At 68.8% G+C, this 55,212-nt stretch carries 53 protein-coding genes and 1 tRNA gene (1 of these 54 only partly in view); 22 read left to right on the top strand and 32 right to left on the bottom strand.

Annotated elements, in window-relative coordinates; all coding sequences use genetic code 11:
* The 4 genes from ehuB to ACFO27_RS15260 form a co-directional block, all read right to left on the bottom strand.
* Positions 1-625 carry the 5' portion of an ectoine/hydroxyectoine ABC transporter substrate-binding protein EhuB gene (gene ehuB, locus ACFO27_RS15275; RefSeq protein ID WP_376818121.1) on the bottom strand. Its footprint begins 209 nt before the window's first position, so the window shows 625 of its 834 coding nt (coding positions 1-625); its start codon is at positions 623-625; the stop codon falls past the left edge of the window.
* Positions 626-641: 16 nt separating this feature from the next.
* The gene (gene ehuA / locus ACFO27_RS15270) at positions 642-1,433 is read right to left on the bottom strand and encodes an ectoine/hydroxyectoine ABC transporter ATP-binding protein EhuA (protein ID WP_376818120.1); all 792 of its coding nucleotides are present in this window, start codon (positions 1,431-1,433) and stop codon (positions 642-644) included.
* 23 nt (positions 1,434-1,456) lie between these two features.
* Positions 1,457-2,848: an aspartate ammonia-lyase gene (locus ACFO27_RS15265; RefSeq protein ID WP_376818119.1), complete on the bottom strand. Its 1,392-nt coding sequence runs from the start codon at positions 2,846-2,848 to the stop codon at positions 1,457-1,459.
* 64 nt (positions 2,849-2,912) lie between these two features.
* Complete coding sequence (locus tag ACFO27_RS15260) at positions 2,913-3,878, bottom strand: agmatinase (RefSeq protein ID WP_376818293.1); 966 nt, start codon at positions 3,876-3,878, stop codon at positions 2,913-2,915.
* Between the two features lie 483 nt (positions 3,879-4,361).
* Between ACFO27_RS15260 and ACFO27_RS15255 the strand changes: the two genes are divergently transcribed.
* From ACFO27_RS15255 to ACFO27_RS15245, 3 genes are all read left to right on the top strand, one after another.
* Positions 4,362-5,240, top strand: a complete 879-nt coding sequence (locus ACFO27_RS15255) for a LysR family transcriptional regulator (RefSeq protein WP_376818118.1) — start codon at positions 4,362-4,364, stop codon at positions 5,238-5,240.
* Positions 5,241-5,510: 270 nt separating this feature from the next.
* Positions 5,511-5,858: a toxin gene (locus ACFO27_RS15250; protein WP_376818117.1), complete on the top strand. Its 348-nt coding sequence runs from the start codon at positions 5,511-5,513 to the stop codon at positions 5,856-5,858.
* Entirely contained in the window at positions 5,855-6,172 is a 318-nt protein-coding gene (locus ACFO27_RS15245) for a helix-turn-helix domain-containing protein (protein ID WP_376818116.1), read from the top strand. The genes ACFO27_RS15250 and ACFO27_RS15245 overlap by 4 nt, the downstream gene beginning before the upstream one ends.
* A 48-nt stretch (positions 6,173-6,220) precedes the next feature.
* Here the strand turns inward: ACFO27_RS15245 and ruvB are convergent, their stop codons facing one another.
* The 4 genes from ruvB to ACFO27_RS15225 all read right to left on the bottom strand — a co-directional run bounded on the left by ruvB (position 6,221) and on the right by ACFO27_RS15225 (position 11,569).
* Entirely contained in the window at positions 6,221-7,285 is a 1,065-nt protein-coding gene (gene ruvB / locus ACFO27_RS15240) for a Holliday junction branch migration DNA helicase RuvB (protein WP_376818115.1), read from the bottom strand.
* A gap of 81 nt (positions 7,286-7,366) precedes the next feature.
* Positions 7,367-9,121: a ClcB-like voltage-gated chloride channel protein gene (locus tag ACFO27_RS15235; RefSeq protein WP_376818114.1), complete on the bottom strand. Its 1,755-nt coding sequence runs from the start codon at positions 9,119-9,121 to the stop codon at positions 7,367-7,369.
* A gap of 70 nt (positions 9,122-9,191) precedes the next feature.
* A complete protein-coding gene (locus ACFO27_RS15230) occupies positions 9,192-10,241 on the bottom strand; it encodes a cytochrome d ubiquinol oxidase subunit II (protein ID WP_376818113.1) in 1,050 nt (349 codons plus the stop codon).
* Positions 10,238-11,569 (bottom strand): cytochrome ubiquinol oxidase subunit I, encoded by a 1,332-nt coding sequence (locus ACFO27_RS15225; protein ID WP_376818112.1) that lies wholly within the window; start codon positions 11,567-11,569, stop codon positions 10,238-10,240. Before ACFO27_RS15225 ends, ACFO27_RS15230 begins: the two co-directional genes overlap by 4 nt.
* Before the next feature lie 41 nt (positions 11,570-11,610).
* On the opposite strand from ACFO27_RS15225, the gene ACFO27_RS15220 reads away from it, so the two are divergent.
* The 4 genes from ACFO27_RS15220 (at position 11,611) to minE (ending at position 15,438) form a co-directional block, all read left to right on the top strand.
* Positions 11,611-13,362 carry a glutamine--tRNA ligase/YqeY domain fusion protein gene (locus ACFO27_RS15220; protein WP_376818111.1) on the top strand — a complete coding sequence of 584 codons (1,752 nt, stop codon included), beginning with the start codon at positions 11,611-11,613 and terminating at the stop codon, positions 13,360-13,362.
* 3 nt (positions 13,363-13,365) lie between these two features.
* Positions 13,366-14,190, top strand: coding sequence for a septum site-determining protein MinC (gene minC, locus ACFO27_RS15215; RefSeq protein WP_376818110.1), 825 nt, complete (start codon positions 13,366-13,368; stop codon positions 14,188-14,190).
* A 163-nt stretch (positions 14,191-14,353) separates the two neighbouring features.
* Positions 14,354-15,169 carry a septum site-determining protein MinD gene (gene minD / locus ACFO27_RS15210; RefSeq protein ID WP_376818109.1) on the top strand — a complete coding sequence of 272 codons (816 nt, stop codon included), beginning with the start codon at positions 14,354-14,356 and terminating at the stop codon, positions 15,167-15,169.
* A gap of 2 nt (positions 15,170-15,171) precedes the next feature.
* A complete protein-coding gene (minE, locus tag ACFO27_RS15205) occupies positions 15,172-15,438 on the top strand; it encodes a cell division topological specificity factor MinE (protein WP_323025115.1) in 267 nt (88 codons plus the stop codon).
* Between the two features lie 119 nt (positions 15,439-15,557).
* Here minE and ACFO27_RS15200 read toward each other — a convergent pair whose 3' ends face one another.
* The 5 genes from ACFO27_RS15200 to ettA all read right to left on the bottom strand — a co-directional run bounded on the left by ACFO27_RS15200 (position 15,558) and on the right by ettA (position 21,282).
* Positions 15,558-16,493, bottom strand: a complete 936-nt coding sequence (locus ACFO27_RS15200) for an AEC family transporter (protein ID WP_376818108.1) — start codon at positions 16,491-16,493, stop codon at positions 15,558-15,560.
* 98 nt (positions 16,494-16,591) lie between these two features.
* Positions 16,592-18,397 carry an acyl-CoA dehydrogenase C-terminal domain-containing protein gene (locus ACFO27_RS15195; protein ID WP_376818107.1) on the bottom strand — a complete coding sequence of 602 codons (1,806 nt, stop codon included), beginning with the start codon at positions 18,395-18,397 and terminating at the stop codon, positions 16,592-16,594.
* Between the two features lie 227 nt (positions 18,398-18,624).
* Positions 18,625-18,852 (bottom strand): glycine zipper 2TM domain-containing protein, encoded by a 228-nt coding sequence (locus ACFO27_RS15190; RefSeq protein ID WP_376818106.1) that lies wholly within the window; start codon positions 18,850-18,852, stop codon positions 18,625-18,627.
* Between the two features lie 176 nt (positions 18,853-19,028).
* Positions 19,029-19,586 (bottom strand): isochorismatase family protein, encoded by a 558-nt coding sequence (locus tag ACFO27_RS15185; RefSeq protein ID WP_376818105.1) that lies wholly within the window; start codon positions 19,584-19,586, stop codon positions 19,029-19,031.
* A 22-nt stretch (positions 19,587-19,608) separates the two neighbouring features.
* Positions 19,609-21,282, bottom strand: a complete 1,674-nt coding sequence (gene ettA / locus ACFO27_RS15180) for an energy-dependent translational throttle protein EttA (protein WP_376818104.1) — start codon at positions 21,280-21,282, stop codon at positions 19,609-19,611.
* A gap of 178 nt (positions 21,283-21,460) precedes the next feature.
* Here ettA and ACFO27_RS15175 point away from each other — a divergent pair, with 178 nt between their 5' ends.
* A complete protein-coding gene (locus tag ACFO27_RS15175) occupies positions 21,461-21,919 on the top strand; it encodes a hypothetical protein (RefSeq protein ID WP_376818103.1) in 459 nt (152 codons plus the stop codon).
* Positions 21,920-21,998: 79 nt separating this feature from the next.
* On the opposite strand, the gene ACFO27_RS15170 is transcribed toward ACFO27_RS15175, so the two are convergent.
* From ACFO27_RS15170 to ACFO27_RS15160, 3 genes are all read right to left on the bottom strand, one after another.
* Positions 21,999-22,964 (bottom strand): glycosyltransferase family 2 protein, encoded by a 966-nt coding sequence (locus ACFO27_RS15170; protein ID WP_376818102.1) that lies wholly within the window; start codon positions 22,962-22,964, stop codon positions 21,999-22,001.
* A 128-nt stretch (positions 22,965-23,092) separates the two neighbouring features.
* Positions 23,093-23,221: a hypothetical protein gene (locus ACFO27_RS15165; RefSeq protein ID WP_003803595.1), complete on the bottom strand. Its 129-nt coding sequence runs from the start codon at positions 23,219-23,221 to the stop codon at positions 23,093-23,095.
* A 111-nt stretch (positions 23,222-23,332) separates the two neighbouring features.
* The gene (locus ACFO27_RS15160; protein WP_376818101.1) at positions 23,333-23,893 is read right to left on the bottom strand and encodes a YceI family protein; all 561 of its coding nucleotides are present in this window, start codon (positions 23,891-23,893) and stop codon (positions 23,333-23,335) included.
* Positions 23,894-24,103: 210 nt separating this feature from the next.
* On the opposite strand from ACFO27_RS15160, the gene uvrA reads away from it, so the two are divergent.
* Genes uvrA through ACFO27_RS15145 form a run of 3 tightly spaced genes read left to right on the top strand, consistent with a single transcriptional unit; the run spans position 24,104 to position 31,778 of the window.
* Complete coding sequence (gene uvrA / locus ACFO27_RS15155) at positions 24,104-29,776, top strand: excinuclease ABC subunit UvrA (protein ID WP_376818100.1); 5,673 nt, start codon at positions 24,104-24,106, stop codon at positions 29,774-29,776.
* Positions 29,777-29,778: 2 nt separating this feature from the next.
* Complete coding sequence (pabB, locus tag ACFO27_RS15150) at positions 29,779-31,017, top strand: aminodeoxychorismate synthase component I (RefSeq protein ID WP_376818099.1); 1,239 nt, start codon at positions 29,779-29,781, stop codon at positions 31,015-31,017.
* On the top strand, positions 31,014-31,778 hold the full coding sequence (locus tag ACFO27_RS15145) for an aminotransferase class IV (RefSeq protein ID WP_376818098.1): 765 nt from the start codon (positions 31,014-31,016) through the stop codon (positions 31,776-31,778). The genes pabB and ACFO27_RS15145 overlap by 4 nt, the downstream gene beginning before the upstream one ends.
* Before the next feature lie 68 nt (positions 31,779-31,846).
* On the opposite strand, the gene ACFO27_RS15140 is transcribed toward ACFO27_RS15145, so the two are convergent.
* Positions 31,847-32,701, bottom strand: coding sequence for a tRNA threonylcarbamoyladenosine dehydratase (locus ACFO27_RS15140; protein WP_376818292.1), 855 nt, complete (start codon positions 32,699-32,701; stop codon positions 31,847-31,849).
* Between the two features lie 62 nt (positions 32,702-32,763).
* On the opposite strand from ACFO27_RS15140, the gene ACFO27_RS15135 reads away from it, so the two are divergent.
* Genes ACFO27_RS15135 through purU form a run of 4 tightly spaced genes read left to right on the top strand, consistent with a single transcriptional unit; the run spans position 32,764 to position 35,569 of the window.
* A complete protein-coding gene (locus ACFO27_RS15135) occupies positions 32,764-33,471 on the top strand; it encodes a gamma-glutamylcyclotransferase (protein WP_376818097.1) in 708 nt (235 codons plus the stop codon).
* Between the two features lie 20 nt (positions 33,472-33,491).
* Positions 33,492-34,124 carry a pyridoxamine 5'-phosphate oxidase gene (pdxH, locus tag ACFO27_RS15130; protein WP_376818096.1) on the top strand — a complete coding sequence of 211 codons (633 nt, stop codon included), beginning with the start codon at positions 33,492-33,494 and terminating at the stop codon, positions 34,122-34,124.
* Positions 34,125-34,131: 7 nt separating this feature from the next.
* Positions 34,132-34,662 (top strand): flavin reductase family protein, encoded by a 531-nt coding sequence (locus ACFO27_RS15125; protein ID WP_376818095.1) that lies wholly within the window; start codon positions 34,132-34,134, stop codon positions 34,660-34,662.
* A 58-nt stretch (positions 34,663-34,720) separates the two neighbouring features.
* Entirely contained in the window at positions 34,721-35,569 is an 849-nt protein-coding gene (purU, locus tag ACFO27_RS15120) for a formyltetrahydrofolate deformylase (RefSeq protein WP_376818094.1), read from the top strand.
* A 57-nt stretch (positions 35,570-35,626) separates the two neighbouring features.
* Here the strand turns inward: purU and ACFO27_RS15115 are convergent, their stop codons facing one another.
* The 7 genes from ACFO27_RS15115 to mog all read right to left on the bottom strand — a co-directional run bounded on the left by ACFO27_RS15115 (position 35,627) and on the right by mog (position 41,812).
* Positions 35,627-36,079 (bottom strand): MaoC family dehydratase, encoded by a 453-nt coding sequence (locus tag ACFO27_RS15115; protein ID WP_376818093.1) that lies wholly within the window; start codon positions 36,077-36,079, stop codon positions 35,627-35,629.
* A 163-nt stretch (positions 36,080-36,242) separates the two neighbouring features.
* A complete protein-coding gene (locus ACFO27_RS15110; RefSeq protein ID WP_376818092.1) occupies positions 36,243-37,328 on the bottom strand; it encodes an L-threonylcarbamoyladenylate synthase in 1,086 nt (361 codons plus the stop codon).
* Positions 37,318-38,415: a 5-(carboxyamino)imidazole ribonucleotide synthase gene (locus ACFO27_RS15105; protein ID WP_376818291.1), complete on the bottom strand. Its 1,098-nt coding sequence runs from the start codon at positions 38,413-38,415 to the stop codon at positions 37,318-37,320. Before ACFO27_RS15105 ends, ACFO27_RS15110 begins: the two co-directional genes overlap by 11 nt.
* A gap of 137 nt (positions 38,416-38,552) precedes the next feature.
* The gene (gene purE / locus ACFO27_RS15100) at positions 38,553-39,086 is read right to left on the bottom strand and encodes a 5-(carboxyamino)imidazole ribonucleotide mutase (RefSeq protein ID WP_376818091.1); all 534 of its coding nucleotides are present in this window, start codon (positions 39,084-39,086) and stop codon (positions 38,553-38,555) included.
* Positions 39,083-39,970, bottom strand: coding sequence for a phosphoribosylaminoimidazolesuccinocarboxamide synthase (locus tag ACFO27_RS15095; RefSeq protein ID WP_376818090.1), 888 nt, complete (start codon positions 39,968-39,970; stop codon positions 39,083-39,085). Before ACFO27_RS15095 ends, purE begins: the two co-directional genes overlap by 4 nt.
* Positions 39,971-39,976: 6 nt before the next feature.
* On the bottom strand, positions 39,977-41,041 hold the full coding sequence (gene fba / locus ACFO27_RS15090) for a class II fructose-bisphosphate aldolase (RefSeq protein WP_376818089.1): 1,065 nt from the start codon (positions 41,039-41,041) through the stop codon (positions 39,977-39,979).
* Between the two features lie 141 nt (positions 41,042-41,182).
* On the bottom strand, positions 41,183-41,812 hold the full coding sequence (gene mog / locus ACFO27_RS15085; RefSeq protein WP_376818088.1) for a molybdopterin adenylyltransferase: 630 nt from the start codon (positions 41,810-41,812) through the stop codon (positions 41,183-41,185).
* A gap of 64 nt (positions 41,813-41,876) precedes the next feature.
* On the opposite strand from mog, the gene ACFO27_RS15080 reads away from it, so the two are divergent.
* Together ACFO27_RS15080 and ACFO27_RS15075 are read left to right on the top strand one after the other, a co-directional pair.
* Positions 41,877-42,785 (top strand): Rossmann-fold NAD(P)-binding domain-containing protein, encoded by a 909-nt coding sequence (locus tag ACFO27_RS15080; protein ID WP_376818087.1) that lies wholly within the window; start codon positions 41,877-41,879, stop codon positions 42,783-42,785.
* A gap of 79 nt (positions 42,786-42,864) precedes the next feature.
* On the top strand, positions 42,865-43,698 hold the full coding sequence (locus tag ACFO27_RS15075; protein ID WP_376818086.1) for a TOBE domain-containing protein: 834 nt from the start codon (positions 42,865-42,867) through the stop codon (positions 43,696-43,698).
* Positions 43,699-43,812: 114 nt separating this feature from the next.
* Here the strand turns inward: ACFO27_RS15075 and ACFO27_RS15070 are convergent, their stop codons facing one another.
* The 3 genes from ACFO27_RS15070 to modA form a co-directional block, all read right to left on the bottom strand.
* Complete coding sequence (locus ACFO27_RS15070) at positions 43,813-44,511, bottom strand: ABC transporter ATP-binding protein (protein WP_376818085.1); 699 nt, start codon at positions 44,509-44,511, stop codon at positions 43,813-43,815.
* Between the two features lie 61 nt (positions 44,512-44,572).
* Positions 44,573-45,271: a molybdate ABC transporter permease subunit gene (gene modB, locus ACFO27_RS15065; protein WP_376818084.1), complete on the bottom strand. Its 699-nt coding sequence runs from the start codon at positions 45,269-45,271 to the stop codon at positions 44,573-44,575.
* Positions 45,272-45,275: 4 nt separating this feature from the next.
* Positions 45,276-46,025 carry a molybdate ABC transporter substrate-binding protein gene (modA, locus tag ACFO27_RS15060; protein ID WP_376818083.1) on the bottom strand — a complete coding sequence of 250 codons (750 nt, stop codon included), beginning with the start codon at positions 46,023-46,025 and terminating at the stop codon, positions 45,276-45,278.
* Positions 46,026-46,277: 252 nt separating this feature from the next.
* On the opposite strand from modA, the gene xerD reads away from it, so the two are divergent.
* The 4 genes from xerD to ACFO27_RS15040 all read left to right on the top strand — a co-directional run bounded on the left by xerD (position 46,278) and on the right by ACFO27_RS15040 (position 48,467).
* Entirely contained in the window at positions 46,278-47,180 is a 903-nt protein-coding gene (gene xerD / locus ACFO27_RS15055) for a site-specific tyrosine recombinase XerD (protein ID WP_376818290.1), read from the top strand.
* 120 nt (positions 47,181-47,300) lie between these two features.
* Positions 47,301-47,594 carry a type II toxin-antitoxin system RelE/ParE family toxin gene (locus tag ACFO27_RS15050; RefSeq protein WP_376818082.1) on the top strand — a complete coding sequence of 98 codons (294 nt, stop codon included), beginning with the start codon at positions 47,301-47,303 and terminating at the stop codon, positions 47,592-47,594.
* Between the two features lie 11 nt (positions 47,595-47,605).
* Positions 47,606-47,944 (top strand): HigA family addiction module antitoxin, encoded by a 339-nt coding sequence (locus tag ACFO27_RS15045; protein WP_376818081.1) that lies wholly within the window; start codon positions 47,606-47,608, stop codon positions 47,942-47,944.
* A gap of 31 nt (positions 47,945-47,975) precedes the next feature.
* Positions 47,976-48,467, top strand: a complete 492-nt coding sequence (locus ACFO27_RS15040; protein WP_376818080.1) for an aminoacyl-tRNA deacylase — start codon at positions 47,976-47,978, stop codon at positions 48,465-48,467.
* Between the two features lie 5 nt (positions 48,468-48,472).
* On the opposite strand, the gene ACFO27_RS15035 is transcribed toward ACFO27_RS15040, so the two are convergent.
* The 3 genes from ACFO27_RS15035 to ACFO27_RS15025 all read right to left on the bottom strand — a co-directional run bounded on the left by ACFO27_RS15035 (position 48,473) and on the right by ACFO27_RS15025 (position 51,237).
* A tRNA-Arg gene (locus ACFO27_RS15035) sits at positions 48,473-48,547 on the bottom strand.
* A gap of 89 nt (positions 48,548-48,636) precedes the next feature.
* Positions 48,637-50,535, bottom strand: a complete 1,899-nt coding sequence (locus ACFO27_RS15030; RefSeq protein WP_376818079.1) for a LapD/MoxY N-terminal periplasmic domain-containing protein — start codon at positions 50,533-50,535, stop codon at positions 48,637-48,639.
* Positions 50,536-50,553: 18 nt separating this feature from the next.
* Positions 50,554-51,237, bottom strand: a complete 684-nt coding sequence (locus ACFO27_RS15025; protein WP_323025156.1) for a transglutaminase-like cysteine peptidase — start codon at positions 51,235-51,237, stop codon at positions 50,554-50,556.
* Positions 51,238-51,439: 202 nt separating this feature from the next.
* Here ACFO27_RS15025 and ACFO27_RS15020 point away from each other — a divergent pair, with 202 nt between their 5' ends.
* A complete protein-coding gene (locus ACFO27_RS15020) occupies positions 51,440-51,775 on the top strand; it encodes a nucleotidyltransferase family protein (RefSeq protein WP_376818078.1) in 336 nt (111 codons plus the stop codon).
* Between the two features lie 67 nt (positions 51,776-51,842).
* Here ACFO27_RS15020 and ACFO27_RS15015 read toward each other — a convergent pair whose 3' ends face one another.
* Both ACFO27_RS15015 and ACFO27_RS15010 read right to left on the bottom strand, forming a co-directional pair.
* Positions 51,843-52,352: an HVO_A0114 family putative DNA-binding protein gene (locus tag ACFO27_RS15015; RefSeq protein ID WP_376818077.1), complete on the bottom strand. Its 510-nt coding sequence runs from the start codon at positions 52,350-52,352 to the stop codon at positions 51,843-51,845.
* A gap of 404 nt (positions 52,353-52,756) precedes the next feature.
* Positions 52,757-55,212, bottom strand: a 2,456-nt coding sequence (locus ACFO27_RS15010; RefSeq protein ID WP_376818076.1) for a type I secretion C-terminal target domain-containing protein, incomplete at its 5' end; no start/stop codon positions are given.

The following is a 55,212-nucleotide window of genomic DNA, read 5'->3' as shown; positions in this document are numbered from 1 at the left end:
CCTCGGCGTCCTTCGACATCTTCGCCACCGCGTCGCGCAGCGCCAGATCGGGCGCGGAATACACATCGATACGGCCGTCCAGCAGCATCTTGATGCCGCTCTGGTGATCGGGCGCGATCGTGATCCGGTCCCGCGCCACGCCTTCCTCCAGCGCCCGGCGTTCGGCCGAGCAGCCGCCGCAGACGCCATACCGGATCGACTTGTCGTCGGCGATCCCCTTGAAGCTGTGGATGTTCTTGGGGTTGTGCTTCAGCACCACGAATCCCTCGGACGTGCACAGATCGGGCTCGGAAAACGCCACCACCTTGCAGCGCGCCGGGTTGATGTACAGGCCGGTGGCGATCACGTCGATCCGGCGCGACTGCAGGCTGGGAATCATGGCCCCGAACTCCAGGACCTTGGCGTCGATCTCCTTGACGCCCATGTCGGTCGCGATCCGGCGCAGGATGTCCGGTTCCGCGCCCGTCACCGGCTTGCCCGCCTCGTAGATCGTGTAGGGGGGCTCGTTGGCGACACCCACGGTGATCCTGTCGCCGAAACCCGCCGCCATGGCCATGCACGGCAGCCAGGCGGCCAGTGCGAACGCTCCCATCTTCCGGAGCAGCTTGAATCCTGAATTCAACATGTCGATTTCTCCTTTATCAACCCAGGTCCTGTCCCGCGGCAGCGATCTTGCTGAGGAACAGGCGTGTTCTTTCTTCTTGCGGTTCACGAAATATCTTGTCCGGCGTTCCCTGCTCGACGATCCTCCCTTTGTCCAGGAACAGAATCTGGTCCGAGAACTCATGGGCGAAGCTCATCTGATGCGTCACCATCAGCATGGTCATCCTGGTCTCGGCGGAAATATCCCGGAGCACCTGCAACACCTCGTCGACCATCTCCGGGTCGAGTGCCGACGTCACTTCATCGAACAGCATGATTTCGGGCTGCATCGCCAGCGCCCGGGCGATGGCCACCCGCTGCTTCTGCCCCCCGGACAGCATCACCGGGTAATGGTCCTTCTTGCTTCCCAGGCCGACCTTTTCCAGCAGGCGCTCGGCATTCTCGTCGGCCTCCTTCCGGCTCTTCTTCAAGACGCGCTGCTGCGGATTGGAAATGTTCTCCTTGGCGGTCATGTTCGGGAACAGGTTGAAATGCTGGAAGACCATGCCGATCTTCGAGCGCATCTTCCGCAAGTGCGCATCATTGGCGGGCACCAGGGAATCGGCGGCCCGCATGTGCCACAGGGGATCGTTCCCGATCCAGACACAGCCGCCCTCGATGGTTTCCAGCGTCATGAGGATGCGCAGCAGGGTCGTCTTCCCGGACCCGCTGGGCCCGATCAGGGAAACCTTGTCGCCGGCCCGGATTTCCAGGTCGATCCCGTCGAGGATGGTCAGGTCGCCGTATTTCTTCGTGATCTTGTCGAATCTTATGATCGGATCATTCATCATTCGTCTCCTCCGCCATGAAAGACTCACGGCACGTTCGAGTGGGGGCGGACCAGCCGCAGCGGATCGTCGATGATATCCATGAAGCCCGGCGGCAGGTCCGAATAGCCTTCCAGCACTTCCCGGATGCCCTTGCCGCTTTTCAGCATCGTCTTGGCGATTTCCGCGGCGCGGGCGTAGCCGATGTGCGGCGTCAGCGCGGTCGCCAGCGCGGCGCTCGATTCCAGGTGTCTGCGGCAGGCCTCGGGATTGGCCGTGATGCCCGAGACGCATTTCGTCCGCAGCACGTCCACGGCATTCGTCAGCAATTCCAGCGCGTGCAGGATGTTGTAGACGATCACCGGCTCCATCACGTTCAGCTGCAGCTGCCCGGCTTCCGAGGCCAGGGTGATCGCGAGGTCGTAGCCGATGACCTGGAAGACGACCTGGTTCACGACTTCGGGCGCGACCGGATTGACCTTGCCCGGCATGATCGAGGAGCCCGGCTGCAAGGGCGGCAGGTTGATTTCCCCCAGCCCTCCGCGCGGGCCGCTGGACAGCAGCCGGAGATCATTGCAGATTTTCGAGAGCTTGGTCGCCGTGCGCTTGAGCATGCCCGAAAAGAGGACGAAGGCGCCCGTGTCCCAGCAGGCCTCGATCAGGTCGCCGGCGGCCACCAGCGGCAATCCGGTGATGCGGCCGAGCTCGGCCACCGCGATGTCCTGGTATTCCCGGCTGGCATTGATCCCCGTGCCGATGGCGGTGCCGCCCAGGTTGATCTCGCGGAAGATGGCGGCGATCTCGCCCAGCCTGGCGATGTCTTCGCGCAGCGTCGCCGCGAAGGCCCCGAATTCCTGGCCCAGGGTCATCGGCACGGCATCCTGCAGCTGGGTGCGTCCCAGCTTGACGACCCGGGAAAAGGCCTCGGCCCTGCCTTCCAGCGCGTCCACCAGCCGCTGTAGGGCCTGGCTCAAGTGTCCGTGGGACTGCAGGATGGCGATCCGGATCGCCGTCGGATAGACGTCGTTGGTCGACTGCGCGCAATTGACGTCGTCGTTCGGATGCAGGGCGTCATAGCGCCCGCGGGGCAGGCCCAGCAGTTCGAGCCCGCGGTTGGCGATCACCTCGTTGATGTTCATGTTGGTCGAAGTGCCGGCCCCGCCCTGGAACACGTCCAGCGGAAAATCCTCCAGATGCCGGCCGGTGAGGATTTCCTCGCAGACCCGGCAGATCACGTCGGCCCGCGAGGCATCCAGGCTGCCCAGCCGCGCATTGGCGCGCGCGGCGGCCATCTTCACCGAAGCGAGCGCCTGGATGAAGACCGGGAAATGATTGATGCGGATCCCTGAAATCGGGAAATTGGCAATGCCGCGCGCCGTCTGCGCGCCGAAATACGCGCCCGCCGGAATCGATACCGGTCCCAGCGAATCATGCTCCATGCGTTCCTGACGCACTGAATTTTCCATCGTACGACTCCATCGACCTCTGGCCCGATTGCCCGATTCACCGCTTGTCGAAATACCCGGCGCGGATCGAAGCGCCGATGAGATTGACGATGAAACGCCCCGCGGTCACGCAGGTGAGCTTGCTGCCGGTATCTTTGGACGGCTGGATCTCGACGATGTCCATGCCGACGACACGTCCCTTCTTCACCAGCCCCTGGATCAGCTGGCGCGCCTGGACATAGGTGACGCCGCCCGGCGCGGGACCGTCCACGGCCGGCATGATGCTCGGGTCGATGCCGTCGGCATCGATGCTGAGATAGTAGTTTCCGCCATCCGGGATGCGGTCCAGGATCGCCTGCATGCCGGTTTCATGCAGTTCATAGGCCGACACCACATGCGCGCCGTAGGCCTTGGCGGCCTCGTAGTCGGCCGGCCGCGCGCTGCCCTGGGCGCGCAGGCCGATCTGGAAGATCTGGTCCACGTGCTCCATTTCCGAAGCGCGACGGATCGGGCTGGACAGCCCTTCGCGCACGCCGTTGACTTCCTCGCGCCAGTCCAGGTGGGCATCGACGTGCACCAGGGTGACGGGCGCCGCCAGCTCGTCATAGGCGCGCAGGATCGGCGTGGTGATGCCGTGGTCGCCGCCCAGGACGATGGGCAGCCCGCCCCCCTTCAGGATCTGCCGCACCGCCAGCGTGGCCCGGCGATAGTGGTCGCCCGGCTTGGACAGGTCCGGCAGCACGTCGCCGCAATCGACGAAGCGGATGTCCTTGCGGCCCTGCAGCAGCGGGCCGTCGATGTCGAAATCATAATGATCGGGATGGCGCACGATCCGGTCGCTGATGTCGCGCAGGACCTGGGGCGTGCGGGTCTGGTCGTTGGTGAAGGAACGGGGGCCGTAGGCGGCGCCGAAGGGCATGCCGAGGATCGCGATGTCCGCCCGCAGATTCTCCAGTTCGGTCACCAGTTCCGAATACAGCAGTGTCTTGTGATGAGAATGAGGGGGGACGGTAAGCTGTTCCATCATATTTCCTTGCGTTCGATGATTGAGTGAAAAAAATGATTCGCGAATCTGGAATTCAATATGTCTTCCAGGCCGGGCATGGCACCCGGCGCCGTTTGATCCGCATGGATTTCCGATGAATCAGAATGGAAATTCTTTCGATTCCTGACCCGGGCAAAAGTGAAGATTCAGGCGGCCTCGATTCAGGCGCCCATTGGACGAACCGCGGCCCGGGCAGGCCGGCGGGCATTTTCCGCCGGATATTTTCATAGTCTCCTCCATGCGATATGGATGTCGATTTATGCGCTTAGATTAAGCACGATCCGGCCCAATAAAAAGCGACTTTTCTGCCCACATGGTTTCAGGAATCGAAACCTTCGTCCGGACCACGAAAGGGGGGTGGTATGCTGGTGCCGTCCCGCCGGGCTCGCGACGCGGGAATCGTCCCCTGGAAACCCATGAACGCCGCGCCGGAACCGGTGCGATACCGCAGGCAACACAGCGATGGAATCGCCTCAACGCACACTCACCGAACGCGACCTGAAGTCCCTGCGCGTGTTCTGCGCCGTGGCGCAGGCAGGTGGCTTTTCCGTGGCGGAACGGCAGCTGCACATGTCCAAGGCCTCCATCAGCCGCCACATCCGCGAAATCGAGGACAAGCTCGGCGTGCAGCTATGCGAACGCGGCCCCGCGGGCTTTCGCCTGACCGTTGCAGGCGCGACCGCGCTGGAAGTCTCGCGCAACGCCCTGCGCGCGCTCGACGGCATCCGCCCGGAGATCGACGCGGTGCGCGGCATCCTGTCCGGCCCCCTGACCATCGGCATGGTCGAACAGGTCCTGACCGACCCCGCCTGCGTACTGCCCGAGTCCCTGGTGGAACTGCGGCGCATCGCCCCCGACGTCAGCCCCGAAATCCTGGTCCTCACCCACTCCCAGCTGAACCAGGCCCTGCGGGAACGGCGCATCCAGATCGGCCTCCGGGGCCAATACCAGGAAGACAAGGCCTTCCACTACCAGCCGCTCTTCATCGAGACGCACCGGATCTACGTGGCGGCGGACGTCGACGACGAAACCGCCCGGAACCTGCCCCTGGTCCACCGCACTCATCCATTCATCGAGCAGGCCCTGGCCACGGGCCGCTTCAGGCGCGGCCCGGACGCGGAAGGACTGGAAGCCGTCGCGGTGTTCGTCGCCACGGGGCACTATCTCGGCCTGCTGACCGAGCATTACGCGGACCGCGTCCATGCGCGCTATCCGCTGCGCGCGATCGCCGACGGCCCGGTATTCCACAACCCGATCTGCGCGATCACGGAGGCCTACCGGCCCTTGCCGGCCAGCGCGCGCGTATTCCTGGACATTTTGCAGCGGCGCATCCCGGGCTGACACGATGGTGGCGCTACGGCGCCACGCCGCGCCCTACGCCCCCGACGACACCGACCGCGGATCGGACCGGACCGACCCCAAGACCCGCCAGGACATTTCCATCCGTTCGGATTTTCCAGTCTGGCGGGGTTGTTGCGCCTGACCCACAATGGCCGTCCACCTCCACTGGACCCCGGCCATGCTTGCATGCCTCCACTCAACCCCCATAGCCTGCTCGACGATACGCGGCACAGCGGCTCGTTCTTCATTTATACGTAATTAACGGATAGAATGGCGATGAAGGCTCTTTTCATCGAGTTGCCGGTGTTCCAAAGACACCGTGAACGATACTTGGACGATTCCGCCTTTCGCGGTCTGCAATCCATTCTGCTCCAACAGCCATACGCGGGTGATGTCATCCCTGGAACTGGCGGGCTGCGAAAAGTCCGATTCCTCGACACACGTCGCGGCAAGGGCAAACGAGGTGGGTTGCGCGTGATCTACTACCCCTGGACCGCAGGCCATCAGTTCTGGTTGTTCACCGTGTATGACAAAGATGAAATGGACGATCTGTCCGCCCAGGAACGTGCGCTCTTGGCCGCTCTGTTGCACAACGAACTGAAGGCACGCGCCCCATGACAAACAAGCGCAACCTGTTTGCCGAACTGACGGAAGGATTCGAGGCCCTGACGGCCGAGCGCGCAGGGAAAATCACCTTGCGCCGCCACGTCGTCGACGCGGGTCCTGTACTTGAAATCACTGCGGGCGAACTGACCGATCTGCGCAAGCGCCTGAATCTGTCGCGTGGCGTATTCGCGCGTTACTTGCGCACCAATCCGCGCACGCTGGAAAACTGGGAACAGGGGCGCGCCAGGCCCAACGCCCAAGCCACACTGCTGATCCGGCTGGTGGAACGTTACCCGGACACCGTCGAACGGCTGGCGACCCTTTGAGCGCGGCCGGCGCCGCGCGTCCCTAGGACACCCCGGGTTCGGAGGTTCCTAGAACAGTTCCGGTTCCCCGCCCCCGGCGGCGGGCGCCTTCAGCCCCAGGTGCTGCCAGCAGCGGCGCGTGGCCATGCGGCCGCGCGGGGTGCGCTGCAGGTAGCCGTGCTGGATCAGGTAGGGCTCGATGACGTCCTCGATGGTGTCGCGTTCCTCGCCGATGGCGGCGGCCAGGCTGTCCACCCCGACGGGGCCGCCGTCGAACTTGTGCACGATGGCTTCGAGCAGCTTGCGGTCCATCAGGTCCAGGCCCTGGGGATCGACTTCCAGCATGGCCAGCGCCGCCTGGGCGGTGGCGGTGTCGATGCGCCCGCCCGCGCGCACGTCGGCGTAGTCGCGCACCCGGCGCAGCAGACGGTTGGCGATGCGCGGCGTGCCGCGCGAGCGGCGCGCGATCTCGGCGGCGCCGTCGTCGGTCGCGTCCGCGCCCAGCAGGCCGGCGCTGCGCCGCACGATGTGGGCCAGTTCGTCGGCGGAATAGAATTCCAGCCGCGAGACGATGCCGAAGCGGTCGCGCAGCGGGTTGGTCAGCATGCCGGCGCGGGTGGTCGCCCCGACCAGGGTGAAGGGCTGCAGGTCGATCTTGACGCTGCGGGCCGCTGGGCCTTCGCCGATCAGGATGTCGATCTGGAAGTCCTCCAGCGCGGGATAGAGGATTTCCTCGACCACCGGGGACAGGCGGTGGATCTCGTCGATGAACAGGACGTCGTTGCGTTCCAGGTTGGTCAGCATGGCGGCCAGGTCGCCCGGGCGTTCCAGCACGGGTCCGGAAGTCTGGCGCAGCTGCACGCCCATTTCGTGGGCCACGATGTGCGCCAGGGTCGTCTTGCCCAGGCCCGGCGGACCGAACAGCAGCACGTGGTCCAGCGATTCGCCGCGCTGGCGGGCCGCGGCGATGAAGATGTCCAGCTGTTCGCGCACGCGCCGCTGGCCGACGTAGTCCCCCAGGGACTTGGGCCGCAGGGCGCGCTCGACGGAATCTTCGGCGCGCGAGGCCACGTCCGGCGTCACCAGACGGGGTTCGGGCGGGCGGGCCGACAGGGAATCTGCTTGGATGACCATGAAAAGGCTGTGTTGATATCCAGTACCGGGATTATGCCATCACTGCGGCGGAGCCGGCCGCGAAGAAGCGCCGGCCGGTGGTCACCGGCGCTCCCGGCGCGGCGGCAGCACGAAATCGGCGTCCCCGTCCAGCGCCCGCTTCAACTGCGAATAGCGCTCCAGCAGGTCGGACTTGTAGACCACGCCCAGCAGCCGGGCAGGCCGGTCGCGGCTGACCACCGGCAGCCGCTCCCCCTGGAAGGCGCTGAACTGCGCCTGGGCCTCGTCCAGGCTCAGGTCGGGATACAGGGGCTTGACGAAGTCCAGGCGCAGCACCTCGCCGCAGGTCTTGGACTGCACGTCGATCTCGCCCAGCATCATGCGGGTCAGGTCCTGCTGGGCGATCACGCCCTGCCAGGCGCCCTCGGCATCGGTCACGTACAGGTACTTCACCGGATAGTCCAGGAACATCTCCTGGGCGCGGCGCACCGGCGCATCGGTGCGAACCACGGTCTCCGCCGGGCGCATCAGGCTGTCCAGCCGGGCGTGGCGCAGCTGCCGGCGCAGCGCCTGGTTGTCCTCGTGGCGCAGGGTGACCTGGTACATCACCGCCTGGGCCAGGCCGCGCGACACGAAATACGCCGCCACGCAGGCCAGCACCAGCGGCAGCACCATCTGGTAGCTGAGGGTCATTTCGAAGATCATCAGGATCGCCATGAAGGGCGCGCTGGTCGCGGCCGCCAGGAAGGCGCCCATGCCCACCAGGGTCAGGACCGGGCCGTGGCCCGCCAGCGCGGGCCAGGCTTCCCCCAGTCCCTGGGCGAACAGCGTGCCCAGGGCCGCGCCGACGAACAGGGTCGGGGTGAACACCCCGCCCACCGCGCCCGAACCCGCCGTCAGCGCCGTCGCCAGCACCTTGCACAGCAGGATCCACAGCACCATCTGCCAGGCCTGGGGCTGGTGCAGCAGGGACACGACCACGCTGTAGCCGTTGCCCGCCATCTGCGGCATGCCGACCAGCACGCCCCCCAGCATCAGCCCGCCCAGGGCCAGGCTCAAGGGCAGCGGCAGGCCAGTGCGGCCGAACAGCGACTTCACCCCGTGAATGCAGCGCAGGAACTGCGGCGCCCCCACCCCGGCCAGGATGCCCAGGGCCAGGCTGGGCAGCAGCAGGTCCGCCGGGACGGCCTCCAGGCCGGGCATGGCGTACAGCGCCACGTAGTGGCCGCTCAGCCGCATGACCAGGTTCGACACGGCGGCCGCGACCAGCAGCGGGCCGAAATTCTGGAAGGACATGGAACCGAGGATGATCTCGCCCACGAACACGGCCCCCGCGATGGGCGCGCCGTAGGCGGCGGACACCCCCGCCGCCGCCCCGCAGGCCACCAGCAGGCGCAGGTGCGCCGTGCCCGAGCGCAGCAGCCGCCCGAGCACCGACCCCCACAGGGCGGCCAGGTGCACCATGGCGCCCTCGCGGCCGATGGAGCCGCCCGTGGCGACCGTGCACAGCGAGGACAAGGACCGCAGCAGGCCCTGGCGCACGGACATCCGCCCGTCGCCGATGGCCACGGCTTCCATGTAGTCGGAATGCGCATCGCGCGACACGCGCCGGGCCGCCACCAGCAGTCCTCCGGCGCACAGGCCGCCCGCGGCCGGCGCCAGCAGGCGCAGCCACCAGGGCAGGTCGCGCATCACCTGGGTGATGGCCCCGGAATGCCCGGCGAACAGCCACTGGACTCCGTGGATGCCGGCATGGAAGGCGATCGTCACCAGAGCGCCGCCGACACCGGCCAGGGCCGCCCAGCACAGCATGGCGACCGCGCCGTCGGCCCGCAGGTGCAGATCCGGCCCTTTCATGATGATGCCCCCTTGACGCCGCGCGTCGTCCCCCCGAGGGGGAGTCCGCGCTTGGGGCGGCCCGGCGCGCTCAAGGCCTGAAATCCGGCGGACTGGGCGGCCGCGACCGGCCCAGCATGCGCCAGTACACCCAGAGGTTGAAGATCAGCGCCACCGGCAGCGCGATCACGACGGCCGACAGGGCCAGGCGCAGGGTCGCCACCGGCGCGGCGGCGTCCCACAGGGTGATCTCGTCCAGCACGAGATAGGGGAAGAAGCTGTAGGCCAGCCCGCCCAGCACGGTCAGGACGATCACCAGCACCAGGGCATAGGGCAGGGCCGAGGCGCGATAGCTGTGGCTGATCATGCGCTGCAGCGTCATTTCCGTCAGGACGAAGCACGCCAGCAGCGTGCTCCAGACTAGGCCGACCGCCAGCCAGTGCGTGCCGTCGCCCCATTTCAGGAACACACCGGCGTTGGAGAAATCCAGCACCACCGACACGCCCACGGCGCCCACGGCGCCCCAGCGCAGGGTGCGGCGCGCCCAGCCCACGGCGCGCACGCGCAGTTCGCCCGCCTCGCGCATCATCAGCCAGGCGGCCCCCAGCAGGCTGTAGACCGCCACGGCGCAGCCCCCCATCAGGATCGCGAAGCCGGTGTTGCCGCCGCCCGGCTGATAGGCCACCGCCACCCGCGCCAGGATGTAGCCATGGGAAAACGCGACCAGCACGGCCCCCGCGCCGAAACCGAACTGCCAGCGGCCCTGGTGCTCGGCCGGCGCCCGCAGGCGCCACTCGAAGCACACCGAGCGCAGCATCGTGCCCAGGGCCAGCAGCGACAGCGGCAGGTACAGGCGCCCCAGGGTCTGGGGCCAGGCATAGGGGAACGCCACCGCGAACAGCCCGACGCCCAGGAACACCCAGAATTCGTTGGCGTCGCGCCAGGGGCCCAGCAGCGACAGCATGCGCGGCCGCAGGGCGGGCGGCGCAACCAGGGACACGCAGCCCACGCCGATGTCGAAGCCGTCCAGCAGCACGCCCGCCACGACGGTGGCGAAGAACACGGCGATCAGCGCCAGGGGAATCCAGAAGGCCGGGTCCTGGGCGCCCAGGCCCAGCAGGGCCGCCAGCGAATCGATCATGCGCGCCCCCGATGACGGGCCACCGGCACCACGCCGTAACGGGTGGCGTGCCGCAGCAACTGGTAAAAGCCCGCGGCCAGCGCCCCGTAGACCGCGACCTGCAGGCACAGGACGGTCCAGAGGGCGCCCTCGCCCGCGTCCGTGCCGATCTCGCGCAGCGAGACCGTGCCCTGGATGGCGTAGGGCAGGCTGCCGATCAGCAGATGCCCCCAGCCCGCCGCCTGCAGGGCCACGGCCAGCCAGGCCATGGCCCGCAGTCCGATGCGGCCGGCCCGCGACAGGTTGTCGGGCTCATAGCCCAGGCGGCGGCCCCGCCACAGCGCCCACGCCGCCATCGCGGCCAGCACGCCGGTCAGCAGTACGGCCAGCCGCGCCGACAGGTAGGTGGCCGCCAGGGGCGGCCGGATGCCGGCCAGATCGTTCAGCCCCCGCAAGGGGCCCTCGGCCGGCAGCCGCGCCCAGCCGGGCCAATCGGCGGGCCCCGGCAGGCGCCAAGCATCGCGCCCCAGGGATTCGTCCGGCCAGGCCGCCAGGGACAGGCGCTCCGGCGGGCCGCTGGTCCATTGCGGCACCACGGCCGCCACGCGCGCCGGCTGCAGCGGCAGCAGTTCGCGCCCCAGGTCCGCCGCCAGCAGCGCCTGCAGCGCCAGCGCCAGCAGCACCAGCCACAGGCCCCAGGCGTAGACGCCGCGGTCCCCCACGTCGCTGGGGCGGACTTCCGTGCGCCAGACGGTCACGGCCAGCATCAGGGTGGCCGCCAGCAGCAGGCCGCCGGCCAGCAGCACCCCGAACAGCACGGGCGCGATGCCGCCCAGCAATTCCAGCCAGTCCGCCACCTGGTAGCGGCCTTCGGACAGGACCGCACCGGCCGGCCACTGCAGCCAGGCCAGCAGCGCGGCGATCCACCAGGCCGTCAGGGACGTGCCCACCGCCACCATGCCCACCACCAGCGTGTGGGCCCGGTCGGACAGGGTCCGCTGCCCGTACAGCATGGCGCCCAGGAAGCAGGACTTGAAGATGAAGGCCGTGAGCACCGCCATGCCCACCAGCGGGCCCGCGACCTCGCCGGCCCGGTCCATGAAGCCCGGCCACAGCGTGCCCAGCTGCAGCAGCAGCGGCAGGCTGGCGGCGAAGCCGAGGATCAGGGACAGGGCGAACACGCGCGCCCAGAACCGATAGGCCAGCAGGGCCGCCTGGCTGCGCCGGGCGCGCAGCCGGAAGCCGAACAAGACCCAGGCCAGGCCCAGTTCCAGCGCCAGGAAGAACAGCACGAACCCCAGGCTCAGGTAAAACTGGGACAGCGACAGAACCCATGCGGTTTGCGTCATAATGTGCGCTAGTTTATATGAACGTCTCCCATCCCCGCACCATGACCACCGATTCAGCGCCTGCCTCGAATTTCCTGCGCACCATCATCGACAACGACCTGAAATCCGGTCGCTGCCAGGACAGGCAATGGGCGCCCCCGCCCAGCCCGGCCGAAGTCCGGCGCGCCGGCGCGCCCGACCCCGCCCGCATCCGCACCCGCTTCCCGCCCGAGCCCAACGGCTACCTGCACATCGGCCACGCCAAGAGCATCTGCCTGAACTTCGGCCTGGCGCGCGACTACCAGGGCATCTGCCACCTGCGCTTCGACGACACCAATCCCGAAAAGGAAGAGGACGAATACGTCCACGCCATCATCGACATGGTGCGCTGGCTGGGTTTCGACTGGACTCGGGACGGCACGGAACACTGCTACTACGCCAGCGACTACTTCGAAACCCTGTACCGCTTCGCCGAGTCCCTGGTGCGGGCCGGCCATGCCTACGTGGACGAGCAGTCGGCCGACGAGATGCGCGCCACCCGCGGCACGCTGACCGAGCCGGGCACGAACTCGCCCTGGCGCGACCGCCCCGCCGACGAATCCCTGGCGCTGCTGCGCGACATGCGCGCCGGCAAGTTCCCGGACGGCCGCATGGCCCTGCGCGCGCGCATCGACATGGCCTCGCCCAACATCAACCTGCGCGACCCGGTCCTCTACCGCATCCGCCACGCGACCCACCACCGCACCGGCGACGCCTGGTGCATCTATCCCATGTACGCCTGGGCCCACCCGGTCGAGGACGCCCTGGAAGGCATCACGCACAGCATCTGCACGCTCGAATTCGAGGACCAGCGCCCGTTCTACGACTGGATCCTGGAACGCCTGGCCGAACTGGGCGAACTGGCGCCGCCGCTGCCGCGCCAGTACGAATTCGCGCGCCTGAACCTCAGCTACGTCGTCACCAGCAAGCGCAAGCTGCGCCAGCTGGTCCTGGAAAACCACGTCTCCGGCTGGGACGATCCCCGCCTGCCGACCCTGGCCGGCCTGCGCCGCCGGGGCTACACGCCCGGCGCCATCCGCCTGTTCTGCGAGCGGCTGGGGGTGTCCAAGGCCGATTCGCGCATCGACTACGGCATCCTGGAACAGGCCCTGCGCGACGACCTGGACCCCGTGGCCGCCCGCGCCGTGGCCGTGCTCGACCCGCTCAAGCTCGTCATCACGAATTTCCCGGAAGGCCACGAAGAGCCCTGCTCCGCCCCGCTCAACCCGCACGAACCGGACGGCGCCCGGCGCGCCTTCCCCTTCACGCGCGAGCTCTGGATCGAGCGCGACGACTTCCGCGAGGACCCGCCGAAGAAATACTTCCGCCTGTTCCCCGGCAACCTGGTGCGGCTCAAGTACGGCTACGTCGTGCGCTGCACCGGCTGCGTCAAGGACGACCGGGGCGAGATCGTCGAGGTCCACGCCGAATACCTGCCCGACACGCGCAGCGGCACGCCGGGCGCGGACGCCGTCAAGGTCAAGGGCACCGTCACCTGGGTCAGCGCGGCCCACGCCGTGCCCGCCGAGATCCGCCTGTACGACCGGCTGTTCACCGAACCGCACCCCGACGGCGGCGACCGCGATTTCCTGCAGGCGCTCAATCCCGACTCCTGCCGGGTCGTCAATGCCTGGCTGGAACCGGGCACGCGCGCCGAGCCCGGCGCGACCTGGCAGTTCGAACGCCTGGGCTACTTCGTCGCCGACCGCGAGGACTCCACGCCCGGGCGCCCGGTGATCAACCGCGCCGTCACCCTGCGCGACACCTGGGTCTGAGCCATGGCCAAGACCGCCGCCGTCCTGGACTTCAAGAGCGCGTCCCTGCACGTCCTGCGGGCCGTGCTGCGCACGGCCGACACCGCCGAGCTGACCCGGGCGCTGGACCAGCGCATGCTGGAAGCCGGCGCCTTCTATGAAAACGAACCCGTGGTGCTCGACGCCCACGGACTGGACCAGGCGCCCGACTGGCGGGCGCTGGCCGACGCCCTACGCCGCCACCGGCTGCACCCGATCGGCGTGCGGGCGCCCAAGGCCCTGCTGGCCTCGGCCGACGAGGCCGGCCTGGCGCCCCTGGACATCTCCACGGGCCGCCAGGCCGAAGGCCGCGCCGACGCGCCGGCCAAGGCCGCCCGGGCGGCGAGCGCGCCGGAAGCCCCGGACGCGCCGGCGCCGGCATCCGCCGAACGCGCCAGGCCCGCGGCGCCGGCCAGGGTCTCCGGCGCCAACGAGCCCGCCCCGCCCGCCGGCGCCGAAACGCCCGCCGCCGAGACCCTGGTGATCCGCCATCCGCTGCGCTCGGGCCAGCGCATCTACGCGCGCGGCGGCGACCTGATCGTCATGGGCATGGTCAGCCAGGGCGCCGAAGTCATCGCCGACGGCCACATCCATGTCTACGGTCCGCTGCGCGGCAAGGCCATGGCCGGCGCGCGCGGCAACCCGCACGCCATGATCCTGACCACCCAGCTCGACCCGGAACTGCTGGCCATCGCCGGGGTCTACCGGGTGGTCGAAACCCGCCTGCCCGACTCGCTGCACAACCGTCCCGCCCAGGTCGAACTGGACGGCGACACGCTGCGCATCCGGGCGCTGCAGGACGCCCATTGAGCGGGCGGCGCCCGACCGGCGGCCGCCCCGGCCCGCGGGCACGGAATCCATGCCCCGGGCGCGTGGTCACATCCGGACACGCTCCATGGCAGGCTAGCCGGCCTTCCCGGGGCTTTTTGCTTTACGATGTCATGAATTTTTCGAACAGGGGAACACAGTCACCATGGCGCGCATCGTTGTAGTCACCTCCGGCAAGGGGGGAGTGGGCAAAACCACCACCAGTGCGAGCTTCTCGGCCGGTCTGGCCATGCGCGGCCACAAGACGGTCGTGATCGACTTCGACGTCGGCCTGCGCAACCTGGACCTGATCATGGGCTGCGAACGCCGCGTGGTCTACGATTTCGTCAACGTCATCCAGGGCGAAGCCACCCTGCACCAGGCGCTGATCCGCGACAAGCAGCTGGAAAACCTCTACATCCTGCCGGCTTCGCAGACGCGCGACAAGGACGCCCTGACGCGCGAAGGCGTGGAAAAGGTCCTGACCGACCTGGCCGCCATGGACTTCGAATACATCGTCTGCGATTCCCCCGCCGGGATCGAGACCGGCGCGGTGATGGCGTCCTACTTCGCCGACGATGCGCTGGTGGTCACCAATCCGGAAGTCTCCTCGGTGCGCGATTCCGACCGCATCCTGGGCATCCTGTCGGCCAAGTCCCGCCGCGCCGAAAAGGGCGAGGAGCCGATCAAGGAACACCTGCTGCTGACCCGCTACAATCCCAAGCGCGTGGCCGACGGCGAAATGCTCTCCCTGGGCGACATCGAGGACATCCTGCGCATCCGCCTGATCGGCGTGATCCCGGAATCGGAAACCGTGCTGCAGGCGTCCAACCAGGGCATCCCCGCCATCCACATCCGCGACTCCGACGTCTCCCAGGCCTACCAGGACGTGGTGGCACGCTACCTGGGCGAGGAAAAGCCCCTGCGCTTCGTGGACTACGAGAAACCCGGCCTGTTCAAGCGCCTGTTCGGGGGTAAATAAGCATGTCGTTCCTGGATTTCCTGCGCGGACAGAAAAAAACCTCGGCCAGCATCGCCAAGGACCGCCTGCAGCTCATTCTGATCAACGAACGCGGCAGCGGCCGCAACGCGCCCGATTTCCTGCCGCAGATGCAGAAGGAACTGATCGCGGTGATCTCGAAGTACGTCCACATCAACCCCGAGGACATCAAGGTCAACCTGGACCGCCAGGACTCCCTGGAAGTGCTCGAGGTCAAGATCGAGATGCCGCAGGCGGAAACGCGCAACTGAGCGATCAAAGGGTCCGCAGGGACTTGGTCTTGGATCGGAACATCCCTCCACCTCGCGCCTTGCAAGGCGCTCGGATTTGACAGGCGCACGAGGGTCCGCAGGGACCCTCGCGTGTCCAGTCAAATCCAGCTCAGCGTCGCCCACACCACCAGCGGGATCGTCGCCACCGACAGCACGTTGCCCAGCAGCACCACGCTGGCCACGGTCCTGGGCTCGACGCGATACTGCTCGCACAGCAGGTAGTTCAGCACAGCCGGCGGCAGCATCACCGACAGGGCCACCATGCGCGACCATTCCGGCGTCAGGGGCAGCAGCCACAGCACAACGGGCAGCGTCAGCAGGCCCGCCAGCAGGTACAGGACATTGATGCGCAGCGCCAGGCCCAGCTGCTCGACCCGGTCCTGGGACAGGCGCACGCCCAGCCCGAACAGCATCAGCGGAATGGCGATCTGCCCGGTCAGGTCCAGCGTGGTCGTCACGAAGGGCGGGATCCACTCCCGATGCGGCGCCAGGGCCACGCCCAGCAGGGCCGCCCAGATGTTCGGATTGCGCAGCCACATCCAGCGGCTGCCCCCGCGCGACAGCAGGAACAGCCCCAGGGAAAAATGCAGCAGGTTCGACAGCACGAACAGCACCACGATGTCGCCCAGCAGGTCCTTGCCGTAGGCCAGCATCATCAGCGGAATGCCGATGTTGCCCGTGTTGCGGAACATCCCCGGCACCAGGAAGGCCGGACGGGACACCCCCGGGCGGCGCACCAGGGCCAGCAGCAGGCCCGGCACCAGGATGATCAGGACCCCGGCGGCCATCAGCGGCCAGCCGCGCGCCAGATCGACCGGATTGTCCAGCAGCGCGGAAAACACCAGCGCCGGACAGAACACCATCACGTTGGCGTGGTTGATGAAGGCCATGTCCGGCGTGCGCGCCTGGCGCCGGCCGAAGGCGAAGCCCAGGGCCGCCACGGCGAAGACGGGCAGGACGATGTTCAGCAGGGTGAGGATCATGAAACGGCGGGGATGCGACGGGCAGCCCAGAGTGTACAGCGCCGCGCGCATGCGAACGGGGCGGGTCCTTCGCGCGAAGGCCCGCCCCGTTCACCGGTCCGGCCGCTCCAGGCGCGCGCCGCGCGCATCCCCGGAGGGCCGCGCCAGGCTCAATACCCCAGCGCGAAGTCCTCGGCCGGCAGGTCCATCAGCACGTCCGGACCGGCCTTGATGGCTTCCACGTGCGCGCGGGTGCGCGGCAGGATGCGGGCGAAGTAGAAGCGCGCGGTGTGCAGCTTGGCCTGGTAGAAGGCCTTGTCGCCCTCGCCCGCCGCCAGTTTTTCCGCCGCGACACGTGCCATGTCGGCCCAGAAATAGGCCAGCGTCACGTAGCCCGAATACATCAGGTAGTCCACGGACGCGGCGCCCACGGCCTCGCGGTTGGTCATCGCCTTCATGCCGATCTTCAGGGTCAGGTCGCCCCATTCCTTGTTCAGTTCGGCCAGGGGCTTCACCAGCTCGGAGATCGCGCGGTTGCCGCTGTTGGCCTTGCAGAACTTGTGCACGATCTTGGTGAAGAGGCGCAGCGGTTCGCCCTGGGTCATCAGCACCTTGCGGCCCAGCAGATCCAGCGCCTGGACGCCGGTCGTGCCTTCGTACAGCATGGAGATGCGGCTGTCGCGCACGTTCTGCTCCATGCCGTGCTCGGAGATGTAGCCGTGGCCGCCGAAGACCTGGACGCCCAGGTTGGCCGCCTCGAAGCCGGTCTCGGTCATGAAGGCCTTGGCGATCGGGGTCAGGAAGCCCAGCAGCTTGTCGGCCTGCTCGCGCGCGTCCGCGTCCTGGCTGTGCTGGGTGATGTCCACCTGCTGCGCGGCGTAGTACAGCAGCGCGCGGTTGCCTTCTGCGAACGCCTTGATCGTCAGCAGCATGCGGCGCACGTCGGGGTGCACGATGATGGGATCGGCCGGCTGGTCGGGGAATTTCGGGCCGCTCAGGGCGCGCATCTGCAGGCGCTCGCGGGCGTAGGTCGTGGCGCCCTGGAGGGCGACCTCGGCGTGCGCCAGGCCCTGGATGGCGGTGCCCAGGCGGGCCGTGTTCATGAAGGTGAACATGCAGTTCAGGCCCTTGTTGGCCGGCCCGATCAGGAAGCCGGTGGCGCCATCGAAGTTCATCACGCAGGTGGCGTTGCCGTGGATGCCCATCTTGTGCTCGATCGAGCCGCAGGACACGCCGTTGCGCGCACCCGGGCCGCCCTGGCCGTCAGGCAGGAACTTGGGCACGATGAACAGGGAAATCCCCTTGGTGCCGGCGGGCGCGTCCGGCAGGCGGGCCAGGACGATGTGGACGATGTTTTCCGCCATGTCGTGCTCGCCGGCGGAAATGAAGATCTTGGTGCCGGTGACCTTGTAGCTGCCGTCGGCCTGCGGTTCGGCCTTGGTGCGCAGCATGCCCAGGTCGGTGCCGCAGTGGGGTTCGGTCAGGCACATGGTGCCGGTCCATTGGCCCGAGACCAGCGGCTCCAGGTAGGTCTTCTGCTGTTCCGGGGTGCCGTGCGCCTGCAGGGTGTTCATGGCGCCGTGCGACAGGCCGGGGTACATGCCCCAGGCCCAGTTGGCCTCGCCCATCAGCTCGCTGATGGCCATGCCCAGGGATTCGGGCAGGCCCTGGCCGCCATGGGCGGCGTCGTGCGACAGTGCCGGCCAACCGCCTTCGACGTACTGGGCGTAGGCTTCCTTGAAGCCCGCCGGGGTCTTGACGCCCTCGGGCGACCAGACGCAGCCCTCGCGGTCGCCCACGGCGTTCAGCGGCGCGATGACCTGCTCGCAGAACTTCGCGCCCTCTTCCAGGATGGCGCCGACCATGTCGGGGGTGGCCTCCTCGCAGCCCGGCAGGGACTGGTAGTGGGCGGGGTAGTTCAGGACCTCGTCGCGCACGAAGCGGATGTCGCGCAAGGGGGCTTTGTAGTCGGGCATCTCCGGTCTCCAGGGGGGATTGTCGAGGGCGATCGCGGCGGCCCCGAATGGAAGCCGGACCGGACGCCGGTCGGCTCTTCGGGTTTTTCGAGCCGTCGAATCGAAATTCAAACGATCGTTTGAATTTAAGAGAAAAGCCCGTTTGAAGTCAAGCGCCGGAACCCGGGGCGAAAAAAAACGCCCCTCCGAAGAAGGGCGCCCATCGCAACCGTGAAGGCGAATGGCAATCAGCGGTTCTTGCCGACCTGATCGCCGATGACGCCGCCGATGGCGGCGCCACCCACCGTGCCCAGAATGCCCCCGTTGGTGATGACGGCCCCCGCCACGCCGCCCAGGCCCGCGCCCGTGACGGCCGATTTCTGGCGATGGCTCATGTTGTCCCACGACGAGCAGCCGGCCATGGCCGCCGCCAGCGTCAGGGCCGCGCCGATTTTTCCGAATGTCCCGATCGTCATGATGGTTCTCCTTCTCGTGTACCGCGTGATGATCCATGCCTTGGCGCCCCCGGCAAGCTCCGGAGGATGCCGCGTCGGCGTCCTGACTCCTTTATAAGCGCCGGACACCGAAAAAGGTGTGAGTCATGATGTCGATACTTGTAACTTGTAACAATGGCGCCGCGCGGTATCGCGTCTCACTTCACCAGGGCCAGCACGTCCCGGAAGGCGGGATGCGCCGGGGTTTCGAGCCATTCAAAGATCGCCATTTCGGACGTCACGGTCTCCAGCCCGTGGTGGCGCCAGCGCTCGCAGGCGGCGGACCCATCCGGTTCGCGGCGGGAGCCGATGCCGTCGGACACCAGCACGGGCTGGAAACCGGCCCGTGCCAGCCCGAGGCCGGTTTGTAACACGCAGATGTGGGCCTCGGTGCCCGTCAGCAACACCCGCGTGCGGCCCGCGGGCCAGTCCGCCAGGAAATCGGCCTCGCGGCAGGCGTCGAAATGGGTCTTGGCCACGACCCGGTCGACGTGCGCCAGCAGATCGGGATGGGTGGCGCCGATCTTGGCCGGCCAGTGCTCGGTCGCCCAGACCGGCACCGACAGCAGGCGCGCGGCCTGGGCCAGGCGCGCGACCCGGCCGCGCAGCGCATCGGTGTCGCGGATGGCGGGCAGCAGTTTTTCCTGCATGTCCACCACCAGCAGCAGGCTGGTGCCGGCCGTCAGCAAGGCCTGGTTCACATCCACGTATTTCATGGCGTACTCCAATCGCGGCGTTTCATTTCAACGCCTTGTAGCGCAGGCGGTGCGGCCGGGCGGCCTCTTCGCCCAGGCGGGCCTTCTTGTCGGCCTCGTATTCCTGGTAGTTGCCGTCGAAGAACACCACCTGCGAATCGCCCTCGAAGGCCAGGATGTGGGTGGCGATGCGGTCCAGGAACCAGCGGTCGTGGCTGATCACCAGCACGCAGCCGGCGAATTCCAGCAAGGCGTCTTCCAGGGCGCGCAGGGTTTCCACGTCCAGGTCGTTGGACGGCTCGTCCAGCAGCAGCACGTTGCCGCCCGCGATCAGGGTCTTGGCCAGGTGCAGGCGGCCGCGTTCGCCGCCGGACAGCTTGCCGACGTGCTTGTTCTGGTCGCCCCCCTTGAAGTTGAAGCGGCCCAGGTAGGCGCGCGCGGGCATCTCGAAGCGGCCCACGGTCAGCAGGTCGGCGCCGTCCGAGACGGCGTCGAAGACGGTCTTGTCGTCCGGCAGGGAATCGCGCGACTGGTCCACGTAGGCCAGTTTCACCGTCTGGCCCAGGACCACCTCGCCGGCATCCGGGGTTTCCTGGCCGGCGATCATGCGGAACAGCGTGGACTTGCCCGCGCCGTTGGGGCCGATGATGCCGACGATGGCACCCGGAGGCACCTTGAAGCTGAGATCGTCGATCAGCACGCGGTCGCCGAAGGACTTGGACACGTTGCGGAATTCGATGACCTCGTTGCCCAGGCGCTCGGCCACGGGGATGAAGATTTCCTGGGTCTCGTTGCGCTTCTGGTATTCGTGCGAGGACAGTTCCTCGAAGCGCGCCAGGCGTGCCTTGGCCTTGGCCTGGCGGCCCTTGGGATTCTGCCGCACCCATTCCAGTTCTTTCTTGATGGTGCGCTGGCGCGCGGATTCGGCGGCCTCTTCCTGCTTCAGGCGGTCTTCCTTCTGTTCCAGCCAGGAGCTGTAGTTGCCCTTCCAGGGGATGCCGTGGCCCCGGTCCAGTTCCAGGATCCATTCGGCCGCATTGTCCAGGAAATAGCGGTCGTGGGTGACGGCCACGACGGTGCCGGGGAACTGGCGCAGGAAGACTTCCAGCCATTCGACCGATTCGGCGTCCAGGTGGTTGGTGGGCTCGTCCAGCAGCAGCATGTCGGGCTTGGACAGCAGCAGGCGGCACAGGGCGACGCGGCGCTTCTCGCCCCCGGACAGGCGGCCCACGACGGCGTCCCAGGGCGGCAGGCGCAGGGCGTCGGCGGCGATTTCCATCTGCGTCTCGATGTCGTCGCTGCCGCTGGTGGCGGCCGCCGCGATGACGGCCTCCAGTTCGGCCTGCTCGGCGGCCAGGGCGTCGAAATCGGCGTCGGGCTCGGCGTAGGCGGCATAGACCTCGTCGAGCCGCTTGCGGGCCTCGAAGACTTCGCCCAGGCCGGCCTCGACGGCCTGGCGGACGGTATGATCGGGGTCCAGTTGCGGTTCCTGCGGCAGGTAGCCGATGCGCAGGCCCGCCATGGGGACGGCTTCGCCCTCGATGTCCTTGTCCACGCCGGCCATGATCTTGAGCAGGGTGGATTTGCCCGAGCCGTTCAGGCCCAGGACCCCGATCTTGGCGCCGGGAAAGAAGGACAGGGAGATGTCCCGCAGGATCTGGCGTTTGGGCGGCACGATCTTGCCGACCCGGTTCATGGAATAGACGTACTGTGCCATGTCTCGACCGTGTAAGGCGCGCCGAAGGATTCGGCCGCGCAAAGCCCCGATTGTAGGCCGGACGGACGGCGGATGGGCCGGGACGGGATGTCCCGCGACCGCGGGGAGGGCCGGGATGCGTCCGGCCGGCACCCGGGCCGTACAATGCCGATCATCAGCCATCCTCCCTCTTCCCGCCATGACCCTACCCCTCGCATTCACCCCGGCCGAGGCCGATCTGCTGGGCCGCACGGCCGACGCGCTGTGCGCCTGGCTGGGCAGGCCCGTGGTCGCCGAAATCGTGTCCGAGCCCGACGAAGGCTACGAATGGGCGCTGTTCGCCCTGCCGCTGGCCCCCGAGGACGCGGACGAGGACAAGCCCCGCGTCCAGGCGGGCGGCCCCGGGGCGCGCTTCCTGGGCAACAGCGGCGGCCTGGACCTGAGCGACGGCCAGGCGGTGGATTGCGAATTCCTCTGGGCCGTCCAGCTGTCGGACCTGGAAGGCGTGCGCTACATCAAGGTGGACGCCCAGGGCGAGGAAGTCGCGTGGACCGATACGCTGGCGGATCTGCTGCCCTTCGATCTGCGGGAAGCCGAGGCGCCCCCGGACGATGAAGACGAGGATGAGCCCGGACACGGGCCGGCCCCCGCGGACTGACCCGCGCGGGCGCATCGGAGCGGCTTGCCAGCCGCGGCGCGCAGAGAGGCCGCGGGCGGGGCGCCCGCCCCGTCGACCGTCAGATCGTCACCGGGTGCTTGGCCCGCGCCGCCGCGTCACGCAGGCGGTCGCGCACGTACAGCGCCGCCCCGACGGGCCACATGGCGGCCACCAGCAGGCGCGACGCCCAGCGGCTCAGACATCGCCCGGCGGGACGGGCGATGCGCTGCGCGCGCAGGTGCAGGCCGAAGCGGGTGTAGCGGATCGCCGCGCCGAAGAACGAGGCCGGCTGGTAGCGGAACCAGTCCAGGCAATATTCCACCGTATCGTGCGCCAGCAGCCACAGGCCCAGCGCGTGGCGGCCGCTGTCGGCCGACCGCCCCTCGAGCGACAGGCCGCCCACATCGTCGTGGTACACGCGAAACACCTGGTTGACGAAGCGGGTCAGGTAGCCGGCCCGGGCGATCGCCCGCCAGACCAGGCTTTCAGGCACGAAACCGGGGATGTCCTCGGGGAAGGGGAACTGACGCAGCACGTCCGTGCGCAGGCAGCCGAATTTCTCGCCCCGGACATGGTAGCGGAAGGTCATGTCCAGCGAGGACACGTCCATCACGTCCCGGGGATACATGTCGCCCACCACGCGGCCGTCGGGCCGCGCGCACAGGCCGGTGATCGCCACGTAGCGCCCGCGCTGGGCGGGCGGGATCTGTTCCCAGACGCCGGCCATGTGGTACAGGGCGTTGGGATCGAGCTCGTCGTCGCTGTCGATGGCCACCAGCCATTCGCCCTGGGCGTGCCGCACCCCGTTGTTGAAAGCTGTTTTCTTGTGTTGATTGGGTTGCCAGACGTAACGGATCGGGAAACTGGCTTCCTGCTGCCATCCCTGGACCAGGGTCCGGGTGGCATCCGTCGAACCATCGTCCACGACGACCCATTCGAAGTCCTGGAAGGACTGCTCCCGCAGCGAGCGGTACACTCGTTCCAGCGTATGCGCGCGGTTGTAGGTGGGCGTGACGACGGAAAACAGATGACGCCAGCAAGCCATGCCGGAGGGCTCCTCCTTGTTTCCGATCTACCCATGATAGCCGCAAAAAAAACCACGGACCGCCGGGTCCGTGGTTTTCCCTGATGCCGAATTGTATATAAACAATACGGCTGGCCGGCGTCGAACGATCAGACGCGCTTGACCTTTTCCAGCATCTTGAAGACGCCCTTGGGCGCGCGCACGAACAGACGCTTGAAGGCCTTGCCAAGGCAACGGCGCTCCAGCGTGTTGCGCCGCGTGCGTTTGATTTCTGCCATGTGGATCTCCTGGTGTAAGGCGGGCTTTGAAAGCAAAACACGCTATTTTAGCAAAGTTTCACCAAAGGCCGGCGGGCGCCTGCCGGAAACCGCGGCCCCCGCCCCTTCGATTCACTGGCGCACGCCTTCGATCTCGATCTGCAGGCGCACGGTGTCGGGGATGCCGGGCAGGCCGAACTTCATGCCCCATTGGCTGCGCTGGATGTCGGTCCGGAAATCCCCGCCGCAGACTTCGCGGTTCAGGCGCTTGTTCTGGTAGCAGTTGAAGCGGACGGCGTTCAGCTTGACCGGATGGGTCTGCCCCAGCAGGGTCAGATTGCCTTCCACGGCCCGCACCAAGTCGCCCTCGAAGCGGAAGGCGGTGGACTCGAAGCGGGCCTCGGGGTGCTGGCCGGCCTGGAAGAAATCGCCGCCCAGCAGGTGTTCGTCGAAGCCCTTGGAACCCGTGCTGACCGACTTGATGTCGATGCGGATGTCCGCCCGGCCCGTCTTGGCTTCGCGGTCGAAGACCACGTCGCCCTCGACCGTGTCGAAACGGCCGCGCACCGTGGACGTGCCGTTGTGCAGGGCTTCGAAATAGACGAAGGTGTGGTCCGCATCCGTCTTGTAGTCGGCCGCCTGGACCAGGACGGGGGCGGCACACAGCAGGGACAGGGCGAGCAGACGTTTCATGGCGATTCTCCAGTTTTCCAGAAGGGCCGGGACAGGCCCGGCTTCATCCTGAAGATTGTAGGAATGGGACGGCGCCGGCGGACCTTCCCGCCGTCCCGATCTCTGACGCGGATCAAGCCGGGCGGCTTCCGCCGGCCCGGCCGCGGGCCCTGGAACATGCCCCTGCTGCGCGCATCGCAAGGACGCCGCGCGCCGGATTATGATGGCGGGATGAACGCACCCATCCGCATCTTCGGCGCCCGCCAGAACAACCTGAAGAACCTGGATCTGACGATCCGCACCGGGGAACTCCTGGTGGTGACCGGCGTATCCGGATCCGGCAAGAGCTCGCTGGCCTTCGACACCCTGTACGCCGAAGGCCAGCGCCGCTACGTCGAGACCTTCTCGCCCTACGCGCGCCAGTTCCTGGACCGTATGGACAAGCCCCAGGTCGACCGCATCGAAGGCATCCTGCCCGCCATCGCCATCGACCAGGTCAACCCGGTGCGCAATTCGCGCAGCACCGTGGGCACGATGACGGAGCTCAACGACCACCTGAAGCTGCTCTACGCCCGCGCCGGCCACCTGCATTGCCGCGGCTGCGCCCGGCCGGTGACGCGCGACGACCCCGCCAGCATCCGGCGCCAGCTGGACGGCCTGTGCGCCGCCCGCGATCCCCGACTGGTGATCACCTTCCCCGTGTCGGTGCCCGCCAACTTCACCGAGGACGAAGTGCGCGGCTTCCTGGAACAGCAGGGCTACACGCGCATCCACCGCCAGGACGATCCGGCCCCCGCGCCCGAGGCCGCTGGAAAAGCGGCCGGCAAGCGCAAGGCGGGCGACGCCGGCCGGCGCGTACTGCACGTCGTGCAGGACCGCTTCCGCCTCGGCAACGCGGAATCGGCGCGCGTGGACGAGGCCCTGGAAACCGCCCTGCGCCAGGGCAACGGCCGGCTCAGCGTCCACGCCCTGTTCGACGAGGGCGAGGAGGAATGGCGCTTCAGCGCCGGCCTGCACTGCGCGCACTGCGACATCGACTACGGCACGCCGCTGCCCAGCACCTTCTCCTTCAATTCCCCGCTGGGCGCCTGCGAGCATTGCCGGGGCTTCGGCCGGGTGATGGGCATCGACTACGGTCTGGTCGTGCCGGACGAGACCCGCAGCCTGCGCGGCGGGGCGATCAAGCCCTGGCAGACCGCCAGCTACAAGGAATGCCAGGTCGAGATGGAACGCTACGCCCCCAGGGCGGGCGTGCGCCTGGACGTGCCCTGGCGCGACCTGACGGACGAGGAACGCGGCTGGGTGATCGGCGGCGCGCCCGACTGGAAGGGCGGGCCGTCCGCCTGGAAGCACCAGTGGTACGGCGCGCAGCGCTTCTTCGACTGGCTGGAATCGCGCGCCTACAAGATGCACGTGCGCGTGCTGCTGTCCAAGTACCGCAGCTACACGCCCTGCCCGCACTGCAAGGGCGCGCGGCTCAAGCCCGACGCCACGCTGTGGCGCCTGGGGCGGGACCGCGATCCGATCCCCGGCGCGCCCCGCTTCCTGCCGGCGCACGCGCGCTGGACGCCGGAGCAGCTGGCGGCCCTGCCCGGCCTGGGCCTGCACGACCTGATGCGCCTGCCCATCGAGCGGGTGCGCGACTGGTTCGACCGCGTCGAACTGGGCCGTTCGCTGGACGACGCCCTGACCGAGCTGCTGGACGAAGTCCGCGCCCGCCTGCGCTTCCTGTGCGACGTCGGCCTGGGCTACCTGTCGCTGGACCGGCAGAGCCGCACCCTCTCGGGCGGCGAGGTCCAGCGCATCAACCTGACCACCGCCCTGGGCACGTCCCTGGTGAACACGCTGTTCGTGCTGGACGAGCCGTCCATCGGCCTGCACCCGCGCGACATCCACCGCATCGTCCAGGTCATGCACAGGCTGCGCGACCACGGCAACACCCTGGTCGTGGTGGAGCACGATCCGCAGGTCATGATCGCCGCCGACCGCGTCCTCGACATCGGCCCCGGGCCGGGCGAGCGCGGCGGGCACATCGTCTTCGACGGCACGCCGGCCGAGCTGGCCGCGGCCGACACGCTGACCGGCCGCTACTTCGGCGGCCGGATGCGCATCGAGGCGCCGCGCCCCCTGCCGGTGCAGGAAAGCACCCCGCGCCTGCTGCTGCAGGGCGCCCGCGCCAACAATCTGCAAGGCATCGACTTTTCCCTGCCGCTGGGCCGGCTGGTGTGCCTGACCGGCGTGTCCGGGTCGGGCAAGTCCACCCTGGTGCAGGACGTGCTCTACCCCGCCCTGCTGAAGCGGCTGGGCCGCGCCACCGAGGCGCCCGGCGAATACGCCGCCCTGCTGGGCGCGGAGCGCATCGCCGACGTGGTGATGGTGGACCAGACGCCCATCGGCAAGACGGCGCGCTCCAACCCCGCCAGCTACGTCGGCGCCTTCGACGCCATCCGCAAGCTGTTCGCCGCCGCCCCGCTGTCGCAGGAGCGCGGCTACACGGCCGGCACCTTCAGCTTCAACACCGGCGACGGCCGCTGCCCCGGCTGCGGCGGCACCGGCTTCGAACACGTCGAAATGCAATTCCTGTCGGACGTGTACCTGCGCTGCCCGGACTGCGACGGCCACCGCTTCCGCCCCCAGGTCCTGGAAGTGCGCATCGAGCACCTGGGCCGCAGCGCCTCGATCGACGAGGTCCTGGACATGACCGTGAGCGAGGCGCTGGACTTCTTCAAGGGCCTGCGCGACGTGCAGTGGGGCCTGGCGCCCCTGGCCGACGTGGGCCTGGAATACGTGCGCCTGGGCCAGCCCGTGCCGACCCTGTCGGGCGGCGAGGCCCAGCGCCTGAAGCTGGCCGGCCACCTGGCCGAGGCCGCGCGCTCGCGGGCGCCCCAGGGGGCGCTGAAGGGCAGCCTGCTGCTGTTCGACGAGCCCACCACCGGCCTGCACTTCGACGACATCGCCCGCCTGATGCGGGCCTTCCGCAAGCTGCTGGCCGCCGGCCATTCGCTGCTGATCATCGAGCACAACCTGGACGTGATCCGCGCCGCCGACTGGGTCGTGGACCTGGGGCCGGAAGGCGGCGACCAGGGCGGCCGCATCGTCGCCGAAGGCACGCCGGACGACCTGATGCGCCACCCGGATTCGCACACCGGCCGGGCGCTGTCCGACTATGCGCGGCAGATCGACCATCCGGCGCTGATCCTGAACGAACCCGCGCCGCGCCTGCCGGCGGCGTCGGCCAGCCCCGACATCCACATCCTGAACGCCCGCGAGCACAACCTGAAGGGCATCGACGTGCACATCCCGCGCGACGCCTTCACGGTTGTCACCGGCGTGTCGGGCTCGGGCAAGTCCACCCTGGCCTTCGACATCCTCTTCAACGAGGGCCAGCGGCGCTACCTGGAATCCCTGAACGCCTACGCGCGCGCCATCGTGCAGCCGGCCGGCAAGCCGGACGTGGACGCGATCTACGGCATCCCGCCCACCGTCGCCATCGAGCAGCGCACCAGCCGGGGCGGACGCAAGTCCACCGTCGCCACCATGACGGAGATCCACCACTTCCTGCGCCTGCTGTACGTGCGCCTGGGCACCCAGATGTGCCCGGACTGCGACGTCCCCGTGGCGCCGCAGACGCCGGAACAGATCGTCGCGCAGCTGCTGCGCGACCACGCAGGCGAGCACATCGGCCTGCTGGCGCCGCTGGTGGTGGCGCGCAAGGGCTACTACACCGACCTGGCGAAGTGGGCGGCCTCGCACGGCCACACCCACCTGCGCGTGGACGGCGCCTTCATCCCGGTCAGCCCCTGGCCGCGCCTGGACCGCTACCAGGAACACACCATCGAGCTGCCGGTGAGCGACCTGATCGTGGACGTGCGCGACGAGGCCGGCCTGCGCGAAGCCGTGCGCGCCGCCCTGGCGCTGGGCCACGGCAGCTTCCGCGTGCTGGCCGGCCTGACCGCGCCCGGCCCGGCCACGATCGAGGCGCGCCGCGCCGCCGGCCTGGCCCCCGACCCGCGCCTGCTGACGTTTTCCATCAAGCGCGCCTGCCCGAACTGCGGCACCAGCTTCCCGGAGCCCGATCCGCGCCTGTTCTCCTACAACTCGCGCCACGGCTGGTGCCCGGGCTGCTACGGCACCGGCCTGCAGCTCACCGGCTTCACCGAGGACCAGACCGGCGAAGAATCCGTCTGGCTGGACGAGGCCACCGGCCTGCCGCAACCCTGCTCCCAGTGCCAGGGCCAGCGGCTGAACCGCGTGGCGCGGGCCTTCCGCTGGCGTGGCCGCTCGATCGCGGAACTGGCCTCGATGCCCGTCAGCGACGCCCAGCGCTTCTTCCTGGGCCTGGGCGCCCAGGGGCGCGAGGCCGAGATCGCCCGCGACATCCTCACCGAGATCCGCGGCCGCCTGGACTTCATGATGGAGGTGGGGCTGGGCTACCTGGCCCTGGACCGCGCCGCCCCCACCCTATCGGGCGGCGAGGCCCAGCGCATCCGCCTGGCCGCGCAGCTGGGCTCGAACCTGCAGGGCGTGTGCTACGTGCTGGACGAGCCCACCATCGGCCTGCACCCGCGCGACAACCGCATCCTGCTGGACGCGCTGACCCGGCTGGAAGGCAACGGCAACACCCTGGTGGTGGTCGAGCACGACGAGGACACCATCCGCCGCGCCGGCCACGTGATCGACATCGGGCCGGGCGCCGGCGTGCGCGGCGGCATGGTGGTCGCCCAGGGCACGGTCGAGGACATCGCCCGCAACCCGGCCTCGGTCACCGGACGCTACCTGCGCGAACCCCTGGTCCACCCCATGAACGGCCGCCGCGCCGTCGACGCCGGCACGCCCGGCCTGGAGATCGTGGACGCCGGCCTGCACAACCTGCGCCAGGCCAACGCGCGCATCCCGCTGGGCCGGCTGAACGTCGTCACCGGGGTGTCGGGCTCGGGCAAGTCCACCCTGGCGCGCGACGTGCTGCTGGACAACCTCGCCCGCCGCGTCGGCGGCCAGGCGACGGGCTCGTCCTGGCAGGGCTGCCGCACGATCCGCGGCTGGGAGGCCATCGACCGGGTGCTGGAGGTCGACCAGACGCCCATCGGCAAGACGCCCCGGTCCTGCCCGGCCACCTACGTGGGCTTCTGGGACGACATCCGCAAGCTCTACGCCGGCACGCGCGAATCGCGGCTGCGCGGCTGGACGGGTTCGCGCTTCTCCTTCAACACCGGCGACGGCCGCTGCCCCGAATGCGAGGGCCAGGGCATGCGCACCATCGAGATGAGCTTCCTGCCGGACGTGAAGGTGCCGTGCGACGCCTGCCACGGCGCGCGCTTCAACCAGGAAACCCTGGGCGTGCAATGGAACGGCCGCAGCGCGGGCGACGTGCTGCGCATGGAAGTCGACGACGCCATCGGCCATTTCTCCGCGCATCGCCGCATCGCCCGCGCCCTGCAGCTGATGCAGGACGTGGGCCTGGGCTACCTGACGCTGGGCCAGCCCTCGCCCACGCTGTCCGGCGGCGAGGCCCAGCGCATCAAGCTGGTCACCGAACTGACCAAGGCCCACCTGGACGAAGGCGTGCTGCGCACCGGCCGCGCCTCGCGCGTCCCGCACACCCTGTACGTGCTGGACGAGCCCACCGTGGGCCTGTCCACGGCGGACGTGGAAAAGCTGATCCGCGTGCTGCACCGGCTGGTCGACGCCGGCCACACCGTGGTGGTCATCGAGCACAACCTGGACGTCATCGCCGAGGCCGACTGGATCGTCGACCTCGGTCCAGAGGGCGGCGACGAAGGCGGCCGCGTGGTGGCCCAGGGCAGCCCCGAGCAGCTCTGCGCCGCGGGCGACACCCACACCGGACGCATCCTGGCGGAGTTCCTGGCGCCCCGGCGCGCGCGCGACGCCTTGGAGGCCAGGTGACCGTGCGCGGATCTCCGGCCCCCGGACCGGAGTGCTCCACCTGCCTGTTCGAGGACCGGCTGGCCGGCCGGTCGCTGCGGCTGCTCGATTCGGTGGCGCGCATCGCCGTCCACCGCCGCGCCGAGCTGCCCGCCGCCTGGGACGCCATCGAGGCCGCCCGGCGCGCGGGCCATTGGGTGGCCCTGCTGCTGGACTACGAACTGGGCGAATGGCTGGCGCCGGGCGCCGCCGATCCGGCGGACGAGGACGCGCGCGACGCCCAGCCCCGCCTGACGGCGCTGGTCCACGCCCGCGCCGAATGGGGCGCCTGCGGGGGGCCGGCCGGGACGGGGCCGGCGCATGCGGCGGGCGGCGCGGAGGACGCGGGCGGCCCCGGCGGCGGACGCGCGCCGGACGGACTGGCCGACGCCCTCGGCCGGCCGTGGCGGCCGAATCCACGGCCGGGCGTGTCCCGCGAACGCCACGCGCGGGCCATCGAGACCATCCGCGCCGGCATCGCCCGGGGCGACTACTACCAGATCAACTACACCCTGCCGCTGCGCCTGGACTGGCCCTCGGGCCTGGACCCCGCGCAAGCCTATGCCTGGCTGGCCGAGCGGCATCCCGTGGCCCACGCCGCCTGCGTGCGCGACGGCGAGCGCTGGGTGCTGTCGCTGTCGCCCGAGCTGTTCGTGGCCCGCGAGGGCGCGCGCCTGCGCGCGCGGCCAATGAAGGGCACCGCCCCGCGCCACGCCGATCCGGCCTGGGACCGGCAGGCCGCCGAGGCGCTGCAACGCAGCGCCAAGAACCGCGCGGAGAACCTGATGATCGTGGACCTGCTGCGCAACGACCTGGGCCGCGTCGCCGTGCCCGGCAGCGTGCGCGTGCCGGCCCTGTTCAGCCTGGAAGCCTATCCCTCAGTCTGGACGCTGACCTCCACCGTGGAGGCCGAGGCGCCGGACGTGCCGCTGGACGAAGTGCTGCGCGCCCTGTTCCCCTGCGGCTCCATCACCGGGGCGCCGAAGATCGCCGCCATGCGGGCCATCCGCGCGCTGGAGGCGCGCCGGCGCGGCATCTATTGCGGCAGCGTGGGCTGGCTGGCGCCCAACGGGGATTTTTCCCTCAACGTCGCCATCCGCACCATCGAACTGCGCGGCGGCCGGGCCGAGTTCGGCGTGGGCGGCGGCATCGTATACGATTCCCGCGCCGACGACGAATGGGAGGAATGTCTGTGGAAAGCCCGCGTCCTGAACCCGGAATGAACCGCCCGGCCTCTGGCCCGGCAGCCGACCCGGCCGCCTCCCCTGCGAACCCCCACCCATCCGCGTCTCCCGCAGCCGCGGACCGGCCCGCGCCCTCCGCCGCCGAGATCCTGCGGGTCGCCCCCGACCTGATCGAGACCATGCGCCTAGAACAGGGCCGCGTCGCGCTCTGGCCCGGCCACCGGGCGCGGCTGCGAACGTCGGCCCTGATCCTGGGCTACCCGCTGGACGCGGCGGCCCTGGACGGCTGGCTGGCCGAGCGGATCCGGGGGCTGACGGACGGCGCGCCGCAGCGCCTGCGCCTGCTGCTGGCGGCCGACGGCCGGCTGTCCCTGGAATCCGCGCCGCTGCCGCCGACGCCCGAACCCGCGCGCATCGCCCTGGCGGCGGACGTCCTGGGGCCGGACGCCGTGCTGGACGCCGGCGATCCCTGGCTGCGGCACAAGACCACCCACCGCCCCCGATTCGCGGCGGCGCAGGCATGGCTGCAAGCCCATCCCGAGTATTTCGACCTGATTTTCTGCAATACCGCCGGCAACGTGTGCGAAGGCAGCCGCAGCACGATCTACGTCCAGGACACGGCCGGCGCCTGGCTGACGCCGCCCCTGGACAGCGGCCTGCTGCCCGGCGTGCGGCGCCAGGCCCTGCTGGACGAAGGCGCCGTGCGCGAAGCCCGGCTGAGCCTGGCCGACCTGCGCCAGGCCCCTGCTTTACGAGTGTCGAACGCCCTGCGCGGCTGGATGAGATCGGACATGAAATGATCCCTTGCGGATCATGTCATGCCTATCGAATCGGAGCGCCTTGCAAGGCGCGACGTGGACGAGATGCCTCAACTTGAAACTGGCCCCGCCGCCAGCCCCTGGCGCACCGCCCAGTCGGCCGCCGCCATGCCCATGGTGGCGGTGATCGCCACGGCGGAGCCGTAGCCCGCGCAGGACAGGCCCTGCGGCGCGGCAGCCGGCGCGGGCCCGGTGCCGGCCGCCCGCTGCCATGCCGCGGGCAGCACGACCGGCTGGTCGAACCACAGGCAATGCACCCCCATGCGCGGGACCCGGCGGCGCGGCTTGCCGCCTGCCGCCCCGCCCTTGGGGTAGCCGTGGCGCTGGCGCAGTTCCTGGCGCACCCGGCCCAGCAGGGCGTCGTGCGTGACGACCGACAGGTCGCCGGCCCGCAACGCCAGCGGATCGGTCTTGCCGCCCGCCCCGCCGCACACCAGCATCGGCCAGCCCGCCGCGCGGGCGCGCAGGATCATGGCGATCTTGGCCGTCACCTGGTCGGTGCAGTCCAGCAGCGCGCCGGGCGGCCCCGACAGGATGGCGTCCACATTGCCGGGACCGATGAAGTCATCGACGCACTCGACGCGGCACGCCGGATTGATGTCGCGGATGCGGTCCGCCATGGCGGCGACCTTGGCCCACCCCAGCGTGCTGCCCAGGGCATGGACCTGGCGGTTGATGTTGGATTCGGCCACGTGGTCCAGGTCCACCAGCGTCAGCGCGCCCACGCCCGAGCGGGCCAGGGCTTCGGCGCACCAGGCGCCCACGCCGCCGATGCCGGCCACCACCACGCGCAGCCGCGCCAGCGCCTGCCGGGCGCCGTCGCCGTACAGGCGGTCCAGGCCGCCGAAACGGCGCGCGGCGTCCGCATCGGCATCGGTGAAATCGGCGGACAGGGGTTCGGACATCGTGGCGACGAAGAAAAAAGGAAGATTCCGCATTTTAGCCAGGGGAATCCCCGGATAAGTCCATGCGCCGCCCCGCCGCGCAAGTCCTCTACAATACGGGCTTGTCCCTTTCCCCACGCCGCCCGCCCTCCGTGAACACGCCCGCCGCCCGCGCCAGCCAGCTTCCGCCTCCGCCGGAAGCCTTCCATCTGCGCGACGAGGCCTGGCACCAGGCGTCCATCGGCCAGACCCTGCGGCACTGGGACGGCCGTTCCGACCTGTGGGTGTTCGGCTACGGGTCCCTCGTCTGGCGGCCGGAATTCGATCACCTGGAAGCCCGCCGGGCGCGCATCCACGGCTACCACCGCGCCCTGTGCCTGTGGTCGCGCATCAACCGCGGCACGCCCGAACGGCCCGGCCTGGTGTTCGGCCTGGACCTGGGCGGCTCCTGCGAAGGCACCGCCTACCGCATCGCCGGCGACCGGGCGCTGGACATCCTGGGCCCCCTGTGGCAACGGGAAATGCCCAGCGCGTCCTACATCCCGCGCTGGCTGAACTGCCACACGGAATCCGGCCCGGTCCCCGGCCTGGTCTTCACCATGGACCGCCGCGACGCGGGCTACGTGACGGGCCTGTCCATCGAACGGATCGTCGCCATCGTGCGCCAGGGGCACGGGCGCTACGGCCCCTGCACCGAATACGTACTGCAAACCGCCGACGCCCTGGAGGCCGCCGGCATCACCGACCGCCGCCTGCGCGCCATCGCGCAGGCGCTGCGGCACGCCCCCTGACCCTCTCCCGCCCAGACACCATGTCCATCGCCGATATCCGCCAGACCTACCAGAAATTCGAACTGCTCGAATCCGCCGCGGCCGCCGACCCCTACACCCAATTCGACCAGTGGTTCCAACAGGCCCTGCACAGCGAGGTCCACGAACCGACCGCCATGACCCTGGCCACGGCGGACACGGCCGGCCGGCCCTCGGCGCGCATCGTGCTGCTCAAGGGCTTCGATGCCCGGGGCTTCGTGTTCTACACCAACTACCAGTCCCGCAAGGGCCTGGAGCTGGCCGCCAACCCCCAGGCCGGGCTGCTGTTCTTCTGGCCCGAGCTGGAACGGCAGGTGCGCATCGAAGGCCCCGTCAGCCCCGTGCCGGCGGCCGAGTCGGACGCCTACTACGCCAGCCGCCCCCTGGGATCGCGCATCGGCGCCTGGGCCTCGCCCCAGAGCCGGCCCATCACCCACGAGGCCCTGGCCGAACGCGTGGCCGAACTGACCCGGGAACTGGGCGACGACCCGGCCCGCCCGCCCCACTGGGGCGGCTACCGGCTGGAAGCGACCCGCGTCGAATTCTGGCAGGGCCGGCCTTCCCGCCTGCACGACCGTCTGGTCTACGCGCGCGACGCCGAAGGCGACTGGGCGCTCGGCCGCATCGCGCCCTGAAGCCCTCATGCGACCTCAGCCCGCACCCGCCGATTTCCCGGCCCTGTTCTTCCGCTCGGCCCTGGGCCGGTTTCCCACCGGCGTCACCGTGATCACGGCGGAACACCCCGACACCGGCGCCCCGCTGGGGCTGACGATCAGCTCCTTCAGCTCGGTCTCGCTGGAACCGCCGATGGTGCTGTGGACGCTGACGCACACGGCCGCCTCCCTGGCGGCCTTCAAGGCGCTGGACCGCTACGTCATCCATGTGCTGTCGGCGGGCCAGGTCGACCTGGCCCGGCGCTTCGCCAAGGGCCCGCAGGCCGAGCGCTTCGCCGGCCTGGAACTGGAGCGCGCGCCCAACGGCACCCTGATGCTGGCGGACACCCGCTGCGCCGCCTGGTTCGAGTGCCACAACACCCAGCGCCACGAGGCCGGCGACCACACGATCTTCGTCGGCCAGGTGGAGCACTGCCACCGCCAGCTGCTGTCGCCGCTGATCTACCACGCGGGCGACTTCGAGCTGACCCCCGGCAGCGAACCCCTTTCCCGCAACTAGCCGGACGACACGCCCCCCTTTCCGGCGATCCGGCCCCGCGCCGCCTTCGACACACGCCATGCACGACTACATCCTGACCCTTTCCTGCCCCGACCGCATGGGCATCGTCCATACCGTCAGCGGCTGGCTGCTGAAGCACCACGGCAACATCGTCCACGCCCAGCAGTTCGGCGATCCGGATTCGTCGCGATTCTTCCTGCGCGTCCACTTCGCCTTGCCCGCCGCCGAGGCGGTCGAAGCCCTGACGGACGATTTCTCCGGCATCGCCGAGCGATTCGGAATGCAATGCCAGTTCCACGACGCGGCCCGCAAGGCCCGGCTGCTGGTGCTGGTGAGCCGCCAGGGCCATTGCCTGAACGATCTGCTGTTCCGGGTGAGCGGCGGGCAGATGCCCGCCGAGGTGGCCGGCGTGGTGTCGAACCACCCGGATTTCCGCCCGCTGGCCGAATCCCACGGCCTGCCCTTCCACCACCTGCCCGTGACGGCCGACACCCGCGCCGCGCAGGAAGCACGGATCCTGGAACTGATCGAACGCGAGCGGGTGGACCTGGTCGTGCTGGCGCGCTACATGCAGATCCTGTCGCCGGAACTGTGCCGCGCCCTGGAAGGCCGCGCCATCAACATCCACCACAGCTTCCTGCCCGGTTTCAAGGGCGCGCGGCCCTACTACCAGGCGCACGCGCGCGGGGTGAAGCTGATCGGCGCGACGGCGCATTACGTGACCGAGGACCTGGACGAAGGCCCCATCATCGAGCAGGACATCGAGCGCGTGGACCACGCCATGGGCCCCGGCGACCTGACGCGCATCGGCAGCGACATCGAATCGGTGGTGCTGTCGCGCGCCGTGCGCTGGCACGTCGAGCACCGCATCCTGCTGAACGACCGGCGCACGGTGGTGTTCCGCTGAAGTCCGCCGGGCGGGCGCCGCGAGGACGCCCGCCGGACCGCGCGCGGCCGGCCCGGCTCAGGCCTTGCCGGACGGCAATTCCAGCTCGAACAGGCTGGTCGCCTCGACTTCCAGCACCTGGGCGCCGTCCTGGTTGAACAGGCGCCAGGTCCAGCGGATGATGCCCAGGTCGTCGCGCGTGGACGATATGCGCTTGGAATCCACGGTGGCCTCCAGGCGCAGCCGGTCGCCCGGGCGCACCGGATGCATCCAGCGCAGGCGTTCCAGGCCCGGCGAGCCGAACGATTCGGAATCGTGCAGGGCGGCTTCGACGGCCATGCGCATGGCCAGGCCACAGGTCATCCAGCCGCTGGCGATCAGGCCGCCCCAGCGGCCCGCGCGGGCGCGTTCGGGATCGACGTGGAACCACTGGGGATCGTAGGCGCGGGAAAAGGCCAGCATCTCGGCCTCGTCCACGGTGACCGGGCCGTGATGGATCACCAGGCCGGGTTCGAATTCCTTGAATTTCATCAGTCCAACTCCGGAAAGCGTCGCCCGGCCAGCGAGGCCGACGCGAAAATCAGGGCCAGGGGGACACCCGCCGGCACGGCGACCGGACAGTGTAGCGTGGACCCCGCGAGTTGGCGAACATCCCGGTCCCGGCGCGCGGGATCGCCCGGAACCGGCCCCGCGCTCAGCCGAACGCCGCCGCCGCCCGCGTGATCCGGTCGTTGACCCCCTGCCAGGCCGGCCCGGCCGGCGGGCGCTGCAGCAGGATGCGGTCGTAGCCGGCTTCGTCGAGTTCGCGCAGCAAGGCGTACAGGCGGCGCGCGTAGGCCGCCGGGTCGGCCGGCAGGACGATCCATTCCGCTCCGGCGGGCGCCGTCCCCGGCGCCGCATCCAGGACGACCACGGCCACGCGACGGCCCGCGGCCGCCGGGAGGCCTGCGCCCCGGACCCAGCCGGCCAGGGCGTCCGCCGTCACCAGGGACACCGGCGTGCGCGGCGCATAGTGCGCCTTGAGCGAACCGGACACCCGGGGCGCCGCCGCGTCGGGCAGGGCCGGCGCCACGCCCAGCACCTCGGCGATCTGGGTGGCGGTCACATGACCGGGCCGCAGCAGCACGGGACCGACGCCCCGGTCGAGCCGCGACAGGTCAAGGATCGTGGATTCGATCCCGACTTCCGAAGCGCCGCCTTCCAGGATCATCAGCGCCTGCCCGTCCAGGTGAGGGAATTCGGCGCGCACGTGTTCGGCGCGCGTGGGCGAGACCTGGCCGAACTGGTTGGCCGAGGGCGCCGCCACCCCGCCGCGGCCATGCGGCTTGAGGACGGAGAAGGCATGCAGCAGCCGCTGCGCCACCGGATGCGAGGGGCAGCGCAGGCCGATGCTGTCCTGGCCGCCGCTGACCGCGTCCGGGATGCGGGCCGCGCGCGGCAGGATCAGGGTCAGGGGCCCCGGCCAGAAGGCCGCCATCAGCAGCCGGGCCTGGGACGGGATCGAGGCCGCCCAATAGCCCGGATCCGTGTCCGGCGCCAGATGGACGATGACGGGGTGATCGGCCGGCCGCCGCTTGGCGGCGTAGATGCGGGCGACGGCCTCGGGGTTTTCCGCGTCGCCGCCCAGTCCGTAGACAGTCTCGGTCGGGAAGGCCACCAGCCGGCCCTGGGCCAGCCGCTGGGCCGCTTCCAGGATCTGATCGGGGCCGGCCTCGGCCCGCTCCGCGTCCGCTCCAGGCGGGGCCGCAGCCCCTGCATCCGCGCGCGGGTCAGCCGGCATCGGGCAGCCCCAGCACGGCCGACACCTGGGCGATGCGCTCGCGCAACTGCGCGGCGTCCGCGCCGAGGATGTTCACATGGCCCATCTTGCGGGCGCGCCGCGCCTCGGACTTGGCATACAGGTGCAGGCGGGTGCCGGGCACCGCCAGCACGCCCGCCCAGTCCGGCTCGCGCCGCCGGTCCTGCGCGTCGAACCACAGGTCGCCCAGCAGATTGAGCATGGCGGCCGGCCGCAGCGGGGCGGTGTCGCCCAGCGGCAGTCCGGCCATGACGCGCGCCTGCTGCTCGAACTGGCTGACCAGGCAGCCGTCCTGGGTATAGTGGCCGCTGTTGTGGGGGCGCGGCGCCATCTCGTTGGCGAGCACGCGGCCGTCGCGCAGCACGAAGAATTCCACGCACAGCACGCCGTGGTAATCCAGGTGGTCGGCCAGGGACAGGGCGTGGCCCCGCGCCCGGTCGGCGACATCGGCCGGCACCGAGCCGTCCGCGACCGACAGCGCCAGGATGCCGTCCCGGTGGACATTGCGCGAGGGAGGATAGCTGACGGCGCGGCCGCGCAGGTCGCGCGCCACCACCACCGAGATCTCGTAGTCCAGGGGCTGCAGGGCTTCCAGGATGCACGGCACGCCGCGCAGCGCGCCGAAGGCCTGCCGGGCCTCGTCGCGCGAGGCCACGCGCGCCTGGCCCTTGCCGTCGTAGCCGAAGCGGACGGTCTTGAGGACGCCCGGGAACAGTCCGTCGGGACAGGCGTCCAGGTCGGCCGCGGAATGGATGGCCGCATGGGCGGCCACCGGCACGCCCGCCGCCTGGATGTAGGATTTTTCCGCCAGCCGGTCCTGGGCCACCGCCACGGCGTCGCCCGAGGGCGCCGTGATCCGGGACCGCGCCAGGCGGCGCAGGCTGTCGGCCGGGACGTTCTCGAATTCCGTGGTCACGGCGGCGCAGCGCTGCGCCAGCCGGTCGAGCCCGGCCGCGTCGTCGTAGGCGGCACGGATGTGCTCGTCGGCCACCATGCCCGCCGGACAGGATTCGGCCGGGTCCAGCACCGCCACCCGGTAGCCCAGGGCCTGGGCGGCCTGGCAGAACATGCGGCCCAGTTGGCCGCCGCCCAGCACGCCCAGCCAGGCGCCGGGGGGCAGCGGGGCGGCGCCCCAGGCCGCGGCGGCCGGGGATGCGTCGTCGCCGGCCGCCCGCCGCGTCGCGGCGCCCGTATCCGGCGGCACGCTCATGACGCCTCCGGCGGCACGACCATGGCGCGCGCGGCCCCGGTCTGGCGCGCGCGGTAGTCCTGCAGTTTGCGCAGCAGCGCGGCGTCGGTCATGGCCAGGTTGGCGACCACGTGCAAGGCGGCGTTGGCCGCGCCCGCCTCGCCGATGGCGAAGGTGCCCACCGGCACGCCGCGAGGCATCTGCACGATGGACAGCAGGGAATCCTCGCCGCGCAGGTAGCGCGAGGGCACGGGCACGCCGAACACCGGCACCGGCGTCAGCGCCGCCATCATGCCGGGCAGGTGGGCCGCGCCGCCCGCCCCCGCGACGATGGCGCGCAGCCCGCGTTCCACCGCTTGGGCGCCGTATTCGACCATGTCCAGCGGCATGCGGTGCGCGGACACGACGCGGGCTTCGTGGGCGATGCCGAATTCGTCGAACACCGCCGCCGCGTGGCGCATCACGTCCCAGTCGCTGGACGAGCCCATGATCAGGCCGACCACCGGAGCCGGCGCCGCGCCGGATGCGGGCGCGGATGCGGACGGAATCATGCCGCGCCCCGGGTCAGGCGGTCCAGGGCCTCGCGGTACTTGGCCGCCGTGCGCTCCAGCACGTCGGCCGGCAGGCGCGGCGCCGGCGCGGTCTTGTCCCAGTCCTGGGTTTCCAGCCAGTCGCGCACGAACTGCTTGTCGAAGGACGGCGGGCTGATGCCCACGGCATAGCCGTCCGCCGGCCAGAAGCGCGAGGAATCCGGCGTCAGGACCTCGTCCATCAGATGCAGCGTGCCGCGCGCGTCCAGGCCGAACTCGAACTTGGTGTCGGCGATCAGGATGCCCTGGCCGCGGGCGTATTCGGCGGCCTCGGCGTACAGGGCCAGCGTGACGCGGCGCAGTTCGGCCGCGAGATCGGCGCCCACCTGGGCGACGACGTAGTTGAAATCGACGTTCTCGTCGTGCTGGCCGAATTCGGCCTTCGCCGCCGGCGTGAAGATCGGCTCCGGCAGGCGTTCGGCCTGGCGCAGCCCCGGCGGCAGGCCGATACCGCAGACCGCGCCCGTGGCCTGGTAGTCCTTCCAGCCCGAACCGATCAGGTAGCCGCGCGCGACGGCTTCGACCAGGATCGGTTCCAGGCGCTTGACCACCATGGCGCGCCCGGCCACCTGCTCGCGTTCGCCGGGGGCGACCACGTCTTCCGGCGCGATGCCGGTGGCATGCGTGGGAATCAGGTGCCCCAGGCGTCCCAGCCAGAATTCGGTCAGGGCCGTCAGGACCTGGCCCTTGCCGGGAATGGGATCGTCGAGGATCACGTCGAAGGCCGAGATCCGGTCGGTGGCGACGATGAGCAGCTTGTCTTCGCCCACGGCGTACATGTCGCGGACCTTGCCGCGCCCCAGCAGGGGCAGCGACTCGATGGAGGATTGGAGCAGGGCCTTCATGTAGGTTTATTTCACCAATTGCTTGAGTTCGCCGGAAGCGTAGCGCGCGGCCATGTCGGACAGCGGGATCGGCTTGATCTTGGAAGCATGGCCGGCCGTGCCGAACTGCTCGTAGCGCGCCAGGCAGACCTTCTTCGCGGCCTCGCGGGCCGGCTTCAGGTATTCGCGCGGATCGAACTTGGACGGGTTTTCCGCCAGGAAGCGGCGGATCGCGCCAGTCATGGCCAGGCGGATGTCGGTGTCGATGTTGACCTTGCGCACGCCGAACTTGATGGCTTCCTGGAGTTCTTCCACGGGCACGCCGTAGGTTTCCTTCATGTCGCCGCCGAACTGGCGGATCTCGGCCAGCAGTTCCTGGGGCACGCTGGAGCTGCCGTGCATCACCAGGTGGGTGTTGGGCAGGCGGGCGTGGATTTCCTTGATCCGCTGCACGGACAGGATGTCGCCGGTGGGCTTGCGCGTGAATTTGTAGGCGCCATGGCTGGTGCCCACCGCGATGGCCAGCGCGTCGAGCTGGGAACGCTTGACGAAATCGGCGGCCTGCTCGGGATCGGTCAGCAGCTGCTCGCGGGTCATGGTGCCTTCCGCGCCGTGGCCGTCTTCCTTGTCGCCCTTCATGGTTTCCAGGGAACCCAGGCAGCCCAGCTCGCCTTCCACGGTGACGCCCAGCTTGTGCGCCATGGCGACCACCTGCTGGGTGACGTCCAGGTTGTATTCGTAGGAGGAGATCGTCTTGCCGTCGGACATCAGCGAGCCGTCCATCATGACGCTGGAAAAGCCCAGATCGATGGCGCCCCGGCACACGTCGGGCGACTGGCCGTGGTCCTGGTGCATGACCACGGGGATGTGCGGATAGGACTCGACCGCGGCCTGGATCAGGTATTTCAGGAAGCCTTCGCCCGCGTATTTGCGCGCGCCGGCCGACGCCTGCATGATCACGGGGCTGTCGGTCTGTGCGGCGGCCTCCATGATGGCCTGGACCTGTTCCAGGTTGTTGACGTTGAACGCGGGGATCCCGTAGCCGTGCTCGGCCGCGTGATCGAGGAGCTGACGCATGGAAACCAGGGCCATGGCTGGACCTCCAGAAGAGAATGGAATGGTGGAAAAAGCGGATTCCGGGATTTTAAGGCGGAACGGGAATCGATGCTGGCCGCCCGGTGCCGGACCCGGGACCCCGCCGCACGCGGCGCGCCCGGCCGGCATCCGCGGGAATCAGGCGGCCGGACGGCGCGCGGACTTGGGCCGGAACGCCCGGACGACCTCGTCGCGGGTTTCGACGTAGGGACCGCCGATCAGGTCCAGGCAATAGGGCACGGCCGCGAAGATGCCGGGCACCAGGACGGCGCCGTCCTCGCCGCGCAGGCCTTCCAGCGTTTCCCGGATGGCCTTGGGCTGGCCGGGCAGGTTGACGATCAGGGCCGCGTGGTCCGGCAGTTCGCGGATCACCGCCACCTGGCGCGACAGGATGGCCGTGGGCACGAACTTCAGGCTGACCTGGCGCATCTGCTCGCCGAAGCCCGGCATCTCGCGGGTCGCCACGTCCAGGGTGGCCTCGGGCGTCACGTCGCGCCGCGCCGGACCGGTCCCGCCGGTGGTCAGCACCAGGTCGCAGCGCGCCTCATCCACCAGTTCGCGCAGCGTGGCGGCGATGCCGGCCCGCTCGTCGGGAATCAGCCGGGCGACGACTTGCGGCGGCCGCGTCAGGGCGGATTCCAGCCATTCCCGCAGGGCGGGAATGCCCAGGTCCTGGTAGACGCCGGACGAGGCCCGGTCGGACACGGACACCAGGCCCACGATCAGTTCGTCGGGGTGGCTGCGGCGCAGGGGGAAGGAATCGCTCATGGGATAGACTGTGCGGATGACGGAATATGGACATTCTATTAGGTGCAGACCCCGTGAGGATCCGGTGAAGGCGAATACGCTCCTGCTGGTCGGCGGCGACCTGTGCGCGCGCACGGCCGGCGCCCTGGATCCGCGGGCCTGGACCTGCGCCGGCCTGCGGCGGCGGGCCATGGATGCCCGGCCCGGCGCCCGGATCCGCTGGCTGCGGGCCGACCTGGGCGATCCCGATGCCCTGGCCGGGACGCTGGCGGCGATCCCGGCACCCGGGGACACTGCTTCCGGCGATCCGGAGCCGGCGCCCGCCCCCATCACCTACATCCTCTACGCCCCCGCGCCCGACGCCCGCACGCCCCAGGCCTACGCCCGCGCCTACCCCCTGGGCCTGCGCGCCCTGCTGGACGCCCTGCCCGACCCCGGCCGGCTGCGGCGCTGCGTGCTGGTCGATTCATCGGCCGTCTGGGGACAAGGCCCGGCCGATCGGTGGGTGGACGAGGACACGCCCCCCGCCCCGGCGGATTTTCGCGGCGCGGCGATGCTGGAGGCCGAGGCCCTGCTGCATGCCCGGCTGCCCGGACGCGGCGTGGCCCTGCGCCTGTCGGGCCTGTACGGCCCCGGACGGCTGCGCCTGACGGACGGCCTGCGCGCCGGGAGGATCGCCGCGCCGGACGGCCCGGGCCACTGGGCCAACCGGATCCACGTCGACGACGCGGCGCGCGCCTGCGCCCATCTGCTCGCCCTGGCCGATCCCCTGCCCTGCTACATCGGCACCGACGACCATCCGATGCCCACGGCGGACCTGTACGACGCGCTGGCGCGGATGGCGGGCGGACCGCCCCCCGCGCGCGAAAGCCGCCCGCCCGACGGCAAGCGCCTGTCGAACGCGCGGCTGCGGGCCAGCGGCTGGACGCCCGCCTGGCCCGACATGCTCGACGGCTACGCGGCCTGCCTGGCCGCCGCCGCGCCGCCGCCCTGAGAATGCGGCGGCCGACACGCCAGACTCCATGTACCATGCACGCTTGAGCCGTCCCAACCCGCCCCGTACACTGCCCCACATGCCAAACACGCCCCCCCCACTCGAACTGAGCACCACCTTGAGCCTGCGCAGCGGCGACCAGAGCTGGGGCACAGAACGGCGCATGGCCCTGCTGGCCGCCATCGGCACCGAAGGCTCGATCAGCGCGGCGGCGCGCAAGGTCGGCCTCAGCTACAAGGCGGCCTGGGACGCGGTGGACATGATGAACAGCCTGGCCGGCGGCCTGCTGGTCGAGCGGGTCACCGGCGGCAAGCGCGGCGGCGGGGCGCACCTGACCGACCGGGCGCGCGAACTCGTCGCCTGGTACCAGGCGGCTCAGGCAGAGCACCAGCGCTTCATGCAGGCACTGGAACGCTTCGGCCCCGACGGTACCCGGCACCTGGATCTGCTGCACAGCATGGCGCTGCAGACCTCGGCCCGCAACCGCTACGAAGGCGCCATCGGCGCCATCGAATCCGGCCGCATCAACGACCGCATCCGGCTGGACCTGGACGAAGGCGCGTCCCTGGCCGCCACGCTGACCCACGCCAGCACCGAACGGCTGGGCCTGGCGAAAGGCCGGCGCGCGCTGGCCTTCCTGAAGGCCCAGGCGGTCCGCATCCGCCCCCCGGCGGCAGGCGACCCGCCCGCCGGAGGCACCGCCGCCGACCCTGAAGGCCTGAACCGCTGGACCGGCCGCATCGGCCACCGCGCGGACGACGGCACCCTGACGGAAATCAGCCTGGACATCGGCCTGAAAGTCCGCATCACGGGGCTGGCCGATCCCGGCGCCCCCGGAAGCGCGCTCACCCCCGGCGACCTGGCCGTGGCCTGCTTCCAGGCGACCGACGTCCTGATCGGCACGATGGATTGAGATTGGACATGAAATGGTCCACTGCGGACCATTTCATGCCTATCCGATCCGGGTGCCTTGCAAGGCACGAGGTGGAGGGATGCCGCAATTCGAACATGACCCCAACCGCCTCACTCAGGCCCCCGCGCCTCGTTCAACACGCTCGGCGCCGCCCTGGATCTCGCCATGGGCGATGTGGAAGACCTCGTCGGCCAGGGCCTGGACATCGGCCTGGTCATGCGTGATCAACACCGTCGGGATGTCGATGTCGCGCTGCAATTGCGCCAGTTCTTCCCGCATGCGCACCCGCAGATCGGCGTCCAGGGCCGACAGGGGTTCGTCCAGCAGCAGCAGCCGCGGATCGGTGGACAGCGCCCGGGCCAGGGCCACGCGCTGGCGCTGGCCGCCGGACAATTCGGCCGGATAACGGTCCAGCAGCGCATCCAGGCCGAAGGCCCGCACCCAGCGCTGCGCCCGCTCCGGCAAGGCACGGCGGCCATGCAGGTTCAGCCACCCCCGCCGCAGGCCGAAACCGATGTTCTGGCGCACCGTCAGGTGGGGGAACAGGGCATAGTCCTGGAACAGATAAGCCAGCCGCCGGTCGCGCGGCGGCACGTCCACCCCCGCCCCGGCGTCGAACAGGACCCGACCGGCGACCTCGATGCGGCCCTGGTCGGGGCGCAGCAGCCCGGCGATGGCCTGCATCGTCAGGCTCTTGCCCGAGCCCGACGGCCCGAACAGCGCCACGCGCCGGGCGTCGGTGCGCCAGCGGGGCCGCAGCAGGAAACCGCCATCGCCGCCGACACGGCACTGGATGTCGACCGACAGGCTCATGAGAACAGGCCTCCCCGATCCGGGACGCCGCCCGGCCACCGGACGCGACACCGCCGCGGACTCATGACGCGCTCCGGCGCGCGGGCCGCCCATTGCGCCCGCCGCGCCCGCCGGGCATCAGCCAGGACGCCAGGCACAGGATGACGACGCAGGTCGCCGAGGTCACCAGCACCAGGATGTTGGCCGTGTCGTCGTTGCCGGCCTGGACCGCCTCGTAGATGGCGATCGACAGGGTCTGCGTGCGGCCCGGGATGTTGCCGGCCACCATCAGCGTGGCGCCGAATTCCCCCAGGGCGCGCGCGAACGCCAGCAGCACCCCGGCCAGAATGCCGCGCATCGCCAGCGGCAGGCTGACGCGGAAGAACACCGCGGCGGACGACACGCCCAGCACGGCGGCGGCCTGTTCCAGACGATGGTCCACGTCCAGGAAGGCCGCGCGGGCGGCCTTCAGGACCATCGGGAACGCCACCACGGCGGCGGCCACCACCGCGCCCTGCCAGGTGAAGACCAGCTCGATCCCGTGCGACTGCAGCCATTCCCCCAGCCAGCCGCGCCGGCCGAACAGCACCAGCAGGTAATAGCCGGTCACCGTGGGCGGCAACACCATGGGCAGGGTCAGGAACGCATCGACCACGTCGCACCAGCGCGACGTCCAGCGCGACAATCCCCAGGCCACGGCGATCCCGCCGACCGTCGCCAGCACGGTCGCCCAGCCGGCGACCTTCAACGACAACAGCAGCGGGACCCAGATGCCGCTCATCGGATCAGGGCTTGGCGAACCCGTAGCGGGACAGCACGGCCTGACCGTCGGCCGACAGCACGAACTTCAGGAAGTCGGCGGCTTCCGGCGCGCGGCCGTCACGCCGCACCAGGGCGATCGGATAGACCACCGGCGTGGGGGTTTCGACCGCCTGGACGACCTTGACCTTGTCCTTCATGATCGCGGCGTCGGTGGCGAAGACGAAGCCGGCGTCGACCTCGCCGCGTTCCACGTAGCTGAGCACCTGGCGCACGTTCTCGCCCAGGATCTCATGCGCCTTGACCGTGTCCCAGGCGCCGGCCTTCTCCAGGGCGGCCTGGGTATAGCGGCCCACCGGCACGGAGGCCGGATTGCCCAGGGCGATGCGCGTCACGCCCGCCTTCTTCAGGTCGGCCAGCGAAGCGATCCCGTGGGGATTGTCGGCCGGCACCACCAGCACGACCTCGTTGCGCACGAAATTCACCCGGGTCGCGGGATCCACGGCCTTGGCGGCCTCGGCCTTGTCCATGGCCTTCTGGTCCGCCGAGGCGAACACGTCGGCCGGGGCGCCTTCGGTGATCTGGCGCAGCACCACGTCCGACGCGCCGAAGGTCGTCAGCACCTTGGTGCCCGGATGGGCGGCCTCGTACTGCGTCGCCAGTTCCTTGAACGCATTGGTCAGGCTGGCGGCCGCCGACACCAGGACTTCGCCGGCGACGGCCGGCATCACCACGCAGGTCAGGGCGCACGCGGCCACCCAGGTACGGATTTTCATGCAGGACTCCTTGGTCTCGATCTTGGTTCCGATCTTCGTTCAGATCACGATTCGCCCGGCCCATGATTCATGAACGTCCCGGGCGAACGAGACGCTCATCGTAATATATATAGATATATTCCGCCATTCGATCCGCGTGATGATCGACATCGGGATTGACATCGGACAAGCGCGGGGCGAGACGGGCGCGCGGGGGCCTTCCGGCGCGGACGGGTAAAATCAGGCATGCCCACGACGGACGCCCCAGCGGACATGGCGCAGCCCTCTCCTTTTCCAACGATCGACGCCTTCCTGGATGCCCTGTGGCTGGAGGACGGCCTGGCGGACAACACCCTGGCCGCCTACCGGCGCGACCTGTGCGCCTTCGGCGGCTGGCTGCGCGCCGAGCACGGCCGCCCGCCCGAATCCGCGCTGCGCGAGGACATCCAGGCCTGGCTGGCGGCCCAGCACCGGCAGACCAAGGCCAGCACCGCCAACCGCCGCCTGGCCGCCCTGCGGCGCTTCTTCCTGTGGGCGCTGCGGCGCGGCCTGTGCGCCGAGGATCCCTGCCTGGGCCTGCGCAGCGCCCGCCAGCCCGCCCGCTTTCCCAAGACCCTGTCCGAGGCCCAGGTCGAAGCCCTGCTGGCCGCGCCCGACATCGGCACCACCCTCGGGCTGCGCGACCGCGCCATGCTGGAAACCCTGTACGCCACCGGCCTGCGGGTCAGCGAACTGGTCGGCCTGGACGTCCAGGATCTGAGCCTGAGCGACGGCGTGGTGCGCGTCGTCATGGGCAAGGGCGGCAAGGACCGCCTGGTCCCCCTGGGCGCCGAGGCGCTGCACTGGATCGAGCGCCACCTGCGCGAAAGCCGCCCCGCCATCCTGGGCGCGCGCCCCTGCGACGCCCTGTTCGCCACCACCCGGGGGTCCGCCATGACGCGCCAGGCCTTCTGGCTGCTGATCCGCAAATACGCCCTGCAGGCCGACATCCGCGTGCCCCTGTCGCCCCACGTCCTGCGCCACGCCTTCGCCACCCACCTGCTGAACCACGGCGCCGACCTGCGCGTCGTGCAGATGCTGCTGGGCCACGCGGACATCTCCACCACCCAGATCTACACCCACGTCGCCCGCGAGCGGCTCAAGACCCTGCACGCGCAGCACCATCCGCGCGCGTGAGGCTGTGGCATTTCCATCCCACCCCGCCACCGGGATGCGGCACACCCCTCTATGATGCGTGAACACCGTTTCACGAACATTGACGCACAATGGGATTGTGCATACCATGAGGGAATGGCAATGGCCGTCGAATTCCGCGACGCCTGGCTGGAGGCTTTTTACGAAAATGATTCCGGCCATCGCAAGATCCCGGATGCGATCCGCGGCGCCTTGTTCAGAAAACTGCAGATTCTGGACGCGGCCACCCAGGAAAACGACCTCAAGACGCCACCAGGGAACCGTTTCGAACATCTCCACGGCAAACTGGCCGGATGGTGCTCGATCCGCATCAACCAGCGGCACAGACTGATTTTCAGATGGATCGACGGTACCGCGACCGACACCTATCTCGACGACCACACCTACCAGACCTGAAAGGAACCGGCATGCGAAACACGAAACGGCGCCCCGTCACGGTCGGCCAGATGCTGACGAGCGAATTCCTGGAACCCCTGGGAATCGGGTTGAACACGCTGGCCGACGCCATGGGGGTCCATCGCAACACACTGAGCCGGATCGTGCACGACAAGGGCACCCTGACGGCCCCCATGGCCATCAAGCTCGCGGCGGCCCTGGGCAATACACCCGAATTCTGGCTCAACATCCAGCATGCCGTCGAACTCTGGGACGTGCGCCACCGCGCCTACGAGCGCGAGGCGAAAAGCGTCAAACCGATCATCGCGAACGCCTCCCTCCGGATACCGGCATCCCGCGCGACCGCCTGAACGAGTCCCCTGCCCGCAGGTTCCTTCCCATATGTCCAAGACCAAGCACACCTCCGAAACCCCCGCCACCCACTGGCTGCGGCAGCAGAAGATCCCCTTTGGCGAGCATCCCTACGACTACGTCGACCACGGCGGCGCGCGCGAGGCCGCGCGCCAGCTGGGCGTGCCCCTGCACCAGGTCGCCAAGACCCTGATCATGGAAGACGAGCAGGCCCGGCCGCTGGTCGTGCTGATGCACGGCGACTGCGAAGTGTCCACCAAGAACCTGGCCCGCCAGACCGGGGCCAAGAAGATCGCACCCTGCGCGCCGGAGACGGCGCAGCGTCATTCGGGCTACCAGGTCGGCGGCACTTCGCCTTTCGCCACGCGCAAGCGCATGCCGGTCTGGGTCGAGGCCGGCCTGCTGGACTACGATACGGTCTACCTGAATGGCGGACGGCGGGGCTACCTGATCAGCGTGGCGTCGGGCGTGCTGACCGGGGCGCTGGGCGCCAAGCCCGTGTCGGTGGCGTTGGAAGAATAGATTTCTGGCGTCTCCGGCAGGAATCGAACCTGCAATCTTCCCTTAGGAGGGGAAAGTTATATCCATTTAACTACGGAGACGCGGCGCCTGAAGCGCGCGGCGACGGCGGCCGCCCGGGAAGGCGGCCGCACCGGCGCAGGCAGGCGATTATAGTCTACGCGATCGCGTCCTACGACCCGGCCGCCAGGTCCACCACCGCGCCGATCTCCCGGGCGGTTTCCTGGACGGCGGCCAGCAGGCGGCGGGCGCCCGGGCTGTCCGCCTGGGCGGCCAGCAGATTGCCCGACACGCGGATGTATTCGGGCCGGATCTCGTGCAGGTACAGCAGCGCCTCGGGCTGCTCGGCGAAGCGCCGCAGCCCCAGGCGCACGCCATGTTCGCGCAGCATCGAGGCGAACGCCACCACCTGCGCGCGATGCGCCACCAGCCCGTAGGAATCCAGGTCGATCAGCAGGCGGGCGCTCTGGTCGGGCATCTCGGCCAGCAGGCTGGCGACTTCACCGCGGAATTCCTCATGCAGGATCGAGGCCAGCGACACGCGCAGCACCAGATCCCCCCGATGCGCGCGCAGCCAGCCCAGCCCCAGCCCGATGGCCTGGACGTCGCAGGCCGCGGACAGCCCCAGGCGCACCGCCGGCGGCATGAACAGATAACCCGACAGGGGTTCCGAAGCGCCGGGTTCATGCAGGGTCAGCAGGCCCTGCGCGCGCTCATCGGAGCCAGCGGACGGATCGCGCTGGGTCGCCAGGGAGAACCAGCCCTCGTCCAGGGCGTTGCGCAACAGCGCCCGCCAGGCCTGCTCGCCGCCGCCCCGGCTGCCGGCCACGCCGCGCAAATCCTCGCCCGGCAGGTATTCCACGTCCGCATGGCCGCCGCTTTCCGCCCGCATCAGGGCCTCGTCCAGGCGCGACAGCACGTCGCTGAGTTCCTCGCCCGGCTCGAAATCCGTCAGCACCATGCGCCAGCGGCACAGCCCCGCCTGGCCCAGCTGGATGCGCTGCGCCTGCAGGATCTCGCCCACGGCCTGCGCCACGCGCACCGCCACCGGGCCGGGCACCATCGGCAGGACGAAGGCGAAGTCCGAACCGTTCAGGCGCGCCAGCCAGGCCTGCGGCCCCAGCCGCTCGCGCAGCACCTCCAGCACCAGCTGGCCCATGTTGCGCAGCCACTGATCCACCACCTGGCGGCTCATGGTCTGGTTGATCGCCTGCAGGTCGCACTGGCGGAACAGCATCACATGGCCGGCCTCGCCCTGGCCGGGCTCGGACTGCTCCAGCAGCCGGCGCAGTTCGTTGATGAAGTATTTCCGGTTGGCCAGGCCCGTCACCGCGTCCTGGTTCAGTTCGAGCTCCAGCGATTCGATGCGCGACTGGCGTTCCGCCGCCGTCGCCCGCACCCGTTCGTGCGTGCGCGTGATGATCTGGGCGACCTCGCGCAGTTCCACCATCGCGGGGTGGCGCACCGGCGGCAGGTCGTCGCCTTCCGATGCCCGCGCCATGGCCTGGACCCGCGCCGTCACGTCGTCCTGCAGCGCCCGGCGCAGCCAGCGCATCAGCATCACCACGAACAGCCCCCACAGGATGCCGGCCCCCACCGTCAGCGTCACGATCCGCACGGTGCTGGCCCACAGCGCATTGCGCGCGTAGGCATCGTTCGCCTGGAGCCGCACCACGCCCAGTTGGGACCAGCCATTGGTCACCTGGCGCTGGGCCTCGTGCCGCTCCAGGGGCAGCAGGTGGCTGAACCAGTTCGGCGCCGTGACCCGGTCGTCATGGCCGTCCTCGATCTCGCGGCGAATCAGGATCCGTCCCGTGGGATCGAGGAATTCCACCACCCGGAACTGGCCGCTGTCGAACAGCACGGAAATCAGCAGTTCCCGCACCGTCGGATCCTGATTGGACGGCTGCGACAGCGTCAAGGCCAGGGACGTCGCCGTGGAATCGCTCTGGCCCTGCAACTGGGCATCCAGGTACTGGCGCGCCGAGCCGATACTGAACAGGGTCGCCCCGGCCAGAATCACCAGGATCGCCAGGGTCACGCTCAACAACAATTGTCTCAACAGGGACATGACATTCCTTTCATTCCATCACGGCTGAAAACCTTCGGTCCGCATGCGGGACAGCAGATCCCGCCAGCGGCCGATGCTTTCCACCGAAGACCGCTTCCCGCCCGGGATGTACACCCCCTGGGCATTGAAACTGAACACCGGCGTCAAGTCCGGTCGATTGTGCGCGGGCTGGATCCGGTCCACCAGGCTGTCGAGCACCAGGGGCTCGGCCTGAGGCTGCGGATAATAACCCAGCACCATGTGGGCGATGCTCTGGCTGCCGATCTGGGCGCGCACATAGACGAAGCGCAACTTCTCGGGCGCCACGCCCAGATACAGCAGGGAAAAATACTTGCCGATCACGTAGTCTTCGCAATCCCCGGAACCCTTGGCCAGGGATTGCAGCGGCGTGGCCCAGTAATCCACCTGGCCCCAGATGGAGATGTCTTCCCCCCCGATCAGGGCGTTGTTCCAGAAGCCGTTGGCCATGCGCAGTTTTTCCTGCTCGTCCAGCCCGGCGGCCTGGGCCAGCATGGCCTGCCAGGATTCCACTGCGCGCCCGGCCTTGGCCCCGTAATGCTGGCGGGCGTAGGACGCCAGCGCCCCCGGATCGAACGTGACCGCCGGCGCCGGCCCCCAGGCCAGCGCCAGGCACAAGACCAGCGTCGTCAGCCCTCGCGACAGGGCCCGGACCCTGGCAGCGGTCGGCTGGCAATAGGGCATGCACGGATTTTGATACAAATGGAGACGCCAGGAAAGGGGCGCCGCAATATTTCCACGATCTTTGTGCGGATGCTACCTGCGTCGGAGGGGCCTTGCCATTGGCGTCTAAGACAAGGAGGCGGTGATGGGGGAGCGGCGGCCCGCCGTCAAGCGCTATCTGCGAGACCAGCTAAGGGCCAGACCAGCTAAGGGCCCGGCTGACATGACTGACCGCACTCCCAACATCGACGTCACGCCAGGCCAATGGTCGATCATCAAGGACATCTTGGCCAAATACGTGCCGGAAGGTGAAGTCTGGGCTTTCGGCTCCCGGGCCAGGCACACCGCCAAGCCCTATTCCGACCTTGACCTTGCCATCATCAGCCCGCAGCCGCTGACGCTCGATACCCGGACCGCACTCGCAGACGAATTCAGCATGTCGGATCTCCCCTGGAAGGTGGACATCGTAGATTGGGCCACTGCCAGCGAGTCTTTCAAAAAAACGGTGGCAGCGCATAAAGTGCTGATCTGGACTCCAGAGGCTGCATCATCCACCTGACGGCGCATCCATTGCAGATACGGCCGGCAGTCCGGCGTTTCATTATGCGCCTCGTGAAATTTCCGGGTCAGAACGGCATTTCCAACGAGATGCCGGAGTAATTCGCTCGAGGAGCCAATTGCCGCCCGGCACCCTTCTCGAAGCGGATCAGACCATACCGCTCCATCGTGCGCAGTGTGCGCGAAAGATTGGATTTGGCCCGGCCGGCTCTCATGGCCAGCTCATTGACTGATTGCGGCTTGGTCTCAGCGATCAACGCCAGCAAAGCCCGGTTCTTGTCCGACAGGATTTGAGACAGGCTTTCAATGGATTGGAACCAGACCTTGGGCTCGCCAGGCCCGGGTTGATATTCGCCCCGGGCAATCGCAAGCGTCCTGGCCTTGTATTGCTCCAGCGAGGCGATACCGACCTTCAGCATTTTCATCAGCGTCAGCGAATATTTGATGCCATGTGGGCGTTGCGCAGATGCTTCGACCCGTTTCACATCGAACTTGACCCACAGTTTGCCTGTCTTGTCCGCCACAAACGACTCGCCATCGAGCAAAAGCAGCGTATCCAGGTTCGGGTCTGGCCTCATGTTATCACCGGATAATAACTAGCACAAGATTGATGGGTTGCGACCAGCAAAAGCCTGGCACGCCAAGGTTGCCACGGATTGGCCCCTGTATTGCCAGACTCGGAAAGCCCCCATTCTGAAGATGCAACCACCACTCCGCCAGACTGGGATCTACGGACGGATCAAACGATCACAGGCCACCACATGCCAGATCAATCGAGAAAGACGTCTTCCAGCGTCGCGGCGCCCTCAAAATTAATCCCCAGAGCTCAATCCCCAGGGCGCTGACAGCGCCTCTTTCCTCAAGAAGCAAGCGCGGACTTGAGCAAATCAAGACCGAGGCCTCGATCGCCCGCCCGCACAAGAACAAGGCCGCCCACCCCCATGAGGGACGGGCGGCCTGTTCTTCACGGCAACGGAGACGCCTAGCCGTTGCTGTCGACCTGCAGCTTGCCTTGCTGGATCAGGCTATTGATCAGGTCGGCCTGAGAGTCATCGTAGCCCGCCGTCAGATCGGTATTGTCGATGACGATCTGCTGGTCGTAATGGGTGGCGGAAACCCCCCCGGACGTGCTGATATTGATGACGGTACTGTTAGTCGTGCTGTCATACGCGACATGCAGGTACTGCGTCAGGTCATTTTCATCCGCGGGGATCTGCAACAGGTCGGACAGATCCAGCTTGTCCTGGCCATTGGGATCGCCGCCGCCCATGCCGAAATCAGCGATGTGATCAACCGCGGGCTTGTCCGTGGTTCCCTGGTTGCCGAGGGTCCACACGAAGACATCATCACCCAGGCCACCGATCAGCGTGTCGTTGCCAGCACCGCCGATCAGCACGTCGTCGCCATCGCCACCTTGCAGCACGTCGTTGCCGGCGCCGCCGATCAGCACGTCGTCGCCGACGCCACCTTTCAGCGTGTCATCGCCGGAACCGCCGATCAACACGTCGTCACCGACACCGCCGAACAACTGATCGCCGCCGCCGGTCGGATGCTCTCCCCCCAGGTTCGTGGAGGCCCAGTCGGCGAGATCCTTCAAGCCCTCGGCATCCAGGCCGTGGATATGCTCGACCAGCTTTTCGACATTGGCTTCGTTGCCCTGGCCCTGGCTGCCCCAGGTCTGGTTCAAGCCAAGATGATCGCTCAGCGCCTTGTGCGCATTCTGATCGCCATCGCCGATCAGCAGGTCGTTGCCGTCCTGGCCAAACAGCGTGTCGTTGCCGGAACCACCGATCAGCACGTCGCCCTTGCCGAGCACCTCACCCTCCGCATTCAGGAAGGGCGTATCGGGACTGAACGCATCGGGATGGGCGCGGACGTATTCGACCACCTGGGCATCGGTGAGACCGCCGCCGGCGCCCAACCCGATCACGCCCTGGGCCAGAACATACTGCCGCAGCGCATCCATACCGTTGAGCGTCGGATTATCCCCCACCTTATAGATGAAGTTCTCGCCGAAGATCACGTCGTGCCCGTCGCCGCCGAAGATCACATCCGAGCCCATCGGGTTGGACTCTTCCCATTCCTTGCCGCCGGTCAGCTCCGCCGACAGATCCTTCGGATTGTTGATGAATTGCGTCGTGCCGTCGCTGGACCATTTTTCAAGGTTGTCCCGGCTGGGGGCCTCCCGATCTGAAGGATCATCCTTACCCATCCCGATCGTATGCAGGAAACCATCGGCATCCGGATTGCCGCCACCCATGTTCTCGATTTGTTTCTTTAAGACTCTGATATCACCATCAATACCGGCACTGCCATGATCAACTACTGGATTAGGGTTCCCATCGGTCACGAGATAGATATGGGTGTGATCTCCCGCAGCGCCGGCCTTTTGCAACGCTTCCAGCCACTGCGTCATTTCCTGTGCGGCTAGCCCCTGATCCGTAGCCCCAAAAGGGCTGTCCATTTCATAAGCGGGAGGAATATCCTTTAGAACTCGATTGACTAGATCCTGAAAATTATTAAATTCCTGTGTGGATATTGATATCCGACCATTAATGTGCTCAGTATAGGTATAAGTGTAGACTCCATCCTTCAAGGTGATTTGCAAAGGATCTTCCGCATAAGTCGCAAAGGTCACGATCGACAGATTAATCGTATTATCATGGCCTTCCAAGCTGTTGAGCAGATTCGAGAGCGCGTTAACAGCCGCCTCATAGCGCGTCACGCCATCCGGCCCGCTGGTGGCATTACCATCCTTGTCGTATCCCGTGAGCGCATTCATGGTTCCCGAAATATCGAGCATGATGCCGATGTTGTAGCTTTCACCCTGCTGTACGATCTGCTGGCCACCCGCGTCGCCGAGGATGGTGTCGTTGACGTAGCCATCCGCGCCGCCATCGCTGGGGCTGCCGGTCAGGACATTGTCGCTGTTATCGCCGCTGTCCTTCGCGTAGTCCGGCATATCCAGCTTCAAGGTGCCCGTGTCGGTATCACCATCGCCGTCCGTCACCGTGATCTCGAACGTCTTGTCGCCCGGGAACGGCTGCGATGACGTATAGGTGTACGAACCATCCGTGGAAATGGTCAGTTTGCCGCCATCCTCGAACGTGAACGTCCAGCTACTGTCGTCGGGGTCATACCCGGCCGACGTGGTGGCGCCATCCACAGCTACATCCTGCGCACCATCCGCCCCGAAATTCAGGCCGTCGAGCGTGCCGCTCACCTCATGGATCGTGCCATCGCCTCCCCACAGTTCCACCTGGGCGACGGTATCGCCGATCGTCGGCACATCGTCCACGATCTCGACCGTCAGGCCCGCCGTGGCCTCATCGCCATCGCTGTCGGTGACCTTCACCGTGAAGTCGTCGCTCTCCACGCCGACGCCATCGGTCGTCGCCGAGGTCAGCGTGTAGCTGTAGCTGTACACACCGCCAGACA

Origin of the sequence: Castellaniella denitrificans (assembly GCF_042653765.1) — a bacterium.
Taxonomy (GTDB): Bacteria; Pseudomonadota; Gammaproteobacteria; order Burkholderiales; family Burkholderiaceae_B; genus Castellaniella; species Castellaniella denitrificans.
The sequence above is the reverse complement of the archived record's forward strand: the minus strand, read 5'-3'. Positions and strand labels throughout refer to the sequence as shown.

What these genes read in the sequence shown, in the direction of transcription:
- ehuA (WP_376818120.1), bottom strand. Translation starts at nt 1,433, where the DNA reads ATGATGAATGATCCGATCATAAGATTCGACAAGATCACGAAGAAATAC.
- ACFO27_RS15265 (WP_376818119.1), bottom strand. Translation starts at nt 2,848, where the DNA reads ATGGAGCATGATTCGCTGGGACCGGTATCGATTCCGGCGGGCGCGTAT.
- ACFO27_RS15260 (WP_376818293.1), bottom strand. Translation starts at nt 3,878, where the DNA reads ATGGAACAGCTTACCGTCCCCCCTCATTCTCATCACAAGACACTGCTG.
- ACFO27_RS15255 (WP_376818118.1), top strand. Translation starts at nt 4,362, where the DNA reads ATGGAATCGCCTCAACGCACACTCACCGAACGCGACCTGAAGTCCCTG.
- ACFO27_RS15250 (WP_376818117.1), top strand. Translation starts at nt 5,511, where the DNA reads ATGGCGATGAAGGCTCTTTTCATCGAGTTGCCGGTGTTCCAAAGACAC.
- ACFO27_RS15245 (WP_376818116.1), top strand. Translation starts at nt 5,855, where the DNA reads ATGACAAACAAGCGCAACCTGTTTGCCGAACTGACGGAAGGATTCGAG.
- ruvB (WP_376818115.1), bottom strand. Translation starts at nt 7,285, where the DNA reads ATGGTCATCCAAGCAGATTCCCTGTCGGCCCGCCCGCCCGAACCCCGT.
- ACFO27_RS15235 (WP_376818114.1), bottom strand. Translation starts at nt 9,121, where the DNA reads ATGAAAGGGCCGGATCTGCACCTGCGGGCCGACGGCGCGGTCGCCATG.
- ACFO27_RS15230 (WP_376818113.1), bottom strand. Translation starts at nt 10,241, where the DNA reads ATGATCGATTCGCTGGCGGCCCTGCTGGGCCTGGGCGCCCAGGACCCG.
- ACFO27_RS15225 (WP_376818112.1), bottom strand. Translation starts at nt 11,569, where the DNA reads ATGACGCAAACCGCATGGGTTCTGTCGCTGTCCCAGTTTTACCTGAGC.
- ACFO27_RS15220 (WP_376818111.1), top strand. Translation starts at nt 11,611, where the DNA reads ATGACCACCGATTCAGCGCCTGCCTCGAATTTCCTGCGCACCATCATC.
- minC (WP_376818110.1), top strand. Translation starts at nt 13,366, where the DNA reads ATGGCCAAGACCGCCGCCGTCCTGGACTTCAAGAGCGCGTCCCTGCAC.
- minD (WP_376818109.1), top strand. Translation starts at nt 14,354, where the DNA reads ATGGCGCGCATCGTTGTAGTCACCTCCGGCAAGGGGGGAGTGGGCAAA.
- minE (WP_323025115.1), top strand. Translation starts at nt 15,172, where the DNA reads ATGTCGTTCCTGGATTTCCTGCGCGGACAGAAAAAAACCTCGGCCAGC.
- ACFO27_RS15200 (WP_376818108.1), bottom strand. Translation starts at nt 16,493, where the DNA reads ATGCGCGCGGCGCTGTACACTCTGGGCTGCCCGTCGCATCCCCGCCGT.
- ACFO27_RS15195 (WP_376818107.1), bottom strand. Translation starts at nt 18,397, where the DNA reads ATGCCCGACTACAAAGCCCCCTTGCGCGACATCCGCTTCGTGCGCGAC.
- ACFO27_RS15190 (WP_376818106.1), bottom strand. Translation starts at nt 18,852, where the DNA reads ATGACGATCGGGACATTCGGAAAAATCGGCGCGGCCCTGACGCTGGCG.
- ACFO27_RS15185 (WP_376818105.1), bottom strand. Translation starts at nt 19,586, where the DNA reads ATGAAATACGTGGATGTGAACCAGGCCTTGCTGACGGCCGGCACCAGC.
- ettA (WP_376818104.1), bottom strand. Translation starts at nt 21,282, where the DNA reads ATGGCACAGTACGTCTATTCCATGAACCGGGTCGGCAAGATCGTGCCG.
- ACFO27_RS15175 (WP_376818103.1), top strand. Translation starts at nt 21,461, where the DNA reads ATGACCCTACCCCTCGCATTCACCCCGGCCGAGGCCGATCTGCTGGGC.
- ACFO27_RS15170 (WP_376818102.1), bottom strand. Translation starts at nt 22,964, where the DNA reads ATGGCTTGCTGGCGTCATCTGTTTTCCGTCGTCACGCCCACCTACAAC.
- ACFO27_RS15165 (WP_003803595.1), bottom strand. Translation starts at nt 23,221, where the DNA reads ATGGCAGAAATCAAACGCACGCGGCGCAACACGCTGGAGCGCCGTTGC.
- ACFO27_RS15160 (WP_376818101.1), bottom strand. Translation starts at nt 23,893, where the DNA reads ATGAAACGTCTGCTCGCCCTGTCCCTGCTGTGTGCCGCCCCCGTCCTG.
- uvrA (WP_376818100.1), top strand. Translation starts at nt 24,104, where the DNA reads ATGAACGCACCCATCCGCATCTTCGGCGCCCGCCAGAACAACCTGAAG.
- ACFO27_RS15145 (WP_376818098.1), top strand. Translation starts at nt 31,014, where the DNA reads ATGAACCGCCCGGCCTCTGGCCCGGCAGCCGACCCGGCCGCCTCCCCT.
- ACFO27_RS15140 (WP_376818292.1), bottom strand. Translation starts at nt 32,701, where the DNA reads ATGTCCGAACCCCTGTCCGCCGATTTCACCGATGCCGATGCGGACGCC.
- ACFO27_RS15135 (WP_376818097.1), top strand. Translation starts at nt 32,764, where the DNA reads ATGCGCCGCCCCGCCGCGCAAGTCCTCTACAATACGGGCTTGTCCCTT.
- pdxH (WP_376818096.1), top strand. Translation starts at nt 33,492, where the DNA reads ATGTCCATCGCCGATATCCGCCAGACCTACCAGAAATTCGAACTGCTC.
- ACFO27_RS15125 (WP_376818095.1), top strand. Translation starts at nt 34,132, where the DNA reads ATGCGACCTCAGCCCGCACCCGCCGATTTCCCGGCCCTGTTCTTCCGC.
- purU (WP_376818094.1), top strand. Translation starts at nt 34,721, where the DNA reads ATGCACGACTACATCCTGACCCTTTCCTGCCCCGACCGCATGGGCATC.
- ACFO27_RS15115 (WP_376818093.1), bottom strand. Translation starts at nt 36,079, where the DNA reads ATGAAATTCAAGGAATTCGAACCCGGCCTGGTGATCCATCACGGCCCG.
- ACFO27_RS15110 (WP_376818092.1), bottom strand. Translation starts at nt 37,328, where the DNA reads ATGCCGGCTGACCCGCGCGCGGATGCAGGGGCTGCGGCCCCGCCTGGA.
- ACFO27_RS15105 (WP_376818291.1), bottom strand. Translation starts at nt 38,415, where the DNA reads ATGTTCTGCCAGGCCGCCCAGGCCCTGGGCTACCGGGTGGCGGTGCTG.
- purE (WP_376818091.1), bottom strand. Translation starts at nt 39,086, where the DNA reads ATGATTCCGTCCGCATCCGCGCCCGCATCCGGCGCGGCGCCGGCTCCG.
- ACFO27_RS15095 (WP_376818090.1), bottom strand. Translation starts at nt 39,970, where the DNA reads ATGAAGGCCCTGCTCCAATCCTCCATCGAGTCGCTGCCCCTGCTGGGG.
- fba (WP_376818089.1), bottom strand. Translation starts at nt 41,041, where the DNA reads ATGGCCCTGGTTTCCATGCGTCAGCTCCTCGATCACGCGGCCGAGCAC.
- mog (WP_376818088.1), bottom strand. Translation starts at nt 41,812, where the DNA reads ATGAGCGATTCCTTCCCCCTGCGCCGCAGCCACCCCGACGAACTGATC.
- ACFO27_RS15075 (WP_376818086.1), top strand. Translation starts at nt 42,865, where the DNA reads ATGCCAAACACGCCCCCCCCACTCGAACTGAGCACCACCTTGAGCCTG.
- ACFO27_RS15070 (WP_376818085.1), bottom strand. Translation starts at nt 44,511, where the DNA reads ATGAGCCTGTCGGTCGACATCCAGTGCCGTGTCGGCGGCGATGGCGGT.
- modB (WP_376818084.1), bottom strand. Translation starts at nt 45,271, where the DNA reads ATGAGCGGCATCTGGGTCCCGCTGCTGTTGTCGTTGAAGGTCGCCGGC.
- modA (WP_376818083.1), bottom strand. Translation starts at nt 46,025, where the DNA reads ATGAAAATCCGTACCTGGGTGGCCGCGTGCGCCCTGACCTGCGTGGTG.
- xerD (WP_376818290.1), top strand. Translation starts at nt 46,278, where the DNA reads ATGGCGCAGCCCTCTCCTTTTCCAACGATCGACGCCTTCCTGGATGCC.
- ACFO27_RS15050 (WP_376818082.1), top strand. Translation starts at nt 47,301, where the DNA reads ATGGCCGTCGAATTCCGCGACGCCTGGCTGGAGGCTTTTTACGAAAAT.
- ACFO27_RS15045 (WP_376818081.1), top strand. Translation starts at nt 47,606, where the DNA reads ATGCGAAACACGAAACGGCGCCCCGTCACGGTCGGCCAGATGCTGACG.
- ACFO27_RS15040 (WP_376818080.1), top strand. Translation starts at nt 47,976, where the DNA reads ATGTCCAAGACCAAGCACACCTCCGAAACCCCCGCCACCCACTGGCTG.
- ACFO27_RS15030 (WP_376818079.1), bottom strand. Translation starts at nt 50,535, where the DNA reads ATGTCCCTGTTGAGACAATTGTTGTTGAGCGTGACCCTGGCGATCCTG.
- ACFO27_RS15025 (WP_323025156.1), bottom strand. Translation starts at nt 51,237, where the DNA reads ATGCCCTATTGCCAGCCGACCGCTGCCAGGGTCCGGGCCCTGTCGCGA.
- ACFO27_RS15020 (WP_376818078.1), top strand. Translation starts at nt 51,440, where the DNA reads ATGACTGACCGCACTCCCAACATCGACGTCACGCCAGGCCAATGGTCG.
- ACFO27_RS15015 (WP_376818077.1), bottom strand. Translation starts at nt 52,352, where the DNA reads ATGAGGCCAGACCCGAACCTGGATACGCTGCTTTTGCTCGATGGCGAG.